Source organism: Saccharopolyspora sp. NPDC047091, assembly GCF_040643635.1.
GTDB lineage: Bacteria > Actinomycetota > Actinomycetes > Mycobacteriales > Pseudonocardiaceae > Saccharopolyspora_C.
The window spans coordinates 57,196-114,866 of sequence record NZ_JBEYUS010000012.1 but is presented as its reverse complement, the minus strand read 5'-3'; the positions used below and the strand labels follow the sequence as shown (position 1 = coordinate 114,866).

The 57,671-nt window shown below is 71.7% G+C and carries 43 protein-coding genes, 4 tRNA genes and 1 pseudogene (2 of these 48 only partly in view); 26 read left to right on the top strand and 22 right to left on the bottom strand.

Annotation, left to right across the window (positions count from 1 at the left end; genetic code table 11):
* The 5 genes from ABZ805_RS08735 to ABZ805_RS08715 all read right to left on the bottom strand — a co-directional run.
* A protein-coding gene (locus ABZ805_RS08735) for an ABC transporter substrate-binding protein (protein WP_358436423.1) crosses the window boundary here: on the bottom strand, window positions 1-59 show its 5' end (the start). Its footprint begins 970 nt before the window's first position; the window shows 59 of its 1,029 coding nt (coding positions 1-59); its start codon is at window positions 57-59; its stop codon lies off the left edge, out of view.
* Window positions 38-883, bottom strand: a complete 846-nt coding sequence (locus ABZ805_RS08730; RefSeq protein ID WP_358436421.1) for an ABC transporter permease — start codon at window positions 881-883, stop codon at window positions 38-40. Before ABZ805_RS08730 ends, ABZ805_RS08735 begins: the two co-directional genes overlap by 22 nt.
* A 75-nt stretch (window positions 884-958) precedes the next feature.
* Window positions 959-1,885 carry a 5-dehydro-4-deoxyglucarate dehydratase gene (gene kdgD, locus ABZ805_RS08725; protein WP_358436419.1) on the bottom strand — a complete coding sequence of 309 codons (927 nt, stop codon included), beginning with the start codon at window positions 1,883-1,885 and terminating at the stop codon, window positions 959-961.
* A gap of 565 nt (window positions 1,886-2,450) precedes the next feature.
* Window positions 2,451-2,984, bottom strand: a complete 534-nt coding sequence (locus ABZ805_RS08720; protein ID WP_358436417.1) for a GNAT family N-acetyltransferase — start codon at window positions 2,982-2,984, stop codon at window positions 2,451-2,453.
* 154 nt (window positions 2,985-3,138) lie between these two features.
* On the bottom strand, window positions 3,139-3,726 hold the full coding sequence (locus ABZ805_RS08715; protein ID WP_358436414.1) for a hypothetical protein: 588 nt from the start codon (window positions 3,724-3,726) through the stop codon (window positions 3,139-3,141).
* A gap of 1,222 nt (window positions 3,727-4,948) precedes the next feature.
* Between ABZ805_RS08715 and ABZ805_RS08710 the strand changes: the two genes are divergently transcribed.
* A complete protein-coding gene (locus ABZ805_RS08710) occupies window positions 4,949-5,809 on the top strand; it encodes a GIY-YIG nuclease family protein (RefSeq protein WP_358436411.1) in 861 nt (286 codons plus the stop codon).
* 255 nt (window positions 5,810-6,064) lie between these two features.
* Here the strand turns inward: ABZ805_RS08710 and ABZ805_RS08705 are convergent, their stop codons facing one another.
* Window positions 6,065-6,319 carry a hypothetical protein gene (locus tag ABZ805_RS08705; protein WP_358436408.1) on the bottom strand — a complete coding sequence of 85 codons (255 nt, stop codon included), beginning with the start codon at window positions 6,317-6,319 and terminating at the stop codon, window positions 6,065-6,067.
* Between the two features lie 407 nt (window positions 6,320-6,726).
* On the bottom strand, window positions 6,727-6,996 hold the full coding sequence (locus ABZ805_RS08700; protein WP_358436406.1) for a sigma factor-like helix-turn-helix DNA-binding protein: 270 nt from the start codon (window positions 6,994-6,996) through the stop codon (window positions 6,727-6,729).
* A gap of 180 nt (window positions 6,997-7,176) precedes the next feature.
* Here ABZ805_RS08700 and ABZ805_RS08695 point away from each other — a divergent pair, with 180 nt between their 5' ends.
* Window positions 7,177-7,653: a tyrosine-type recombinase/integrase gene (locus ABZ805_RS08695; RefSeq protein ID WP_358436404.1), complete on the top strand. Its 477-nt coding sequence runs from the start codon at window positions 7,177-7,179 to the stop codon at window positions 7,651-7,653.
* Between the two features lie 73 nt (window positions 7,654-7,726).
* Here the strand turns inward: ABZ805_RS08695 and ABZ805_RS08690 are convergent.
* Together ABZ805_RS08690 and ABZ805_RS08685 are read right to left on the bottom strand one after the other, a co-directional pair.
* Window positions 7,727-7,798: transfer RNA gene (locus tag ABZ805_RS08690), tRNA-Val, on the bottom strand.
* 45 nt (window positions 7,799-7,843) lie between these two features.
* Window positions 7,844-8,305: a TIGR02611 family protein gene (locus ABZ805_RS08685; RefSeq protein ID WP_358436401.1), complete on the bottom strand. Its 462-nt coding sequence runs from the start codon at window positions 8,303-8,305 to the stop codon at window positions 7,844-7,846.
* A 740-nt stretch (window positions 8,306-9,045) separates the two neighbouring features.
* Between ABZ805_RS08685 and ABZ805_RS08680 the strand changes: the two genes are divergently transcribed.
* The 4 genes from ABZ805_RS08680 to ABZ805_RS08665 all read left to right on the top strand — a co-directional run bounded on the left by ABZ805_RS08680 (window position 9,046) and on the right by ABZ805_RS08665 (window position 9,926).
* Entirely contained in the window at window positions 9,046-9,471 is a 426-nt protein-coding gene (locus tag ABZ805_RS08680) for an SsgA family sporulation/cell division regulator (protein WP_184478055.1), read from the top strand.
* Window positions 9,472-9,626: 155 nt separating this feature from the next.
* Window positions 9,627-9,699: transfer RNA gene (locus ABZ805_RS08675), tRNA-Gly, on the top strand.
* 79 nt (window positions 9,700-9,778) lie between these two features.
* Window positions 9,779-9,850, top strand: a tRNA-Cys gene (locus tag ABZ805_RS08670).
* 1 nt (window position 9,851) lies between these two features.
* Window positions 9,852-9,926 (top strand) — tRNA-Val (locus tag ABZ805_RS08665).
* Window positions 9,927-9,940: 14 nt separating this feature from the next.
* On the opposite strand, the gene ABZ805_RS08660 is transcribed toward ABZ805_RS08665, so the two are convergent.
* The 6 genes and pseudogenes from ABZ805_RS08660 to ABZ805_RS08635 all read right to left on the bottom strand — a co-directional run bounded on the left by ABZ805_RS08660 (window position 9,941) and on the right by ABZ805_RS08635 (window position 13,631).
* Window positions 9,941-10,144 carry a hypothetical protein gene (locus tag ABZ805_RS08660; protein ID WP_358436398.1) on the bottom strand — a complete coding sequence of 68 codons (204 nt, stop codon included), beginning with the start codon at window positions 10,142-10,144 and terminating at the stop codon, window positions 9,941-9,943.
* Window positions 10,145-10,293: 149 nt separating this feature from the next.
* The gene (locus tag ABZ805_RS08655) at window positions 10,294-11,442 is read right to left on the bottom strand and encodes a glutathione-independent formaldehyde dehydrogenase (protein ID WP_358436395.1); all 1,149 of its coding nucleotides are present in this window, start codon (window positions 11,440-11,442) and stop codon (window positions 10,294-10,296) included.
* Window positions 11,439-11,798, bottom strand: a pseudogene (locus tag ABZ805_RS08650) (DJ-1/PfpI family protein); the annotation flags it as partial. The gene ABZ805_RS08655 and the pseudogene ABZ805_RS08650, both read right to left, overlap by 4 nt.
* 25 nt (window positions 11,799-11,823) lie before the next feature.
* Window positions 11,824-12,015, bottom strand: coding sequence for a hypothetical protein (locus ABZ805_RS08645; RefSeq protein ID WP_358436392.1), 192 nt, complete (start codon window positions 12,013-12,015; stop codon window positions 11,824-11,826).
* A gap of 360 nt (window positions 12,016-12,375) precedes the next feature.
* Window positions 12,376-12,576: a hypothetical protein gene (locus ABZ805_RS08640; protein ID WP_358436390.1), complete on the bottom strand. Its 201-nt coding sequence runs from the start codon at window positions 12,574-12,576 to the stop codon at window positions 12,376-12,378.
* Between the two features lie 155 nt (window positions 12,577-12,731).
* Window positions 12,732-13,631, bottom strand: a complete 900-nt coding sequence (locus ABZ805_RS08635) for an aldo/keto reductase (RefSeq protein ID WP_358436387.1) — start codon at window positions 13,629-13,631, stop codon at window positions 12,732-12,734.
* A gap of 90 nt (window positions 13,632-13,721) precedes the next feature.
* Between ABZ805_RS08635 and ABZ805_RS08630 the strand changes: the two genes are divergently transcribed.
* The 6 genes from ABZ805_RS08630 (at window position 13,722) to ABZ805_RS08605 (ending at window position 20,436) form a co-directional block, all read left to right on the top strand.
* On the top strand, window positions 13,722-14,288 hold the full coding sequence (locus ABZ805_RS08630) for a TetR/AcrR family transcriptional regulator (protein ID WP_358436385.1): 567 nt from the start codon (window positions 13,722-13,724) through the stop codon (window positions 14,286-14,288).
* A gap of 97 nt (window positions 14,289-14,385) precedes the next feature.
* A complete protein-coding gene (locus ABZ805_RS08625) occupies window positions 14,386-16,020 on the top strand; it encodes an ABC transporter ATP-binding protein (RefSeq protein ID WP_358436383.1) in 1,635 nt (544 codons plus the stop codon).
* Window positions 16,017-17,768: an ABC transporter ATP-binding protein gene (locus ABZ805_RS08620; RefSeq protein WP_358436381.1), complete on the top strand. Its 1,752-nt coding sequence runs from the start codon at window positions 16,017-16,019 to the stop codon at window positions 17,766-17,768. The genes ABZ805_RS08625 and ABZ805_RS08620 overlap by 4 nt, the downstream gene beginning before the upstream one ends.
* Window positions 17,769-18,103: 335 nt before the next feature.
* Entirely contained in the window at window positions 18,104-19,021 is a 918-nt protein-coding gene (locus tag ABZ805_RS08615) for an SPFH domain-containing protein (RefSeq protein WP_358436379.1), read from the top strand.
* 56 nt (window positions 19,022-19,077) lie between these two features.
* Window positions 19,078-19,281: a hypothetical protein gene (locus tag ABZ805_RS08610; protein WP_358436377.1), complete on the top strand. Its 204-nt coding sequence runs from the start codon at window positions 19,078-19,080 to the stop codon at window positions 19,279-19,281.
* 141 nt (window positions 19,282-19,422) lie between these two features.
* Window positions 19,423-20,436 (top strand): DUF418 domain-containing protein, encoded by a 1,014-nt coding sequence (locus ABZ805_RS08605; RefSeq protein ID WP_358436375.1) that lies wholly within the window; start codon window positions 19,423-19,425, stop codon window positions 20,434-20,436.
* Between the two features lie 85 nt (window positions 20,437-20,521).
* On the opposite strand, the gene ABZ805_RS08600 is transcribed toward ABZ805_RS08605, so the two are convergent.
* Entirely contained in the window at window positions 20,522-21,088 is a 567-nt protein-coding gene (locus ABZ805_RS08600; RefSeq protein ID WP_358436374.1) for a TetR family transcriptional regulator, read from the bottom strand.
* A gap of 95 nt (window positions 21,089-21,183) precedes the next feature.
* Between ABZ805_RS08600 and ABZ805_RS08595 the strand changes: the two genes are divergently transcribed.
* From ABZ805_RS08595 to ABZ805_RS08565, 7 genes are all read left to right on the top strand, one after another.
* The gene (locus tag ABZ805_RS08595; protein ID WP_358436372.1) at window positions 21,184-22,815 is read left to right on the top strand and encodes an FAD-dependent monooxygenase; all 1,632 of its coding nucleotides are present in this window, start codon (window positions 21,184-21,186) and stop codon (window positions 22,813-22,815) included.
* A gap of 518 nt (window positions 22,816-23,333) precedes the next feature.
* Window positions 23,334-25,667 carry a nitrate- and nitrite sensing domain-containing protein gene (locus ABZ805_RS08590; protein ID WP_358436369.1) on the top strand — a complete coding sequence of 778 codons (2,334 nt, stop codon included), beginning with the start codon at window positions 23,334-23,336 and terminating at the stop codon, window positions 25,665-25,667.
* Window positions 25,668-25,674: 7 nt separating this feature from the next.
* On the top strand, window positions 25,675-26,103 hold the full coding sequence (locus tag ABZ805_RS08585) for a roadblock/LC7 domain-containing protein (RefSeq protein WP_358436367.1): 429 nt from the start codon (window positions 25,675-25,677) through the stop codon (window positions 26,101-26,103).
* Window positions 26,104-26,105: 2 nt separating this feature from the next.
* Window positions 26,106-26,468 (top strand): DUF742 domain-containing protein, encoded by a 363-nt coding sequence (locus ABZ805_RS08580; protein WP_358436363.1) that lies wholly within the window; start codon window positions 26,106-26,108, stop codon window positions 26,466-26,468.
* A gap of 16 nt (window positions 26,469-26,484) precedes the next feature.
* Window positions 26,485-27,048: an ATP/GTP-binding protein gene (locus ABZ805_RS08575; protein ID WP_358436360.1), complete on the top strand. Its 564-nt coding sequence runs from the start codon at window positions 26,485-26,487 to the stop codon at window positions 27,046-27,048.
* Between the two features lie 1,396 nt (window positions 27,049-28,444).
* Window positions 28,445-37,384, top strand: a complete 8,940-nt coding sequence (locus ABZ805_RS08570; RefSeq protein WP_358436357.1) for an SDR family NAD(P)-dependent oxidoreductase — start codon at window positions 28,445-28,447, stop codon at window positions 37,382-37,384.
* Window positions 37,381-39,456, top strand: a complete 2,076-nt coding sequence (locus tag ABZ805_RS08565; RefSeq protein WP_358436449.1) for a beta-ketoacyl synthase N-terminal-like domain-containing protein — start codon at window positions 37,381-37,383, stop codon at window positions 39,454-39,456. The genes ABZ805_RS08570 and ABZ805_RS08565 overlap by 4 nt, the downstream gene beginning before the upstream one ends.
* A 110-nt stretch (window positions 39,457-39,566) precedes the next feature.
* On the opposite strand, the gene ABZ805_RS08560 is transcribed toward ABZ805_RS08565, so the two are convergent.
* Both ABZ805_RS08560 and pruA read right to left on the bottom strand, forming a co-directional pair.
* Window positions 39,567-40,496: a proline dehydrogenase family protein gene (locus tag ABZ805_RS08560; RefSeq protein WP_358436355.1), complete on the bottom strand. Its 930-nt coding sequence runs from the start codon at window positions 40,494-40,496 to the stop codon at window positions 39,567-39,569.
* Window positions 40,497-40,557: 61 nt separating this feature from the next.
* Window positions 40,558-42,186, bottom strand: coding sequence for an L-glutamate gamma-semialdehyde dehydrogenase (gene pruA, locus ABZ805_RS08555; protein ID WP_358436352.1), 1,629 nt, complete (start codon window positions 42,184-42,186; stop codon window positions 40,558-40,560).
* Window positions 42,187-42,300: 114 nt separating this feature from the next.
* On the opposite strand from pruA, the gene ABZ805_RS08550 reads away from it, so the two are divergent.
* Window positions 42,301-43,947, top strand: coding sequence for a helix-turn-helix domain-containing protein (locus ABZ805_RS08550; RefSeq protein WP_358436349.1), 1,647 nt, complete (start codon window positions 42,301-42,303; stop codon window positions 43,945-43,947).
* Here the strand turns inward: ABZ805_RS08550 and coaA are convergent, their stop codons facing one another.
* Window positions 43,948-44,874, bottom strand: coding sequence for a type I pantothenate kinase (gene coaA, locus ABZ805_RS08545; RefSeq protein WP_358436346.1), 927 nt, complete (start codon window positions 44,872-44,874; stop codon window positions 43,948-43,950). It lies immediately after the preceding gene.
* A 426-nt stretch (window positions 44,875-45,300) separates the two neighbouring features.
* Window positions 45,301-46,749 carry an amino acid permease gene (locus ABZ805_RS08540; RefSeq protein ID WP_358436343.1) on the bottom strand — a complete coding sequence of 483 codons (1,449 nt, stop codon included), beginning with the start codon at window positions 46,747-46,749 and terminating at the stop codon, window positions 45,301-45,303.
* 263 nt (window positions 46,750-47,012) lie between these two features.
* Between ABZ805_RS08540 and ABZ805_RS08535 the strand changes: the two genes are divergently transcribed.
* The 4 genes from ABZ805_RS08535 to ABZ805_RS08520 all read left to right on the top strand — a co-directional run bounded on the left by ABZ805_RS08535 (window position 47,013) and on the right by ABZ805_RS08520 (window position 51,553).
* The gene (locus ABZ805_RS08535; RefSeq protein WP_358436446.1) at window positions 47,013-47,465 is read left to right on the top strand and encodes a universal stress protein; all 453 of its coding nucleotides are present in this window, start codon (window positions 47,013-47,015) and stop codon (window positions 47,463-47,465) included.
* Complete coding sequence (locus ABZ805_RS08530; protein ID WP_358436342.1) at window positions 47,446-48,444, top strand: adenylate/guanylate cyclase domain-containing protein; 999 nt, start codon at window positions 47,446-47,448, stop codon at window positions 48,442-48,444. The genes ABZ805_RS08535 and ABZ805_RS08530 overlap by 20 nt, the downstream gene beginning before the upstream one ends.
* A 463-nt stretch (window positions 48,445-48,907) precedes the next feature.
* A complete protein-coding gene (locus ABZ805_RS08525; RefSeq protein ID WP_358436339.1) occupies window positions 48,908-50,296 on the top strand; it encodes an FAD-binding oxidoreductase in 1,389 nt (462 codons plus the stop codon).
* Window positions 50,297-50,320: 24 nt separating this feature from the next.
* The gene (locus ABZ805_RS08520; RefSeq protein ID WP_358436336.1) at window positions 50,321-51,553 is read left to right on the top strand and encodes a cyclopropane-fatty-acyl-phospholipid synthase family protein; all 1,233 of its coding nucleotides are present in this window, start codon (window positions 50,321-50,323) and stop codon (window positions 51,551-51,553) included.
* 4 nt (window positions 51,554-51,557) lie between these two features.
* Here the strand turns inward: ABZ805_RS08520 and ABZ805_RS08515 are convergent, their stop codons facing one another.
* Window positions 51,558-52,973 (bottom strand): lipase maturation factor family protein, encoded by a 1,416-nt coding sequence (locus tag ABZ805_RS08515; protein WP_358436334.1) that lies wholly within the window; start codon window positions 52,971-52,973, stop codon window positions 51,558-51,560.
* 200 nt (window positions 52,974-53,173) lie between these two features.
* Between ABZ805_RS08515 and ABZ805_RS08510 the strand changes: the two genes are divergently transcribed.
* Complete coding sequence (locus tag ABZ805_RS08510) at window positions 53,174-54,004, top strand: putative RNA methyltransferase (RefSeq protein ID WP_358436331.1); 831 nt, start codon at window positions 53,174-53,176, stop codon at window positions 54,002-54,004.
* Window positions 54,005-54,144: 140 nt separating this feature from the next.
* Here ABZ805_RS08510 and ABZ805_RS08505 read toward each other — a convergent pair whose 3' ends face one another.
* Window positions 54,145-55,497, bottom strand: a complete 1,353-nt coding sequence (locus ABZ805_RS08505) for an FAD-dependent oxidoreductase (RefSeq protein ID WP_358436329.1) — start codon at window positions 55,495-55,497, stop codon at window positions 54,145-54,147.
* Window positions 55,498-56,132: 635 nt separating this feature from the next.
* Between ABZ805_RS08505 and ABZ805_RS08500 the strand changes: the two genes are divergently transcribed.
* On the top strand, window positions 56,133-57,671 hold the 5' portion of the coding sequence (locus tag ABZ805_RS08500) for an EAL domain-containing protein (RefSeq protein ID WP_358436326.1). Its footprint extends 612 nt past the window's final position; only the first 1,539 of its 2,151 coding nucleotides appear in the window; it begins with the start codon at window positions 56,133-56,135; the stop codon falls past the right edge of the window.

Genomic DNA, 57,671 nt, shown 5'->3' with positions numbered 1-57,671 from the left:
GCCAGCACCGAGCCCAACGCGAGCAGCGTCCGCGCCCTCACCGGGTGTGCTGCTTCCACGGGACGAGCTTGCGCCCGGCGAGGTCGACCAGGAAGAACAGCACCAGCGCGATCGCGGCGAGCACGATGAACGCGGCGAACATCGACGGCAGATCGATCTGACTGTTCGCCAGCATGATCACGTAGCCGAGTCCCTTGGACCCGGCGATGAACTCGCCGACGACCGCGCCGCCGACGGCCAGCGAGATGGAGATCTTCGCGCCGGAGAGGATCGACGGGATCGCGTAGATGAACTCGATCTTCGTCATCTTCTTCCACTGCGAGGCCTTGTTGATCCGCGCCAGCTCCTGCAGCTCGTGCGGCACCGAGCGCAACCCGTCATAGGTGTTGATCACCAGGGGGAAGAACGCGATGGCCATCGCCACGAACGCCTTCGACTCGAAGCCGAAGCCGAACCACACGATGAACAGCGGCGCCAACGCGACCTTCGGCACCGTGTCGATCGCGATCAGCGCCGGGTACAGGAAGCTGCGCACCGTCGTCGAGTAGTGCAGCGCCGCCCCGCACAGCACGCCCAGCGCGGTGCCGAGCGCGAACCCGGCCAGCGCCTCCTGCAGCGTGATGAACGTGTTCTCCGCGAAGTAGCCGGGGCGTTCGGCGAGCTCTGCGAACGCGGAGAGCGGGCCGACCATCAGGTACTCCGGCGGGGCGAACACCCGCACGGCGATCTCCCACAGCGCGAACAACCCGACGATGCCGACGACGGCCTTGACGGCGGCGAGCACCGATTCCCGGTCCGGTCCGCGGCGGCGCGCCGGTTCCGCCGTGCGCTCGGCGGCAGGTCCCGGTGGCGCGGGTGCGCTCGGGGTCAGGGGTGGGGTCATGCGTTCCTCACAACATTGGAAGGTGCACGGACGAGGGACGGGGCCGGGTTCCGCGTCGGCCCCCGGCCCCGCGGATCAGGGGACGAGCGCGCGCGAGGCCGCGACCACGTCGGACAGCAGCGCCCGCTCCTGCTCGTCCAGGTCGGTCAACGGCGGCCGCACCGGGCCCGCCGGATGTCCCGTCAGGCCCAGGCCCGCCTTCACGATGCTCACCGCGTACCCCGGGCTGCGGTCCCGGATCGCCGTGTACGGCAGCACGACCTCGTCGAGCAACCGCCGCACCCGCGCCCGGTCGCCCGCCCGCACCGCCGCGTAGAAGGACAGCGCGAACTCCGGCAGGAAGTTGAAGATCGCCGAGCTGTAGGTGGTGACGCCGAGTTCCAGGTACGGCAGCGCGAACGTCTCGGCGGTCGGCAGCCCGCCGATGTAGACGAGCCGGTCGCCGAGCCGCGAGTGGATGCGGGTGATGTTCTCCAGGTCCCCGACGCCGTCCTTGAACCCGATCAGGTTCGGGCAGGCGTCCGCGAGCTCGGCGACGGCATCGGCCGAGTACACCGCGTTCGCCCGGCTGTAGATCACCACGCCGAGCGAGGTCGCCGCGCACACCGCGCGCACGTGCGCCACCAGACCGGCGCTGGACGCCTCGGTCAGGTAGGGCGGGAACAGCAGCACCCCGTCCGCGCCCGCGGCCTCCGCGTCCTGCGCGAACGCGACGGCCTGGGCGGTGCCGTGGCCCGCGGGCGCCAGCACCGGGGTGCGCTCCGGCGCGCTCTGCACCGCGGCGCGCACCACCCGCCCCACCTCGTCCGGCGTGAGCGAGAAGAACTCGCCGGTGCCACCCGCCGCGAACAGTCCCGCCACGTCGTACTTCGCGAGCCGCGCGATGTTCTCCCGGTACGCCGCCTCGTCGAACGCGAGCTCGTCGGTGAAGTGCGTGACCGGGAACGACAGCAGCCCGGAACCGAGGCGGTGGGCGAGCTCGCTGGGAGCGATGGCCGGCATGTGCGTTCCTCCTGGCTGACAACGGACTGCGATTGCAGGTGAGCGTAAGGAGCAACGACCGATCCCGTCCAAGACTCGTTTCGCATCGAGTGATGCGCGGATTGGATCGATGAGCACGGTCGGTGCGGGATCTCGCCCCCGACCGCCCCCCGGATGCCGGAGCGGGGCCGCCGGGACCGGAGGCCGGGCTCGGCGGCACCGGCGGACCGCGGGAGTCACCGGCGGGGGAGGCACCGGTGCGGGAGGCTCGGTGCGAGGAGTTCGCGCGCAGCGGGGGTTGCCGGCGCGGGGGTTTTCGGCGCGAGTGGTCCGCGCCATCGCGTCGCCGGCGCGGAGGCTTCGGTGCGAGGGGTTCTCGCACCGCCGGAGTCTCCGGCACGAGGGCTTCTCCCGGTTTCGCCGTGGTCTCCGGAGCGCGGGGCCGCCGCGATCGCGCCGGGATCCGAAAGTGCGCACCGGTTTCCCGAGATCGGGGGAGTCCTGCGACGCGAGGTGGCCCCGGTCCGCGCAGGGCCCCTGGACGCGAACGGGCCTCGGCCGCGCGGTCCGCGCCCGACCCCGAACGTCAGAGCTCCCGCCGCCAGACCCGGTCGTCGTCGACCCGGTCGCCGAGCGCGAACGTGCAGCGCCCGACCTCCGCGAACCCGTACCGCCGGTAGAACCGCTTCGCCCGCTCGTTGTGGTCGAACACCGTCAGGTAGATCTCCGGAGCCCGCCGCGCGACGGCGGTCCGCAACGCCCACTCCACGAGCTCGACGGCGACCCCGCGGCCGTGCCACTCCGCGAGCACGTAGATCTGCTGCAACTCCACGGACCCCGGTGCGGCGCCCACCGCGGGCGCCCGCAATGGCGTCACCTTCGCGTACCCCACGGGTTCGTCCCGGTGGAACCCGACCATCCAGTGCACGTCCGGATTCCCCAGATCCCGATCCATCGACCCGCCGGGTCCGTAGGCCTCGTCGAGGAACTCCCCGAACGGTCCCGCCTCGTACAACGCCCCGAACGTCGCGGCGAACGACTCCCGGGCCATCGCCCTGAGCGCCGCGTGCTCGCCGACCTCGGGAGCGGAGTAGGTGATCTCGTTCGAACGCAGTGCCACAGCGATCTCCTCCAGCACGGAAGACGCCCTTGGCCAGAACGGGAACCCGAGCGTGACAGGCCGAAGCCCGCTGCAGCGCCCCTCGAACCCCCGCCGGGACCCTACCGGTGCGGCGGGAGCGCTCGCGGTGATCCATCCGTCGACGCCGTCGACTTCAGGGGCCGGCGAGCGCCCGCAATGCGGGGTGGTGAAGTCCCGCTACGCCGTATTTGAGGTGGAGCAGCGCGACGGAAAGCCACGGCGCAGTCGGCCCGACGAGCCGGATCGGTTCACTTCCGTAGCAGACGTCCACGAAGTGGAAGGTGATGTTCGGCCGGATGTCGTGCAGGGCGGCGATCAAGTCGCCTTCCCACCGGCCGTCCAACCAGAACAGCACCGACGACTTGGTGAGCAAGCAGGTAAGCGGGCCGAAGAAACGCCATTGCGGCGCGGCTTCTCGCTCGGCGCTGCGTCGGGCGGCGTAACGGTCGGCGAGATTTCCCAGCATCGCGCCGAGGACGAACGCCGGACTTCCCACGGCGAAGTACCCGGGTGTCGTGTACTGGACGTCGGCTCCCCGGAACCGTCCGACGTCGTAGCGCTCTTCGAAGATCAGTTCTTCTCCGGGGGCCAGGCGAGGATCGCCGGTGACACCGCCCAGCTGCCCGCCCGCACCCAAGTACCGGTACAGCCGTTGCGCGTCGCGGAATACGAGTTCGGCGTGCGCTCGCTGCTGGCGAAAGATTTCCCTGTTGCGTCCCACTGGATCCCCGATACAACGGTCCGGCCATCGAGCAGATCGGAGTATGCCGCAGTCGAATCCGGCAAAGGGGGACCGTTGCCGAGTTGAGTGGATCTCATCCTGGCAGGGTCATGAATTGATGTAGGAAAATTACGAAGTGAATTTCGGAGACCTCATCTGTGCGGCAGGAAGTGCTCTCCAGAGCATCCGGTGCGGCCGATCCCCGATTCCTGTTGCGTTCTTCCCCTGCTGTGCACTCGGCCCTGTTCGGTGCGGATCCGAGTGCTCCGGAGCGCGCCGGCCCGCAGCCGGCGGCAGTGCCGATGGTCCAGGCCTTGTTCGAAGCGGACGCTGCTTCCGATGCGGCGCGCGGATCTTCGCTCGTTGACCGGCTCCAGCGCATCAGCACCTGTTCCGCGCCTGCCGTCACGCGGGGGAGGACCGCGTCCCGCACGGCAGGTCGCGTGCCGGTGCGAGCGGGGAAACAGGCATCGGGCCCGACCACTGCGGACGTGCGCACGACCCGGCGAACGGGTCGGGCTCTCCTGTCCTGGCAGCGGTCGGTGGTGCCGCCGGACCACGCCGCCGAGGTGAGTTCTCGACCCGTGCAAAGAAAAACGGCCAGGTCGGAAAGTTCCGACCTGACCGTTTTCTGGTGGGCGATACTGGGATCGAACCAGTGACCTCTTCCGTGTGAACGGGGGGCCGCCGCTGGCCTGGTGTTTTCCTGTGTCGGCCAGTGCGATTCCGTGTTCCTGACCTGCCGTTCTGTGCGGTGCCGTGTCACGCGCTGCCTGGACCGTTGCTGACTCGCTGCTGACTCGGCCCGGCCGCTTCTCCCCTGAAAGTCCCGAGACGAACGGGGGAGACCTGCCTCCGGAGGGCGTTCCAGGGGCAACGCCTACCTGCGGCGCGGCTGGCCACCTGCGCGGCAGCCAGCCGTGAAGCATCGGTTAGTTGCCATCGTTCTCGGTCGTCTGCGAACCGCATGTGCCCCGCATGTGCCCCGGCTGGCATGCCTCACACGGGATAGGCGCACTCGGTCGAACCCAGGACCCACGGTTCTGGCGTCCGTGATCGTCGACGTCTGCCGTCACCTGACATCCGCAAGACGTCGCTGCCTGTGGATTATTGGCACTTCATTGGCAACTTCCAGGAGCCGGTGAACGGCCGCGCCCGCTCCGGGTACCCTTGATCAAAAGATCGACAAGAGAAGCTGGCAGTCAGGGATCGGATTCAAATTATGGCCTCATCGGAATTGCAGCGAGGAGTCATCTACATTCTTTTAAACCCCTCGTATCCTGGCATGCTGAAGATTGGCCGCACCAAGAATAGTGCATTGCGGCGCGCTCGCGAGTTGTCAACGTCCACGGGGGTACCACAGCCATTTGAGGTCGTGTACGATACAGTGGTATCTGACGCAGTTGCAGCGGAACGTGAAATTCACGAAGCCCTGTTTGATATGCGCCCAAATCCCAAGCGTGAATTCTTTTCGATCAAGATTCGCGACGCAATTTCACTGGTGCAGCAGACGGCGGAACGCTATCCAGTTGACCCGGAAATTGAATCAGAAGAGATTGACATTCTTCCCGATATTGAAGAACGGATGAGGCGCTGGCTTCGGCGCGATCTAGTTGGGTTGAAGTTTGTTCAATACTCTGACTTGTGCCTATTGAAAATTGCTTTCCAGCCTAGTGTGTTAAAACCAGATGCTTTCGAAACAATTTTCGATCTGCGGGTTCTGGGTGAGAATGAAGGAAATACGGATGATTGCGATATTTGTGGACAATCATACTATTCCGAACAGGATCCGTGTGAACATCGAGACTTGACGTTTGACCCATTTCGGCGAAGCATAAGGTACAATTCTCGACTGTTTGTTGAAGAGCTGGATGCATATTCGATGTGCATGGTTGGGATGGATATAATCAACATGGAGGCTGCCGACTACATTTGCGACAGGAGATTGGCAAGTCCCAAAAATGCCAACTGGCATGTCGTGGAGTCGAGGTATGAAATTTGGGGTGATCCTTATCGGCCTCCTGTGGTTACCGAGAGGATGAAGGGAGCATCCACGCCCCTGCGGGAAAACTTTATCGAATGACAATAAGAAAAAATCGGAGTCTTGTTGTCTACCGCCGCCCACGAAAACCATCACGCGTCTAGGTATTTGTAAAACAAAATGGCATCTTTTGGTAAAATTAGTTAATTTCTGGATTGATTTTGTGAGGATAAGGGGGCGTACTTGTTTCGAACGGAACCACGGTCAGGAAACCCGCTATGCCCGGCGAGGCGCGATTGCCCGCAGCAAGTGGCCAGCCGACCACCCTGCCCGGGTGGCCACAACCGCTTGTGAGATCTACCAGCCGACCACCTCCATCGGCGTGACCACGCAGAGATGGAACGAGTCACGAACAACAGCGACGATCTCAGTAATACCGCCCGCGAGGCCCTGTTCAACCGTGCCGCCAACGAAGCTGGCGACGCCGAAGACGTGCGGCTCGACCTGATCCGCGCCGGACGGACTCCACGGCCGAGTGCACGTCAACGCGGGCAAGGTCAGCGGTCCAGCATCCGGGCCGGACACATCCGCGGAGATCTCTGCTTCTGCCACCAAGCGGCCCCTGCGTGGTTCCTGGCCGCCTGCCTTCCTTCCGCGCCCGGGACGTCGTGGGTCGCCGGGACCGGCGCCAGCCGCACCCCCGGCGACCCCCGGCTTGGCCGGGGCTCGCATGCAGCTGGCAGGCGGCCCCGCAGGGGCCGCCCTTGATGAAGAGAAGAAACTCTGAACACGAGCGCTCTGGGGTGCTGGCCAGGGGTTAGAGCTCGTGGAGCTTGTCGATGACGCGGTGGAGCAGTGGGGCTGTCGGCGTTGCCCAGGCTCGGGCTGGTGATGCTTCAGGCGCGGCGCACGAACTTGTGGGCTCTGACGGCGTCGCGGGGAAGAGTTCTCCGCGCCATGCGGTGATGTACCCGGTGGGTCTGGTTCGGTGTTTGCCCACGATGCCCCCTGCTCGTAGGTCAGGTGTCGGTGCGGCCGTTGCGGATTTGGGTGATGCGGCCTCGGGTGATGCCGAGGGAGTCGGCGACGTCGGCGTAGGTGAGGCCGTGGTCGTGGTGGGCTCGTTCGATCGCGGCGCGGCGTAGTGCTGCGAGTTCGGTGACTCGTCGGCCGCATTCGTTGATCAGCTCGGTGGCGCGGGCTGCTTGGCGTACGGGGTCGGGGTCGCGGCGGACGGCTTCGACGTCGTCCCAGCGGGCTGTTTCGGCGTCCGGGACGCTCGCCTGCACGGGGACTAAGGGAACTTGGTCGGGAGCGGGCTTTTCGCCGTCCGCGGGCTGGATCGGAATCATTCATTCGTCACCTGCTCACGTCGATGATCAGCGGCTGCTCGTCGCCGTGGAGTGCTCGGGCTAGCTCGACCAGTGCGGACGCGAGCGCTTCCGCGATCGGTTCCGCTTCCTCCTTGGTTGATCGACCACATCCGCGATCACCTGCGGGAGTGGCCTCCGTCGAGTGATCGCGCGCCGGTTTTCGCGAACATGGCTGGCAAGCCGCACCGGCGGACACTGTTCCGCTCGCGGGTGTGGCGGCCTTCGCTCGTGCGGGCGGGACTATTCGGTCAAGTCACCGAGAAGGACGGCGGTTTCGTTGCGACCTGGCTGGACGCGGCGGGGGAGCGGCGTACCGAGAGGTGCCGGACGCACAGTCAGGCGGTGAAAGCCGCTGCCGCGAAGGCCGGGGAGGGGCTGCGCTTCCACGACTTGCGGCACTCCTACGCGACCTGGCTGGTTGACGACGGTGTTCCGGTGAACATGGTCCAGCGCGTCCTGGGGCATGAACGGTCTTCGACCACTTTGGACCTCTACACCCGGCGGACGGATGGAGGGGATCGCATCCTGCGTGCGCTGACCGATGAGGCTGACGACGGGCTCGGTCCTCGCTGACCGTGTGCTGACTTTTCGGTCCCGGAAAAGAAAAACGGCCAGGTCGGAAAGTTCCGACCTGGCCGTTTTCTTGTGGGCGATACTGGGATCGAACCAGTGACCTCTTCGGTGTGAACGAAGCGCTCTCCCCCTGAGCTAATCGCCCGGTGCCGCCGTTCCCGGCGACATGGAGAACTCTACAACACCCGTTTCAGGTCCCGAACAGGGGGGAGGCCAACCACGGCCAGTCGACCCCGAGCCAGCGTCCGATGGTGGCGTACATGCCGAGCAGCCAGAGGGTGACGATGACGATCACGCCGGTCAGGGCGGCGATGCCGAGCTTGACGGTCCAGTGCTGCCGGGAGACCCAGTTGCTCCAGCGGCGGTAGTGGCGCTTGGTGAAGACGTTCACCTGGTGCGCCCAGTGGAACTCGGTGGCGAGGATGCCGAGCCCGGCGAACACGATCAGCCAGCCGGGGCCGGGGTAGGGGATGGCGATGATGCCGATGATGAGCACCAGGGTGCCGAAGGCGCCGAGCCCGACCCGGTAGGTGGTGTTGAGCGTCGGGTTGGCGCGGATGCGTTCGCGGCGGGCGCGGAGGGCGCGTCGCAGCCGGTGGAGCCTGCGGCGGGGCTGCGGGGCGTCGGTCGCGGTGTCGTCGGCTCGGGCCACGTCGGTCTCGCTCGATCCCGGTTCGGCTGTCCTGCTCAGGGTTCACCTGCCACGTCGTGTCGGGTACTGCGCGGTCCGGCGGGGCTGTGATCTGCGGGTTCGCTGCAGCGCGTCCGCTGTCGCGGCGCAGCGCCGGGCCGCGGGGCCAGGATACGGGCCGTGCTCGCGCGGGACCGGAGGGCGCAGGTGCGGAAAGGGTTGCACCGTCCGACAGAATGTGACGTGCGTCATGCTGGGGTTTTTCCCAGTTCTGGTACCGGGATCGGCCGGGGTGCTTCGAGCCTGGTCACACTGTGGCACCGCTCTCCTCGACCGGGTGGCGGCCAGGCGTGGGGCCTTCCGCGTCCGGATGTCGGGGTTAGTCCGTCTCGGCGAATGCTCGTGGCGAGTGTCTCAGCACGGCCCGCGGAAACCCGTATGGGCGCAGGTCCATCGCCTATCCTGGAGGCCGTGCCCGGCAGCGGCGGAGCTAGTTCGACGACGGTGCCGGAAGCGTTGTGGGGAAGGTCCGGCCGGGGCTCTGGACGGCGCCGGGAATCAGTGCCGAGGTGTCGGACTGATGTTCGATCGGGGGGTGCGATGTGGCCACGCTGCGCAGTTCTCCGATCGCGTTCCGAAGTTCAGTATGCCCCGACCGGGTGATGTAAGGCCCGGTGGCGAGCAGATGACCCCGCAGAGGCGTCACAACTGTGTTGCTCGGTCGATAAGCGGACCGGGAGGGAGTTAGGAAGGCGAGGACGATGCGAAACGATCACGTGACTCTCCGCTCGACGGCGGTGTTCGATCTGCTGGCCCCGCAGACGCCGGCCGTGCCGGTCCAGGTCGAACTGCGCTACGACACCCGCGACCCCTACGCGGTGGTGGCGGCGTTCCGCACCGGCCGCGCCGGTTGGGTCGAGTGGGTGTTCGCCCGCGACCTGCTCGCGGACGGGCTCATCGCGCACGCCGGCGAGGGGGATGTGAGCATCCGGCCCGCGGTGGACGACCCCGAGGTGGTCGCGATCGAGCTCAGCTCGCCGTCGGGGCACGCGGTGTTCGAGGCCTCGGCGCAGGAGCTGGCGGACTTCTTGGACCGCACCTACGACGTCGTGGTCCCCGGCAACGAGAACCTGTGGGTCAACGTCGACGACGCCCTGACCCGGCTGCTGCCGCACGACCTGTCCTGACGATCACGCCCGTGACCTGCGCGGTCCGGCTCGGCGCGGACCGGCGCGGGCGGCGATCGACCCCCCTTTGATCGCCGGGGGCGGCGTGGTCTAAAGTTCTCCGTGCAACGCGGCGGTGACTCCGGAGCCGAGCCGGAGGGTTCACCGCGGTGCACGCGGATGTAGCGCAGCTGGTAGCGCATCACCTTGCCAAGGTGAGGGTCGCGGGTTCGAGTCCCGTCATCCGCTCTGGGAAACCGATCGGGTCGAACTCGGGTTTCCGGGTATCGGCACCCGGGAGTCCGGAATCCGGCCCAGTGCCCAACCCGGCGGAGTGGCCGAGTGGCTTAGGCAAGGGCCTGCAAAGCCCTGTACGCGGGTTCGATTCCCGCCTCCGCCTCGCGCGATTAGCTCAGTGGGAGAGCGCTACCTTGACACGGTAGAGGTCACTGGTTCAATCCCAGTATCGCGCACCAACTTTTCTAGCAGGTCAGCCGCCCGTTCCTCTTGTGGGCCAGATGTTGATCAGCTTGCGCACGGCGATGCGATCTTCGCTGACCGTCTCATCGCCAGCCTGCGGGGTCTCCCGCAGGCGTGGGAACCACATCAGCAGCTGAGCCCGTTCTCCGCTCCGGAGGGCGTCGACGGAGCGGGCGAAGCGTTCTCCCAGCGCGGTGAGCGACTGCTCGGTCATCGTCGGCCATGAGGCACGTCCTTTCCGTGGTTTGCGGTAGTCATGCAGAACCCGCCTCGGCCTGGCGCCGGGGCGGGTTCTGCAGCTCCACGGTCACCGGCACAGCCCCTACTCGAACGGATGCGGTTGAGAGCCGTGTGAGGGACGAGTCAGGCGGCCTGGCCGGGGTTGAGCACGACCTTGGTCCAGCCGTCTTCGCGGGCGTCGAAGTGCTTGTAGGCGTCCGGTGCCTGCTCCAATGGCAGGTTGTGGGACACGATCCACGAAGGCTTGACCTTGTTGTCGGCGATGAGGTTGCGCAGGTGGCGGTTGTAGCGCTTGACCGGGGCCTGACCGCAGCCCATCTGCTGGCCCTTGAACCAGAAGTTGCCGAAGTCAAAGCGGGCCTTGCCCTGCTGGGACAGCTCATCCGGGCCGCCCGGGTCCTGAGGGACGAACACCCCGACGGTGCCGATGCCGCCGGTGAACCGCACGGAGGAGACCAGCTTGTTCAGGGTCGCCGCGTTGTCCTCGTTGCCTTGGGGGTCATGGGCCTGGTAGCCGACGCACTCCGCGCCGCGGTCGGCGCCGACGCCCTTGGTGAGCTCGGTGACCTGCTCGACCGGGTCGCCCTGGGAGTCGTCGATCGCGATCGCACCGATCTGCTCGGCAAGGCGCAGCCGGTCGGGGTGGCGGTCGACGACCATGACCTTCGCCGCCCCCTTCACGCTCGCGGAGAGGGCCGCCATCAGCCCGACCGGGCCGCCGCCGTAGATCACGATGCTCTCGCCCGCCCGCAGGCCCGACATCTCCACCGCGTGCCAGCCGGTGGGGAAGATATCCGAGAGCATCACGTAGTCGTTCTGCTTCTCGGCCGCATCCTCGGGCAGGCGCAGACACTGGAAGTCGCCCCAAGGGATGCGCAGCAGCTCGGCCTGGCCCCCGGCCCAGCCTCCCATGTCGGCGAACCCGTACGCCCCGCCTGCCATGCCCTCCACGTTCGCGGCCAGGCAGTAGTTGGTCAGACCGTGCTCGCAGTTCTCGCAGTGCCCGCAGGAGACGTTGAACGGCGCGGAGACCATGTCCCCCACCGCGACCTTGTCGATCCCGTCGCCGACTTCGACGACCTCGCCGACGTTCTCGTGGCCGAAGATGCGGCCCTGCCCGAAGTCGGTACGACCCTCGTACATGTGCAGGTCCGAACCGCAGATGTTCGTCGCCGTGATCTTGACCAGGACGTCGTTGGGCGCCTCGATGCGGGCGTCGGCGACGTCGGTGACCGTGACGTCGCGGGGTCCGTTGTACACGAGTGCCTTCATGATGATCTCCGTGTGCGAATCGTGGCCGAATCAGGTCTGGGCGCCGACGGGCGGCGGCCCTCGGCGAACTCTTCGGCGATCTTGGAGCAGAACGCGGGCAGGTCGTCGGGGTCCCGGCTGGTGACCAGACCCTGGTTCGCGACGACTTCTTGGTCGACGACATCGCCGCCAGCGTTGCGAATGTCGGTGCGGATGCTGGGAAACGACGTCAGAGTCCGGCCACGGAGCACGTCGGCCTCGACCAACGTCCAAGGGCCGTGACACAGCGCGCCGACCGGTTCGCCGGACCGGACGACGTCCCGCACGAAACCCACCGCGTCGAGTCGACCCGCAGCCCGTCCGGGTTGACCGCGCCACCCGGCAGGACTGGCATCGAAGTCGTCACCGGAAACGTCGGAGACCGACCGGTCGACGGTCGGCGTTCATCGATCGGATCCGTCCGGTGTGGATCGACCGCAGTGTCACCTGCGCCCCGGCCTGCTCGACCGCCTGGCGAGGCTGGGTCAGTTCGACCTGCTCGACACCGTCGGCGGCGAGGATCGCGACCCGTCGGCCGCGCAGCTCATCTGCCATGGGAATCGCACCTCCTGAATAGTGTCGCGAAAGCCCAGTGTTGCCCGGTCAGGCCGGATCGAAACCACCCACCGAAGCGCTGGGCCCCTGAGCTGGCCGCGTCGACGTGCCGGAAAGCGAAGAGCTGCCGACCTCGCTGAGCGGACCGGCGGGCGGCGCAGACCTGGCCGCACCTGGCCCACTGCGTTCACCCCTGCCCGCCGGCATCGAGCAACTCGTAGACGACCTCCGTGACCATCCGGTAGCAAGGCAGGCCGACGGGACCGCCCGGATCCGGGCCACTGGCGCCGGATCCCGGACGAGCGGAACCCCGCCGGGGACGACCACCGGCGGGGTTCCGCGCGTTCGTCGTGGCGCCGGCTAGCTGCCGGACTCGTCCTGTCCGGTGAACGCGTCGCCGACTCCGGTCGCGAGGTCCGCGCCGGCCTGGAATCCGCTCGCCACGACGCCGAAGACTCCGGTGCCCTGGTCGGATTCCGCGTGGGCGAGGCCCGCGTCCGTGAGCAGCAGGGCCGCGGTGATGCCCGCGAGGACGGACGCCCGGTTCGGTGTGACACGCATGTGGTGGCTCCTCACTCCGTCGAACAGTGCCGCGGGCAACGTTCCACGGACCCGGCGGTCCCGCCCGCGCGATCACGCGCTCGGGTGTCCGCCGGACGGAGGTCACCGGCGAGGTCGCTCGGACCGGCTCCAAGCGGGTGCGGACCCCACCGGAGTCAGTCGACGACGATGTCGCCGGACCGGCTGGGGATCGCGTCGAGCGCGGCGACGGTCTGCTCGTCCAGGACGATCGACCCGGCGGCCACGTTCTCCTCCAGGTGGGAGAGGGTGGCGGTGCCGGGGATGAGCAGCACGTTCGGCTCGTGCTGCAGCAGCCAGGCGAGGCCGATCTGCGCGGGCGTGGCGTCCAGCGCGCGGGCGGCGTCGAGCACGGCGGGTTCCTCGGTCACCTTCGGCATCCCGGCGAACGGGCCGCCGAGCGGGAAGTACGGCACCCACGCGAGGCCCTCCGCGCGGCACAGCCGCAGCAGTTCCTCGTCGCCGCGGGAGAGCAGGCTGTAGGCGTTCTGCACGCAGGTGATGCCCGCGGGCAGCGCGCGGAGCAGCTCGTCGAGGCCGACGTTGCTGATCCCGAGCGAGCCGATCTTGCCCTCGTCCCGCAACGCGATCATCGTGGCGAGCTGGTCGTCGAGGTCGACGCGCTGGTCGCCCTCGGCGATCAGGCCGGGGCCGCGGTCGGCGCGGCGCAGGTTGACCAGCGCGATCTGCTCCAGCCCGAGGCTGCTCAGGTTCGCCTCCACGTCGGCGCGCAGCTCCTCGGGGCGTTGCGCGAGCCGCAGCGGCAGCGGTCCGTCCGCGTTCGGGGTGGCGCCGACCTTGCTGGCCACCAGCACGCCGTCGCCGACGGCGTCGCGGATGAGCTCGTTGGCGACGCCGTAGAACTCGGCGGTGTCGATGTGGTCGACGCCGAGTTCGAGCGCGCGGCGCAGCACGGCGCGACCCGCGGCGCGGTCGTCGTGCAGCCGCTCCAGCTGCATCGCGCCGTAGCCGACCCGGGCCACGGTGCGGCCGGCGACCTCGGCGGTGCCGCCGGGAGTGGGTGTGGACGATGGCATGGGCGTTCCTGTCCGTGTGGGAAGATGGAAGAACCGAGGCGGAGGAGCCTCCGGTTATTTGACCGTAGCACAGACGGAGGTGCCTCCGCTTTGTCCGCAACCGAGCGGCCCCCGCGCGCCGACGCCCGGCGCAACCGCGAGAAGCTCCTCGCGGCCGCGTCCACCGCGTTCGCCGCCGCCGAGACCACCGTCTCGCTGGAAGCCGTCGCCCGCGAGGCGGGCGTCGGCATCGGCACCCTCTACCGGCACTTCCCGACCCGCGAAGTGCTCGTCGAAGCCGTCTACTCCGCCGAGCTCGACGACGTCGTCGCGCACGCCACCTCGCTGCTCGCCGAGCACCCGTCCGACGTGGCGCTGCGCGCGTGGATGTGCCGCTACGCGGCCTTCGTCGCCACCAAGCGCGGCATGTTCGACACGCTCTCCGCGGGCTGGACCTCCGGCAGCATCTCGCCGCCGACCACCCGGGAGCGGATCACCGGAGCACTCGTCGAGATCCTGGACGCGGGCGCGCGGGACGGATCGCTGCGCGCGGACGTCGAAGCCGACGACGTGCTGGCCATGCTGCTCGGCGTGTTCTACTCGGCCACCGCGGGCAACTCGACCGAGCGGATCGAGCGGCTGCTCGACCTCGTGCTCGACGCCGTCCGGCCCCGCTAGACCGCACTTCCCCCGGCGTGTGATCGGTGATACCTGGCGTTCCACGCCTGATTTAGGTAAGCCTTACTGGATTGCCGGAAGGGGGCCGATCATCGAGATGGCGAGCGTGGACGCGCAGGGGCGCGGCAGGACGTCGCGAGCACGGCGGCAGGTGCTGCGCGCGCAGCGGGTGCGGGTGCTGTTCGCCTCCCTGCTGCTGATGGGGCATCAGGCCTGCGAAGCACTGGTGCCGCTGGCGATCGGGCTCGCCGTCGACCGGGCGGTCGCCACCGGCGCACCGTGGGCGCTGCTGTGGTGCGTGTGCGGGCTGGTGCTGCTGTTCACCGTGCTGACCACCTGCTACCGCTGGTTCTCCCGGCTCGGCCGGGCCGCGGCGATCGACGAGGCGCACGCGCTGCGGGTGCGGCTGGCCGGCCGGTCGCTGCTGGGTTCCGGGACGCGCAGGCGGCACGGGGAACTCCTCGCGATCGCCTCCTCCGACGCCGACCAGGTGTCCCGCGCCGTGGTCTGGGTCGCCGGGCTCGCCGGGTCGATCTCGGCGCTCGGCGTGAGCTGCGTGGTGCTGCTCGGCATCGACGTCCGGCTCGGCGCGCTGCTGATCGTCACCGCGGTCGTCACCACCCTCGGGCTGAACATGGTCTCGCCGATGCTGTCCCGCCGGGTCTCCGGGCAGCAGGACGGCCTCGCCGCCGCCTCCGCGCTGGCCACCGACCTGGTGACCGGGATGCGGGTCGTGCGCGGGCTCGGCGCCCAGGACAACGCCGTCGCCCGGTACCAGGAGGTCAGCAGGCGGGCCGAAGCCGCCGCGATCCGGGCCGGCGTCGGGCGGTCCCTCCAGCTGGGGGCCACCGTGCTCGCCGGGACGCTGGTGCTGGCCGTGTCGGTCGGCGCCGCCGGGCTGCTCGCCGTCGAGCAGGTGATCACCGTCGGGTCCTTCGTCGCCGCCGTCGGCGCCGCCCAGTTCATCGCCGAACCGCTCTCCGCCGCCGGGATGTACCTGCAGATCGGGGCGGCCGCGCTCGCCAGCGGGCGGCGCGTCGACGCCGTCCTCGACGAGGAGGCCGCGGCCGAGGACACCGGGACCACCGCCGAGCGGAACCTGGAACTGCGGCTCGACCGCGGGGGCTGCACCGGCGTCGTCGCCGACGGCCGCGACGTCGAGCGCATCCTGGAAGTGCTGCGCGGCGATCCGGCGGGCGCGCGCAACGGGCTCACCGTCACCTGGACCGGCGGCGCACCCGGCGCGATCCACGTCGAACCGCGGCAGGCGCAGCTGTTCACCGGAAGCATCGCGGAGAACCTCCGGCTCGGCCGCGACGCCGCGGGCGAACCGCGGCCCGCGCTCGTCGCCGCCGGTGCCGCCCCGTTCGTCGACGCGCAACCCGACGGCCTCGACGAGCACGTGCGCGCCCGCGGGCTGAGCCTCTCCGGCGGGCAGCGGCAGCGGCTCGCCCTCGCCCGCGCCCTGCACACCGACCCCGATGTGCTGGTGCTGGTCGACCCCACCACCGCGCTCGACTCCGTCACCGAAGAAGCCGTCGCCGACGGGCTGCACGCGCTGCGCCACGGCGACGGGGAACCCCGCACCACCGTCCTGATCACCACCAGCCCCGTGCTGCTCGCCCGCGCCGACCAGGTGCGGTTCCTCACCGCGGGCGGCGAGGTCGTCACCGGCGAGCACCGGGCCCTGCTCGACGAGCACGCCGACTACTACCGAAAGGTCGTGGGATGAGCGGGACCACTCGCGCACTTCCGCTCGCCACCGCCGTCGAGGTGCGGCGCAGCATCGCCACCTACCTGCGCCCGCACCGCGCGCTCTCCGCCGCGATGGTGGCCACCGCCGTGCTCGCCGCGCTCGCCGGACTGGTGGCGCCGTGGGCGATCGGCGGGCTGGTGGACGGAGTGCTCGCGGGCACCACCGCCGCGGAGATCGTCGTGCGCACCGCCGTCGTCGCCGTCGCCGGGCTGCTCAGCGCCGCGCTCACCGCCGTCAGCGCCGCCCTCGTCGCGCAGCTCGGGCAGCGGGTGCTCGCCCGGATGCGGGAGGACACCGTCTCGGCCGCGCTGCACCTGCCCTCCGCCGTCATCGAACGCTCCGGCCGCGGCGACCTGCTCAGCCGCGTCGGCGACGACGTCGCGGTGATCAGCCAGGTCGTCGCCGCGCTGCTGGCGCCGTGGATCACCGCGCTGCTGACCGTGGCGCTCACGATGGGCGGGCTGTTCGCGCTCGACCCGTGGCTGATGGTGGCGGGCATGCTGGCGCTGCCGGTGTACGGGTTCTCGCTGCGCTGGTACCTGCCGCGCGCCGCGCGCCGCTACTCCGAAGAACGCGCCGCGTTCGCCGACCGGGCCGAGGCCCTCGTCTCCGCGCTGGAAGGGCTGCCGACGCTGCGCGCCTACGGCGCCGAAGCCCAGCACGTCGGTCTCGTCGAACGGTCCTCGGACCGGGCGCGCGGGCTGTCCCGCAGCGTCGTGTGGTTCTCCACCCGCTGGGGCAAGTGGATGAACATCGCCGAGCTCGTCGGCCTCTCCGCGATCGTCGTCGCCGGATTCGTGCTGGTCGACACGGGGTCCGCGACCGTCGGCGCGGTCACCGCGGCGGCGCTGTACTTCCACCGCCTGTTCAACCCGCTGAGCCTGCTGGTGGCCAGCTTCGACCAGGTCCAGTCCGCGTTCGCGAGCGTGCAGCGCATCGTCGGCGTCCTCGGCATCCCGCACGAACGGCCCGTCGGAACCCGCGACGGCGCGCCTGCCGCGCTCATCGCCGACCGGGTGACCTACCGGTACCCGGGCTCGGCGGAGCCGGTGCTGCACGAGGTGTCGCTGCGGATCGAACCGGGGGAGACGATCGCGCTGGTCGGCGCCAGCGGCGCCGGCAAGTCCACGCTGGCCGTGCTGCTCGCCGGGCTCGTCGAACCGGACGACGGCACCGTCACCTTCGGCGGGAAGCCGGTCGCCGGGACGGGTGCGGTGCTGCTGGTGCCGCAAGAAGCCCACGTGTTCAGCGGCCCGCTGATCGAAGACCTCCGGCTGGCCCGGCAGGACGCCACCGAAGCGGAGGTCCGGCACGCGCTCGACGTCGTCGGCGCCGACTGGGTCGCGGAGCTCCCCGACGACGTGCACACCGCCGTCGGCGAACTCGGCCACCCGCTCGGCCCGGACCGGGTCGCCCAGATCGCGCTGGCCCGCGCCTTGCTCGCCGACCCCGCCGTCGTCCTGCTGGACGAGGCCACCGCCGAAGCGAGCAGCCGCGAAGCGGGCCGCCTGGAGGACGCGGCCGCCGCCGTGCTGCGCGACCGCGCCGGGCTCGTGGTGGCGCACCGGCTGCGGCAGGCCGCCATCGCCGACCGGGTGCTGGTGATGGACGACGGGCGTGTCGTCGAATCCGGCACGCACGAGGAGCTGCTCGCCGCGGGCGGGCACTACGCGCGGCTGTGGGAGGCCTGGAGCACGCCCCGGCCGGAGGCGAGGCTTGGATGATCTTCCGCTGCGAGAGGGGCGGGTGGGGGAACCTCAGCGTCCTCCTCGCTGCGGGATCGTTTTCACAGGTGGCTCCGCCACAGGAGAAAACGCTGTCCCCGCGAGGAGAACGCTGAGAACCCGCTTCGGTGCCGGGTGATCGGGTGGTAGGTGGCTCAGCGGCTTCGTCGCTGACAGGACACTGCTCCTTCAAGGGGCGTGAAATCCCTGTTGTGATGGGGTTTTCGGTGTTCGTCCAATGTGGAGTCGGTGCGTGGGCGGGTGCGTCGATGAAAAGTGATATCACTGTGCTACTGTTTCGGTAGTAGGACGATCACCGACGTCAGGGGGACCTCATGACCGTTCAACTCGAAGACCGCGAGACCAAGCCGGTGCGGATGCCCGAATCCCCGGTCGTCGAGCAGCAGGCGTTCCGGCTGCCCGGCGTGCTGATGGCCGTCGTGGCCCTGGTGCTCGTGCTCGGCGGTGGCGGGGTGCTGGCCGTCGGCCTCGCCGGCGAAGCGGGGCTGCCGATCATCGCCGGGTTGGTGGTCGGCGTCGTCGGGCTCGTGCTGTTCGGCGGGCTCGTCGCCGTCGCGCCCGGCGAGGCGCGGGTGCTGCAGTTCCTCGGCCGCTACACCGGCACCGTGCGCCCGGCCGGCCTGCACTGGGTGAACCCGTTCAGCAGCAAGACGAAGGTCTCCACCAGGATCCGCAACCACGAGACCGCCGTCATGAAGGTCAACGACTCCGACGGCAACCCGATCGAGATCGCCTCCGTCGTGGTGTGGCAGGTCGCCGACACCGCGCAGGCCACCTTCGCCGTCGACAGCTTCGTCGAATTCGTCGAGACCCAGACCGAGACCGCGGTCCGGCACATCGCCACCAGCTACCCGTACGACGGCGACGGCGAACAGCCCTTCTCGCTGCGGGACAACGCGGACGAGATCACCGGCAAGCTCTCCATCGAGATCGCCGCCCGGGTGCGGGCCGCGGGCGTCGACGTGGTCGAGTCCCGGCTCACCCACCTCGCCTACGCCCCCGAGATCGCGCAGGCCATGCTGCAGCGCCAGCAGGCCGGAGCCGTCGTCGCCGCCCGGCAGCGCATCGTCGAAGGCGCCGTCGGCATGGTCGACCTCGCGCTGCAGAAGCTGTCCGAACGCGAGGTCGTCGAGCTCGACGAGGAGCGCAAGGCCGCCATGGTCAGCAACCTGCTGGTGGTGCTCTGCGGCGACACCCAGCCCGTCGTGAACACGGGCTCGCTCTACCACTGACCGGGGACGCGGCGGCCGCGGCGCATCCGGGCGGTCGAGAGAGGTGAGGCGGGAACATGGCCGCACGCAAGGGTTTCCTGCTCCGGCTGGACCCGGCGATCCACGACGCGCTCGCCCGCTGGGCGCAGGACGAGCTGCGCAGCACCAACGCGCAGATCGAGTTCCTGCTGCGGCGCGCCCTCGCCGACGCGGGACGGCTGCCCTCCGACGCGGGCGGCCCCGCCAAGCGCGGCAGACCACCGAAGTCCACATCGGACTGATGGCTCGCGGGCCGGGCGGTTCCGGCCGAACAGCCGGGACGCCCGGCCTGATGGCCGATCCGCGGACCGCGTCCCCGGGCGAGGATCGACGGTGAGCCGGGACGTCCCGGCGGCCCCTGCGCACTCCGAAGGCGACCCGTGATGTCCACTCCCGCCAGCACCGGCCCGGCCGGTACCGCCGCCACCGCCGACGCCCCGCCGCGACGGCGGATCGGCGAGCTCGACGCGGTGCGCGGCCTGGCGCTGTGCGGCATCCTCTTCGTGAACATCCCGCCGATCATGGAGATGCGCGGCGTCGTCGACCAGCAGGTGCTGCCGGGGAAGCACTTCCTCGACCTGTTCGTGCAGGAGCGGTTCTTCCCGATCTTCTCGTTGCTGTTCGGCATCGGATTCGGCCTGTTCCTGCTCAGCGCGGGCGACCGCCATCCGCGGCCGCGAGTGCTGCTGGCCCGCAGGTTGCTGGTGCTGTTCGCGGTCGGCCTGCTGCACGCCCTGCTGCACCCGGGGGAGGCGTTGACGCCGTACGCGCTGTTCGGGCTGGTGTTCCTGCTGCCGCTGAGCTGGGCGAACCGGTGGGTGAACCTGGTGCTCGGCCTCGGCGGGGTGGGTGCGGCGCTGGTGCTGTTCGGCGGCGGGCTGCCGCTGATCCCGGGGCTGCTGGTGCTCGGCTTCGCGCTCGCTCGGCTCGGGGTGCCGCAGGCGTTGCCGCGGCTCGGGTGGCCGGTCGGCGTCGTGTTCGCGCTGGCGGTGGCCGGTGCGGCGGTGGCGCTGCCGGTGCAGGAGCAGGACCCGTTGTCGGCCGGGTTCGGCACCGCCTCCGGTGTCGCCGGGCTCTGCCTGGCCACCGCGTACGCGAGCGGCCTGCTCCTGCTGCTGCGCACGCCGTTGCGCGGGGTGCTGGGGGCGGTGCTGGAGCCGCTGGGGCGGATGGCGCTGACGAACTACGTGACCGCGACCCTGCTGCTGATCCCGCTGGGCCACCTGGCCGGGCTGCCCGGGTCGAGCGCGTACGGGGCGATGGCGCTGCTGGCGGCGGGCATCCTGCTGCTCCAGCTGGGGTGGAGCCGGTGGTGGCTGGCGCGCTTCCGGCAGGGCCCGCTCGAATGGGGATGGCGCTGCATCACCTGGTGGCGCGTGCAACCGCTGCGCCGCTGACGGGCGCGCCCCGTGCGGGTGCGGACGCCCCGGGGTGAATGGCCCATCGGACCGGGGAGACTGGGCGAATGGGCCATTGACCTGGTCAGGGGGTCGGTGCCGGGCCGGTGAGCAGGTGGCGCACGACGGGCTCGGCCCACGCGGTGAGCTCGTCGTGGCTCAGGTCGGCGACGCCCGGGTTGGCCAGCACGTAGCGGCTGGTGGCGAGGCCGATGACGAAGGCGCCGAGCAGCCCGGCGCGCCGCCGCGGGTGGTCCGGGGTGATCGCGGTCAGCCGCGGCGCCACCTGCGCGGCGAACACCTCGCGCATCTTCTCGGCGGCGGTGGGGCTGGTCATGGCGGCGCGCAGCAGCGCGAGGAACGTCCCGTCCTGCTCCCACACGGCGAAGAACCGCGGCAGCAGCGCGCCGGCGATCTCCTCGGGGGCGAGGCCGGTGAGGTCGGGCAGGTCCAGGGTGAATTCCGCGGCGGCCGCGAACAGCTCCTGCTTGTTGCCGAAGTACCGGATCACCAGCGCCGGGTCGATGCCGACGTCGGCTGCCACGGCGCGCAGCGTGGTGCGCTCGTAGCCGTCGGCGGCGAACCGGGCGCGCGCGGCGGCGAGCAGTTCGGCCCGGGTCTCCTTGGCGTTGCGGGAGCGCGGTGCGGTCATGCCCCCAGCCTAAGTCACCGCTCGTTGACTTGTTGCGGGCGGTGTGGCTACCGTTCAAGTCACCACTTGTTGACTTGTGTTCCGAGGAGCCGACCATGCCGCAGCCGAACCGCGACCACCCGGTGCTGATCGTCGGAGCGGGACCGACCGGGCTGACCGCGGCCGTCGAACTGTCCCGGATCGGCGTGCCCGTCCGGATCATCGACCGCGCCACCGAACCGCCGGCCACCTCCCGCGCGCTCGCCGTGCAGGCCCGCACCCTCGAACTGCTGCACCCGCGCGGCATCGGCGCTGAGATGCAGCGGCTCGGCAACCGGGCCCGCGCCACCGCCCTGCACGGGCGCGGCAAGCGGCTCGCCACCGTCGAACTGGACCGGATGCCCAGCCGGTACAACCACATCCTGCTGCTGCCGCAGTCCGAGACCGAACGCCTGCTGCGCGAGCGGCTGCACCGCCAGGGCGTGCGGGTGGAGCGCGGCGTCGAGCTGCTGTCCTGCGAACAGGCCGCCGACGGCACCGTGCGCGCCGTGCTCGCGAAGGCCGGTGGCGAGCCCGAGGCCACCACCGCCGGGTGGCTCATCGCCGCCGACGGCGCGCACAGCGGGGTGCGGCACGGGCTCGGGCTGCCGTTCGAGGGCGCCTCGCTGCCGCAGCGCTACGTGCTGGCCGACCTGCACGTGGACGGCGAGGTCCGGGAGGACGAGCTCTCGGTGTTCCTCGCCGCCGACGGGTTCGTCGCCGCGTTCCCCCTCTCCGGCGGCCGGTTCCGGTTCATGGCCGTCGACCCGCGGCCGCAGGACGAGGACGCCGCCGCGCCGGGGCTGGGGAAGCTGCAGGAGATCTGCGACCAGGTGCTGCCGATGCCGGTGCGGCTGCACGGCATGCGGTGGAGCTCCCGGTTCCGGATCAACAGCAGGCACCTCGACTCGCTGCGCCACGGGTCGATCTTCTTCGGCGGCGACGCCGCGCACGTGCACAGCCCGGCGGGCGGGCAGGGCATGAACACCGGCATCCAGGACATGATCAACCTGTGCTGGAAGCTGGCGATGGTGCACCACGGGCGGGCGCGGCCCGAACTGCTCGACACCTACCAGGCCGACCGGCTGCCGGTGATCGGTGCGATCGTGCGGGCCACCGACACCGCCACCCGCGTCGTCAACTCCACGAATCCGGTGCTGCACCAGGTGTTCACCCGCATCGCGCCGATCGCGCTGGGCACCGCCGCGCTGCAGGGCAGGGCGACGGCGGCCATCGGCGAGGTCGCCGCGCACTACCGGGACAGCCCGATCTCGGCGGGCGGCGGCGGGCTCGGCCGGCTCCGCGCCGGGGACCGGGTGCCGGACGCCGACGTGCTGGTCGTCGAGGACGGTGCGGTGGCGGTGGAATCCGAGCGGCTGCACGAACTCCTCGACATCGACCGGTTCACCCTCCTGGTCGGCGATCGGGGTGCCGACCTCGCGGCGATCGCCGAGCGGCTGGCGCCGTGGCGGGAGGTGCTCACCGTCCGGCACGCGGTCCCCGCGGCCGCGCAACCCGCGCTGCGCGGAACCGATTCAGCGACCGTGCGCGACCTCGCGGCGCGGCCCGGGCTGCTGCTGGTTCGTCCGGACGGGTACCTCGCCGCGGCCGCGCGCACCGCCGACCCGGGGCCCGTGGCGGACTGGCTGGCGCGCTGGCTCCCTGCCGCCGATCGTGCGAAGCCGGTTGCGGCCGAACGGGTGAAATAACGGGGCGCATTCCATTGGACCGAATGCGGAAATGAACCGCGCACCCGCTCGATTTCCGGGTGTGCATTCCGTGTCCGGTTCCGCCGGAAGGGTGGGCAGCACGCCGGCGGTGCCGGGCTGAAGAGCGGTCCCGGGGTCTGCAGGGTCCCGGGACCGCTTTTCGCGCGTTCGAGGACGGAACGTTTTTCGCTGTGCTCCCAACCGAAAGCGCAGCGTGACGTAGGTCGATGTGGGCGTGGTGAACGACTCCGGGGCCGATCACCGGTCCCCTGATCATCTTCCGTTAAAGTGTCTCGCGCAGGGGGGAATGCACTTCCGCTCGTGCTCTGCAGGAGCGGAAGACGACGGTGTGTGGAAGGAGCCGTGTCCCCGGGAAGACGCCTGTTCAGGCCATCTATCGGCGAGACCTCCTGCCCGTTTCCACCAGGGCGGACGAGTTCGGCGGCCCAGGCCGCGCCCGCTGGGACGCGCGCGTTCCCGCAACACACCACGTCAGATGACCGACAACGTGGAGCGCTGTGAGCACAACAGATCCCGACAACGTCACCAAGCCACCTGGTGAACCGCAGAGCACCTCGGAAAGATCGATCCGTTCCAGCCTGACGCTGGCCGTCACGATCCCCTGGATCGTGGTGCTGGTGCTGTGGCTCGTCTGGTGCGCCACGTTCGTCACCGATGGTGTCTACACCAGGGTGATCGGTTCCGGCGTCCGGCAGGTCTCCCTGCCCGCGGTGACCGCGCTCGACGCGCTGCAGTCCGAACGGCGGCTGAGTCAGGACGTGGCCTCCGGCGGGACCACCGACCAGACCGAGCTGCGCGACCAGCAGGCGCGGACCGACGCCCAGCTGAGCCGGATGAACGAGGCGATCCAGGCCGCGCTCAGCACGGCGCCCGCGGAGATCGCCGGTCCGGTCGACAAGCTCAGCGGTGAGCTGGGCAAGCTCGACCAGGTCCGCGGCAGGCTCGCCAACGGGCAGGTCTCGTCGGCCGAGGTCACCGACTACTACGACGGCATCTTCGACATCGCCACCGACCTGTTCGACACCCAGTCCCGACTGGTGCCGGACTCGGAGACGGCGCAGGGCGGTATCGCGGGTACGGCGCTGTTCCGTTCCACCGACCTGATGTCCCGGGAGTCGGCGCTGGTCTCCACCGCGCTCACCACGGGGCAGCTCACGCCGGAGCAGCACCTGCAGCTGCTGCGCCTCAACGGCTCGTACCACTCCGAGCTCGAGAAGAACATCTCGTACCTGAAGCCCTCGGTACAGGCGCGCTACCAGCGGCTGATCACCGAGAACCCGGACTGGGCGCGGCTCGTCTCGGTCGAGAACTCGATCATGCAGGGCGGCCCGGGCAGCGACCCGACCGACGCGGGCGTGTCGCTGGAGGAGTGGCAGCGGATCACCCAGGCCGTGAACCGCGAACTCACCTCGATCACCAGCGAGCAGGTCGACCTGCTGTCCGCGCAGACCGTCGAAGACGGCGACAGCGCGATCGCCGTGGCCGTCGCCGGTGCGATCGCGGCCGGTCTGTTCTCCCTCGGCTTCTTCTTCTGGACGCGCCGCCGGTACCGGTCCGTCATCGACGGCTCGCTGCTGCCGCGTCTGCAGCGGCTGAGCGCGGAAGCCCGCGACCTGGCCGAGAAGACGCTGCCCTCGATGATGTCCCGCGTCCGCGCGGGCGAACGGGTCCAGGTCGAGTCCACCTCGCTGCAGGGCTACGGCAACGACGAGATCGGCCAGGTCGCCGACGCCTTCCGCGCGTTCCAGCAGGAAGCGCTGCAGGCGGCGGTCAACGAGGCCGACACCCAGCAGGGCGCCCTCACGTTCTACATCGGACAGACCCGGCGCGTGCAGTCCGCGCTCGGTCCGCTGCCGCAGCGGCTGGACGCGCTGCTGCAGAACGAGGAGGACCCGGACCGGCTCGGCGCCCTGTTCGCGCTCGACGAATCGGTCACCCAGGCCCGGCACGTCGTGGAGAACCAGCTGGTGCTCTGCGGCGCCGCCCCCGGCCGCCGGTGGAGCAGGCCGCGCGACCTCACCGAGATCCTCCGCGCCTCCGCCGCCGAGACCAAGCACCACGACCGGCTGCGGCTGGGCCACGTGCCCAACGTCAGCGTCACGCCGGGTGTCATCGGCGACATGCTGCGCATGTTCGCGGAGCTGTTCGCCAACGCGGCCTCGTTCTCGCCGCCCGGCACCGACGTGCACGTCGAAGCGGTCTCCGTCGGCAGCGGTCTCGTCGTGCAGATCTCCGACCGCGGCGTGGGCATGACCCCGGACGCGCGCACCAGCGCCAACGAGACCATGAAGAACCCGCCCGGGTTCGCCTCGCTGGTGAAGATCGGTGACCGCGGTGAGCAGCTCGGCCTGTTCACCGTCGCCCAGCTCGCCGAGCGCAACGAGTGGGTCGTCGAGTTCGGCACCTCGATCTACCAGGGCGTGCGGGCCGAGATCTTCATCCCGCAGGCGCACATCGTCACCGAGGACGACGAGGAGCGCCGCGACTCGTGGAGCGGGGACGTGCCGGTGGCCAAGGCGGGCGCCCCGGCGCAGCCGCTGCCCACCCGGGTGCCGTCGTCCGCGGCGAGCACCGTCGTCGCCGAGCCGGTCGTGCGGGAACCGCAGCCCGACACGACCCCCAGCGCGAGCACGGAAGGCACGAGCATGGAACGACCGCCGCTGCCGCAGCGGGTTCCCTACGCCGACCTGCCAGCCGGGTTCGGCGAGGACGAGCCGACGGATCGGCAGAGCGCTCCTGAGTTCGCACCGGGATTGATGACTTTCTTCAACGCCGACCGGCGCTCCCGCGACGATTCCGGCAAGCCCGATTCCGACGACGACGTGCAGTGAGGAAAGCGTGAACGAACTGATGAACTCCCGGAAGCCGGACCTGGACCTGGCCTGGCTCCTCGATCAGATGCTGGACAACGTGCCGGACACGTTGCACGCGCTGGTCCTCACCCATGACGGCCTGCCCGCGGCGTTCTCCAAGAACCTGGACCAGGACCGGGCGGACAAGATCTCGGCGGCCTGCGGCACGCTGCGCGCCACCAGCAAGGCGCTCAGCTACGAGCTGGAGGGCGGGGACATCGACATGAACCTGCTCGCCACCGAGACGATGTCCATGTACGTGCTGGCCGTCGACCCGCGCAACTCCGTGCTGGTCGTCGCAGGCCGCAGCGTCGACGCGGAGCAGCTGCAGTACGAGATGCGTCGCCTGATCAAGAACGTGGGTGAGCGGCTCGGCAAGGGCGCGCGCAACCCCGTCGGTGCGGAGAAGCATTGACCGTGCCCGATTCCGACGCGTGGTACGACGACGACGCCGGCCGGATGGTGCGTTCCTACGCGCTGACCGGCGGCCGCACCCCTGACGCGGCCATCAACCTGGACCGGGCGACCCAGGTCGTGGCGACGCTGGCCGACACCGGCCGCAGCGCCGCCTCGACGCCCGAGCACGAGGCCATCCTGGAGCGCTGCGGCGCCCCGCAGTCGATGGCGGAGCTGTCCGCCGGGCTGGGCCTGCCGCTGGGCGTCATCCGGGTGCTCTGTTCCGACCTGCTCGAACACGGATCACTTGCGCGTTCCCGCATGGTGCAGCCGCGCGATCGCGATATCTTGGAGGCAGTGCTTGCCGGACTCAACAGGCTCTGACGGCGCCACGCCCGTGATGCCCGACTCGGTGAAGCTCGTCGTCGCAGGCGGTTTCGCCGTCGGGAAGACGACCTTCATCGGATCGGTCAGCGAGATCACGCCGCTGAGCACAGAAGAGGAAATGACCGAGGCGAGCGTCGGCGTCGACGACCTCACCGGTACCGAGACCAAGCGCACCACCACGGTCGCGCTGGACTTCGGGCGCATCACGATCTCGCAGGAGATCGTGCTGTACCTGTTCGGCACCCCGGGGCAGGCGCGGTTCGGTTCGCTGTGGACGGAGCTGTCCACCGGTGCCATCGGCGCGGTGGTGCTGCTGGACACCCGCAGGCTGGCGATGGGCTTCCCGTCCATCGACTTCTTCGAACGGCGCGGGATTCCGTTCGTCGTGGCGGTGAACTGCTTCGACAACACGGAGTTCTCCTACACGGAGGACGAGGTCCGCACCGCCGCCGCGATGGGGGCGGAGACCCCGATCATGTTCTGCGACGCGCGGGACCGGGAGTCCAGCAAGAAGGTGCTCGTGACGCTCGTCAAGCACGCCTTGCAGCAGCGGGACCTGGCCGCCGCGGCGGGCTGAGGTACTGCGCGGGAGGGATGGGGCCGGACCTCGGCTCCATCCCTCCCGTGCTTTCCGGGTGGCCTGCCGGCGTCCGCCGGGCGCGATTCCAGTGGTCTCGGTGCGTGCTCGCCGTCGCGATTTCGGTGCGTCGATTACTCCGAGATCAACGCTGTTGCTCCGTTCGGATCAAGCACTATTCGGGATCGGCCCAAGAAATCGGATCCCGGGTTACTGCGAGTTCTTGGTGCCCTGGTCCGAATGGTGCACGAATGCAGCTCCGGCGGGGCCGTTCACCTGCGCGGATAAGGTGCCGGTCGTCACAGTGGAATTGGTGGACGGGTACCCGGATGGAGGTTGCTTCGGTGGGGTCGTGACGGCCGGTGCGCAACAACTCGGAAGATAATTTCATGCTTGACAAATGGGGTAGTCCGATCGAATGATTGGTTGGTGTTCGCAGTTCGTCCAGCGCCTGAACGGGGGGCGTCTGGTCGGACCTGCGAGCGCGTGCATCCGCGCTGCTGCGGGTCATTTCGGGTGCGTCCGCTCGCGGCGGAGGGTTGGGACATGTGTGAGAGGGGCTCGCCGAGCCCGCACGGCGGTGGTTCGGGTGCCGCCGGTGGGCGCTGCGGCTCGACCGGACGTCGCGCGAGCGGAGCGAGTGCTCGGCGCTCGTCGTCCGGAGATCGTCGGGAAGGACTGTTCGTACTGGTGGAAGCGCTGTCGGGGCGTTCCTGCCGGGAGAGCGGTGCGGTCGGCCCGGCAGTGGGCGCCGAGTCGCCCGGTCCGGTCGTGGCGCGGCGGGATCGCGTGCCGCGCCGCGGCTCCGGAGCGGTCCGGTGCCGGGTGCCGGGCGTCCGCGTCCCGGTGGGCCCGCCGCCGGGCGCGTCCCGGTGGACGCGGTCGGGCCGGTGGCGGAAATCGTTCTCGCCGCAATCATCGGAAAATTCGTCCGACGTGCTGATGCCGACGTGGAATCTGGTCCGAGTATCGTCGATGGCCGTCGTGGGAGCGGTGGCCGACGTCAATTCTTCGCGCGTTCCCCATTGTCGATGTCGAAATGAATTCGAATCCGCCACGATGTTCCCTCCGTGGTGCCGGAAACCGTCCGGCCGGGCCCCGACCAGCGATCTTCGGTCGGCAGGGGAGGGGCTCGGGTGAGTTCCCCCGGCCGCCGGATCGTCGTTCTCCTCTCGGGTCGCCGCGCGGTTCGGCGCGGCGGATCACCGCCGATACCATGATCAACTCTTGAATTCGCGCCGACGGTCGTCGCACACCGCGGACTGAGCGCGCGTGGTCTCGCACCGCCACGTCCGGGATTCGCCATCCCGGTCGTGCGGTGCGGTCATGCCTGTCCGCCGACGGCCCGGAGCACCCAGAACCCGCCTCCTCCTATTCGACAGGGGAACGACCGACGTTGGACCAGACATTCGCGCCTCCGCTGCTGTTCACCGGTGCTGACCTGGACTCCCTCCGCGACCGAGCCGGACGCATCGGTGCGTGCCTGCAGGACCCGGCGCTGGAGCCCCGCGACGTCGCGGCGGCCCTCGCCCCCGGTGCGCCCGGCCCCGCCCGCGCCGCGCTCGTCGCCGCCACCCGCGCGGACGCCGCGCGCGGCCTGGCGGCGCTGAGCGCCGGCCGCCCGTTCCCCGGACTGTTCACCGGAGTCCCGCAGCCCTCGCCGGTCGCCTTCCTGTTCACCGGCATCGGGGTGGAGTGGGCGGGCATGGCGGCACCGCTGCTCGCCGCGCACCCCGAGTTCGCGGAGGTCGTGGACCGGGTGGACGCGGTCGTGGCGCCCGCGCTGGGCCGTTCCTTGCGCACCGTCCTCGAAGCCGGGCCCGGTTCGCCGGAGGCGGCGCTGCTGGAGCGGATCGACTGGGCGCAGATCGCGCTGTTCACCCTGCAGGTCGGGCTGTGCGCGGTGCTGCGCGAGCGCGGCCTCACCCCGGCGCACGTGCTGGGGCACTCGGCCGGCGAGCTGGCCGCCGCGCACGTCGCGGGCGTGCTCGACCTGGACGACGCCGCCCGGTTGCTGGTGATCCGGGCCCGGCTGATGCGCACCCTGCAGGGCGGCGGCGCGATGGTGGCGCTGCAGGCGGGGGCCGACGAGGTCGCCGCCGAGCTCCGCGAGCTCGCCGCCGAGGTGTCCGTCGCCGTCGTGAACGGCCCCCGAGCCACGGTGATCTCCGGGGCGGCGGACCCGGTGCTGGAGGTCGCCGCGCGGTTCGAAGAACTCGGCCGCGGGGTCAAGTGGCTCGACGTGGACATCGCGGTGCACTCGAACCAGGTCGACCCGATCCTGGCCGAGCTGGCCGACGGCATCCGCGACCTGACCTTCACCGCGCCCCGCGTGCCCGTGGTGTCCGCCGTCGCCGGTGCCGCCGACGACTCGGTCGCCGACCCCGGCTACTGGGTGCGCAACCTGCGCGAGCCGGTGCGGTTCGCCGACGGCATCGGCTGGCTGCACGGCCAGGGCGTGCGCACCTTCGTGGAGATCGGGCCGGACGCGGTGCTGACCTCGATGCTCGCGGACTGCGTGCCCGCGCACGACGACGTGGAATCGGTGCCGCTGCTGCGCAAGCGGCGTCCGGTCGCCGACTCGCTGGCCACCGCCGCGGCCCAGCTGCACGTGCGCGGCGTCGACCTCGCCCCGTTCGCCGCGCTGCCGGAACCGTCCGGGCACGCGCTGCGGTGCGCGGGGTTCTGGCGCGACGGCGGGCCGCTGCCCGCGGGGCACGCCGCGGCCGAACGCGACCCGGCCGGGGCGGCGGACCTCGCCGAACTGGTGCACGCGCACGCCGCGGGCGTGCTCGGCAAGGCCACCCCGGAGGAGGTCGACGCGGGCACCAGCTTCCGCGAGCAGGGCTTCGACTCGGCGGCCGCCGTCGAGTTCTGCGCGCTGCTCAACCGGGACGCGGGCCTCGACCTGCCGGTGGCGGCGCTGTTCGACTACAGCACTCCCGCCGCGCTGGTGGACCACCTGGCGGGGCTGCGCGACGGCGCCCCGGCGGTGACCACCGGTGCCGCGGACCGCACCGACGCCGACGACGAACCGATCGCGATCGTCGGCATGGGGTGCCGGTTGCCCGGCGGCATCGCCTCGCCCGAGCAGTTCTGGGACGCGCTGCTGGCCGAGCGGGACGCGGTCTCGTCGTTCCCGACCGACCGCGGCTGGGCGGCGGACCTGTACGACCCGGACCCGGACCGCGGCGGCCGGACCTACGCGTCCGCGGGCGGATTCCTGCACGACGCCGCGCTGTTCGACGCCGAGTTCTTCGGCATCTCCGAGTACGAGGCGCAGACCATGGACCCGCAGCAGCGGCTGCTGCTGGAGGTCTGCTGGGAGGCCGTGGAGCGCGCCGGGATCGTCCCGGAATCGCTGCGCGGCAGCCGCACCGGCGTGTACCTGGGCGCCACCGCGCAGCCGTACGGGCCCGCGCTGGACGAGCCGGCGGGCGCGCTGGACGGGTTCGTGCTCACCGGCACCACGCCGAGCGTGATCTCCGGGCGGGTGGCCTACCAGTTCGGCTTCCACGGCCCGGCGCTCACCGTGGACACCGCGTGCTCGGCGTCGCTGGTCGCGCTGCACCTGGCGGTGCAGTCGCTGCGGCGCGGCGAGTGCTCGATGGCGATGGCCGGTGGTGCGGCGGTGCTCGCCACGCCGGGGATGCTGGTGACCTTCGCGCGGCAGCGCGGGCTCGCCGCCGACGGCCGGTGCAAGGCGTTCGCGGCGGACGCGGACGGCACCGGCTGGGGCGAGGGCGCCGGGGTGCTGCTGCTGGAGCGGCTCTCCGACGCGCGGCGCAACGGGCACCCGGTGCTCGCGCTGGTGCGCGGCTCCGCGGTGAACTCGGACGGCACCTCGAACGGGCTGACCGCGCCGAACGGGCTGGCCCAGCAGGAGGTGATCCGCTCGGCGCTGGCCGGCGCGGGCCTCGAACCGTCCGAAGTGGACGCCGTGGAGGCGCACGGCACCGGAACGCGGCTCGGCGACCCGGTGGAGGCGCGGGCGCTGCTGGCGACCTACGGCGCCGACCGCGCCCCGGACCGCCCGCTGCGGCTCGGCTCGGTGAAGTCGAACGTCGGGCACACCCAGACCGCGGCCGGGGTCACCGGCGTGATCAAGATGGTGCTGGCGCTGCAGCACGAGGTGCTGCCCCGGACGCTGCACGTCGACGAGCCCTCCTCGCACGTGGAGTGGGACGCCGACCGGATCGCGCTGCTCACCGAGCGCGCGCCGTGGCCGCGCGGCGCCGTCCCGCGCCGGGCCGGGCTGTCCGCGTTCGGCATCAGCGGCACCAACGCGCACGTGATCATCGAGGAGGCGCCGCCGGTCGAGGCGGAGCCCGCCGCGGACGACGACGGCGTGGTGGCGCTGCCGCTGTCGGCGAAGACCGCTCCCGCGCTGGCCGAGCAGGCGCGCCGGTTCGCCGCGCACCTCGCCGCCGCGGACCGCCCGTCGCTGCGGCAGTGGTCCCGGGCGATGGCCCGGCGCTCGTCGTTCCCGTGGCGCGCGGCCGTCGTGGGCGGCTCGGCCGCGGAGCTCGTCGCCGGGCTCGGCTCGCTCGCCGAGCAGCGGCCCGCACCCGGCGCCTGGTCCGGTCGCGCCGTGGACGGCCGCACCGCGGTGCTGTTCTCCGGGCAGGGCAGCCAGCGCGTCGGGATGGGCGGGCGGCTGCATGCCGAGCACCCGGTGTTCGCGGCGGCCTTCGACGAGGTGTGCGCGCTGTTCGACGCCGAGACCGGCGGTGACCTGCGCGCGGTCCTCGCCGAGGACGAGCGGGCCCTGACCCGCACCGCCTGGGCGCAGCCCGCGCTGTTCGCCGTCGAGGTGGCGCTGTTCCGGCTGCTGGAGTCCTGGGGGCTGCGCCCGGACGTGCTGCTCGGGCACTCGCTGGGCGAACTGGTCGCCGCGCACGTCGCCGGGATCCTCGACCTGCCGGACGCGGTCCGCGTCGTCGCCGCCCGCGCCCGGCTGATGGAGGCCGTGGACGTCGACGGGACGATGACCGCGCTGGAGGCCACCGAGGACGAGGTCCGCGCGGTGCTCGCCGAGCACCCGGACGGGATCGCCGTCGCCGCGGTGAACGCGCCGCGCAGCACCGTGGTGTCCGGCCGCCGCGAGCTCGTCGAGTCCGTCGCGGACCGGTTCACCGCGCAGGGCCGCCGGAGCTGGCCGCTGCGGGTCAGCCACCCGTTCCACACGCCGCTGATGGCGGGCATGCTCGACGAGTTCGCCGCGGTGCTGGGCACCGTGACGTTCCGGCGGCCGCGGCTACCGGTGATCTCCAACGTCACCGGGGAGCTCGCCGACGAGCGCATGTCCGCAGTGGACTACTGGCTGGAGCACGTGCTCGGGGCGGTGCGGTTCGCCGACGGGGTGCGCACCGCGCGCGAGCTCGGCGCCCGCACCTTCGTCGAGGTCGGTCCGGGCGCGGCGCTCACCGTGCAGGCCCGCGCCTGCCTCGCCGAGCTCGACCCGGCCGCGGCCGTGGCGGCGACGATGCGCCAGGGCCGGGACGAGACCGCGGCGCTGCTGCACGGCGTGGCGCAGCTGCACGTGGCCGGGCACCCGATCGACTGGGACGCCGTCGCCGGTCCCGGGAACGGCGCGCTGCCGCAGCTGCCGACCTACGCCTTCCAGCGCAAGCACTTCTGGCTCACCTCCGCGGGCCGCAGCACCGGGATCGCCGCGCCGCCGCCCGCACCGGAGACGCCCGCCGTCGACGGCCTCACCGGCGAAGACCGGCGGGCCCGGCTGCTGGAGCTGGTGCTGGAGCAGACCGCCGCGTGCCTCGGCACCAGCGAGCAGGACCGGGTGGAACCGGGACTGACGTTCTTCGAGACCGGGCTCGGCTCGGTCGGCCTGCTGGAGCTGCGCAACCGGCTGGTCGCCGCCACCGGGCTGGAGCTGCCCGCCGCCGCGGCCTACGACCACCCCACGCCGCGCGCGCTGGCCGAGCAGCTGGACCGGCTCGACCCCGCCACCCGGCAGCGGGCCGAACCGGTCGCCCGCACCGAGGTCGTCGAGCCCCGGCCCGCCGACGAAGGACCGGAACCGATCGCGATCGTCGGCATGGGCTGCCGCTTCCCCGGCGGCGTCACCACCCCCGGTGAGCTGTGGGACCTGGTCGCCGAAGGCCGCGACGTGGTCTCCGAGTTCCCCACCGACCGCGGCTGGCCCACCGGGCTGCACTCGACGGACCCCGAGCAGCCCGGCACGACCTACTGCACCCGCGGTGGATTCCTGCGCGACCCGGCGATGTTCGACTCCGACTTCTTCGGCATCGCCCCGCGGGAGGCGCTGGTGACCGACGCGCAGCAGCGGCTGCTGCTGGAGACCTCGTGGGAGGCGTTCGAACGAGCCGGGATCGACCCGATCTCGTTGCGCGGCAGCGACACCGGGGTCTTCGTCGGCATCACCTACCAGGACTACACGCCGCGCTGGGTGGACCGGCCGCGCGCGGTCCGCAACCACGAGGGCTACCTGCAGAGCGGCACCGCCAGCAGCATCGCCACCGGGCGGCTGTCGTACTTCTTCGGCTTCGAAGGGCCGTCGATCGGCATCGACACCGCCTGCTCGTCCTCGCTGGTGTCGTTGCACCTCGGGGTGGAGGCGCTGCGCGGCGGGCAGTGCTCGTACGCGCTCGCCGGTGGCGCGACGGTGATGCCGACGCCGCAGCCGTTCGTCGAGTTCTCCCGGCTGCGCGCGCTGTCCCCCGACGGCCGCTGCAAGTCGTTCTCCGCGGACGCCGACGGCACCGGCTGGGGTGAGGGCGCGGGCGTGCTGCTGCTGGAGCGCCTGTCCGACGCGCAGCGCAACGGGCACAAGGTCCACGCCGTGGTGCTGGGCACCGCGGTCGGCGCCGACGGGGCCTCCAACGGGCTCACCGCGCCCAACGGGCTCGCGCAGCAGCGCACGATCCGCACCGCGCTGCGCACCGCGGGCCTCTCCGGCCGGGAGGTCGACGTCGTCGAGGCGCACGGCACCGGCACCAAGCTCGGCGACCCCATCGAGGCGCAGGCGCTGGTCGAGACCTACGGCCGCGACCGCGCCCCGGACCGGCCGCTGTTCGTCGGCTCCATCAAGTCGAACATCGGGCACCCGCAGACCGCCGCCGGCGTCGCCGGGGTGATCAAGCTGGTGGAGTCGTTCCGGCACGGCGTGCTGCCGAAGACGCTGCACGCGGACGAACCGACCCCGCTGATCGACTGGCCCAGCAGCGGGCTGTCGCTGCTCGCCGAGCAGCGGTCCTGGCCCGCGACCGACGGCCCGCGCCGGGCCGCGATCTCCGGGTTCGGCATCGGCGGCACCCTCGGGCACGCGATCCTGCAGGAGCCGCCCGCCCCCGCGCGGCCCCGCCCGGCCCCCGCCGGTCGTCCCGTCGCCTGGGTGCTGTCCGGGCAGACCGCCGCCGCCCTGCAGGACCAGGCGCGGCACCTGCTGGAGCACCCCGAGCTGGACGCGCACCGGGTCGCGGACGTGGCGCACACCCTCGCCCGGCGCACCGCGTTCCGCTGGCGCGGCGTCGTCGTCGGCTCCTCCGTCGAGGAGCTGCGCGAAGGGCTGGAGCTGCTGGCGCGCGGGCGCACCGGGACCGGCGTGTGGTCCGGTCAAGGTCGCGACGCGGCCGCGGTCACCGCGTCCGGGCCGCTCGACGATCTCGCCCGGCGGCACGTGGACGGCGCGCCGGTGGACTGGACGGCGGTGTTCCCGACCGGCGAATTCCTCGACGAGCTGCCGACCTACGCGTTCCAGCGGCAGCGCTACTGGCTGGAGCTCGACGCGGTGGAACCGAGCACCGGGCACCCGTTCCTCGACGAACCGCTCGAACTCGCCGACGGATCGGGGGCGGTCGTCGCCGGTCGCGTGTCGGTGGCCGCCGAGGCGTGGCTGGGCGATCACGTGCTGCGCGGCGACACGATCTTTCCCGGCACCGGGCACGTGGAGCTGGCGCTGCGCGCCGGGCGCCGCCTCGGCTGCCCGCGCCTGGTCGAGCTGACCCACCACAGCCCGCTGCTGCTGCCGGGCGACGGGCACCGCCGCATCCAGGTGTCGGTGGGCGCACCGGGCGCGGGGGAGCGGCGGCCGCTGAAGATCCACTCCGCGCCCGCGGAGGGATCGGAGTGGACGCTGCACGCCTCCGGTGAGCTCGGCCCGCACGCCGAACCGGCCGCCGCCCCGGCCGTGCAGTGGCCGCCGCCCGGCGCGGAAGCCGTGGACGTCGCGGCCATGTACGAGGGCTTCACCGAACGCGAGTACGAGTACGGGCCCGCCTTCCGCGGGGTGCGCGCCGCCTGGCGCACCGGCGACGAGGTCACCGCCGAGGTGGCGCTGCCCGCCGACGTGGCCCGGGACGCGGGCGAACTCGTGCTGCACCCGGCGCTGCTCGACGCCTGCCTGCACGCGATGGGCGTGCTCGACGACGGCGACGACGTGCGGGTCCCGTTCGCCTGGAGCGGTGTCACCGCCACCGACGGCCCGGCCGCCGCCGAAGTGCGGGTGCGCCTCACCAAGGTGCGGCCGGACACCGCGACGCTCGTGGTCGAGGACCGCACCGGGCGGCGGCTGCTGGCGGTGGACGCGCTGACCTTCCGCTCGCTGCAGGCGGGTGCCGGGGTGAACCTGCGCGACGTGCTGTTCGCCCAGGAATGGGTGGCCGTCGAGCCGCACTCCTGGCCCGCGTCCGGCGCGCCCGTCGTGGCCGAGGTCGGCGCCGACCCGGCGGCCGCGTTCGCCGCGCTCGGCCGCAACGGCGTGCTGCCGGAGCTGGTCGCCGTCCCGCTGCCGGAGTACGGCGCCGCGCGGATCGGGGACGACGGGCTGGCCACCGCGACCCGGGACGCGATCGGCTCCGCCCTGGAGCTGGTGCGGGCCTGGCTGGCCACGCCCGGCGCCGCGGCCTCCCGCCTCGTGGTGGTGACCCGGCAGTCCCACGCCGTCGACGGCGGCACCGTCGGCGACGCCGCGCACGCCGCCGCGGCCGGGCTGATCCGCAGCGCCCAGTCCGAGCACCCCGACCGGTTCGTGCTGGTCGACGTCGACGAGCACGACGGGCTCGCGGACGTCCTCGCGGCACTGCCCGACGACGAGCCGCAGCTGGCGGTCCGCGACGGCCGCTTCCACGCGGCCCGCCTCGCCCGCACCACCGGCGGCAGCGGCGACGTCCGGCTGGACGACGGCACCGTGCTGCTCACCGGTGGCACCGGTGGTCTCGCCGCCGAGATCGCCGCGCACCTGGTGACGGCCCACGGGGCGCGACGGCTGGTGCTGGCCAGCCGCCGCGGCCCGCGCGCCACCGGGATCGAGGAGTTGCGGTCCCGGCTGCTGGAGCTCGGCGCCGAGCAGGTGGATCTCGCCGCCTGCGACGCGACCCGGCGCGACCAGGTCGCCGACCTGGTCGGCTCGATCGACCCGGCGCACCCGCTGATCGGCGTCGTGCACCTCGCCGGGGTGCTGGCCGACGCGACGATCGGCGGGATGACCGCCGAGCAGATCGAGCGGGTCGCCGCGCCCAAGGTCGACGCGCTGGTGCACCTGCACGAGCTCACCGCGGGCGCCGACCTGCGGATGTTCGCGACGTTCTCCTCCGCGGCCGCCGCCGTCGGCTCCGCCGGGCAGGGCAACTACGCCGCCGCCAACGCCTTCCTGGAGGCGGTGACCGCGCAGCGCCGCGCGGCCGGGCTCGCGGGCACCGCGCTCGCGTGGGGCATGTGGGCCACCGAGGACGGGATGCGCGGGCAGGTCGGTGACGCCGACATCGCCCGGCTGCACCGCTCCGGGTTCCGGCCGATCACCGGCATCGAGGCGGTGACCGCGTTCAGCGCCGGGATCTCCGCCGACCTGCCGGTGCTGCTGCCGGTGCCGGTCGAGCGCGCGCAGCTGCGCAGGCTCGCGGGCAGCGGCGGGCTCCCCGCGCTGATGCGCGGCATCGCGCCCGCCGGGGCGGCGGGCGGCTCCGCCGGATCGCTGGCGGAACGGGTGCGCGGGCTGTCCGGGCAGGCCCGGCTGGGCGCGGTCGTGGACGTCGTCCGCACCCACGTCGCGAGCATCCTCGGCCACGGCTCCGGCGATCAGGTGGACGTGGACACCGCGTTCTTCGACATGGGCTTCGACTCGCTGTCCGCGGTGGAACTGCGCAACGAGCTCGCCGCCGCCACCGGGACGTCGCTACCGCCGACCCTGCTGTTCGACCACCCCGACATCACCTCCGTGGCCGAGCACGTGCTCGACCGGCTCGCCCCGGAACCGGCCGCCGCACCCGCACCGGCGGAACCCGAACCGGTGTCGGCCATCGCGGAGATGACCGCCGACCAACTCGTCGCCATGGCGCTGAAACAAGGTGATCGCTGATGACCGAGCAGCTCGTCGAAGCCCTCCGGGCCGCGTTGCTGGAGAACGAACGGCTCCGCGCCGAACAGGCGCAGCCCGCCGACGACCCGATCGCCGTGGTCGGCGTCGCCTGCCGCTACCCCGGTGACGTGGACACCCCGGAGCGGCTGTGGGACCTGGTGGCCGGGGAGCGCTGCGCCGTCGGCGACTTCCCCGCGGACCGCGGCTGGCCCGCGGACCTCTACGACCCGGTGCCCGGCCGGCCCGGCAAGTCCAACACCGAACGCGGCGGGTTCATCGACATCAAGGGCTTCGACGCGGAGTTCTTCGGCATCGAACCCGACGAGGCCCGCATGATGGACCCGCAGCAGCGGCTCATGCTGGAGGCGTCCTGGCACGCGTTCGAGCACGCGGGGATCGACCCGACCTCGCTGCGGCGCAGCTCCACCGGCGCCTACGTCGGGGTGATGTACAACGACTACACCGCGCGCATCGACGCGGCCGGGCTGAACCACGACGAGAACTACCTGACGAGCGTCACCAGCAGCGTCACCTCCGGGCGGGTGGCCTACGCGTTCGGGCTGGAGGGGCCCGCGGTCACCGTGGACACGGCGTGCTCCTCCTCGCTGGTGTCGGTGCACCTGGCGAGCAACGCGCTGCGCAACGGGGAGTGCTCGCTGGCGCTGGCCGCCGGGGTGACGTCGATGGCCTCGCCGTCGATGTTCATCGAGTTCAGCAAGCACGGCATCGCCGCCGACGGCACCTGCAAGGCGTTCGCCGCCGACGCCGACGGCATCGGCTGGGCCGAAGGGGTCGGGGTGCTGATCCTGGAACGGCTCTCCGACGCCCGCCGCCACGGCCGCCGGGTGCTGGCGGTGCTGCGCGGCAGCGCGGTCAGCCAGGACGGCGCCTCCAACGGGCTCACCGCGCCGAACGGCCGCGCCCAGCAGCGCGTCATCGAGGAGGCGCTGACCCGCGGCGGGCTCGCCCCCGCCGACGTGGACGCCATCGACGCGCACGGCACCGGCACCCCGCTGGGCGACACCATCGAGGCGAACGCCCTGCAAGCCGTCTACGGCCGGGGCCGTGCGGCCGAGCACCCGCTGTGGCTCGGTTCGGTGAAGTCCAACCTCGGCCACGCCCAGGCCGCCGCGGGCGCGGCCAGCCTGATCAAGATGATCTGGGCGATCCGGGAGGGCGTGCTGCCGAAGACGCTGCACGCCGAACGCGCCTCCACCGACGTGGACTGGCGCGGCGGGGGAGTGGCGCTGCTGGACGAATCGCGGCCCTGGCCGGACCGCGGCAGGCCGCGCCGCGCCGCCGTGTCCGCGTTCGGCATCAGCGGCACCCTCGCCCACGTCATCGTCGAACAGGCCGCGGAGCAGGACGTCCCCGCACCGACCGCGCCCGCGGGCACCACGCCGTGGCTGCTGGACGCCCGCACCGGGGACGGGTTGCGCGAGCACGCGGCCGCGCTGGCCGGGGCGATCGAGCAGGCCGGGGAGCCGTCGCCCGCGGACGTCGCCGTCTCGCTCGCGCCGCGCCGCGGATTCCCGTGGCGGGCCGCGATCCTGCCCCGCAGCACGCCGGACGGGGTGCGCGCGCTGCGCGAGCTCGCCGCGGGCGCGCCGGGTTCCGAGGTGCCGCTGGGCGACCGGACCGCGCGGGACGTCGCACTGGTGCTGCCGGTCGCGCTGCCCGGCAAGGAGCAGGTGGAGCTGGCCGCGGACCTCGCCGACTGGGGAGTCCGCCCGAACCACCTGATCGTCGCCGCCGAGGCGGCGGCGGTGGCGGCGGACATCGCGGCGGCCGCCGGGCTGGAACCCGATGCGGTCACCAGCACCGGGGACTGCGCCGGAGCGCTCCGGGAGCGCACCGCGGGCGGGACCTGCTCGGCGATCGTGCTCGGTGGTGAGCTCGCCGGGAACCCCGACGCGGTCGCACTGCCGCCGCACGGCGGGTCCGAAGCGTTGGAGCGGGTGCTGGCCTGGCTGCACGTGCGCGGCGTGCCCGTCGGCTGGCGCCGGACCGGTACCGGATCCCCCATCCCGGTGCCCGGGTACCTCTTCGCGCACCAGGAGTACTGGGTCTGACGCGCGCCTGCGGCGAGGGGCGCCATCGCCCCTCGCCGCAGGACCTCCGCCGTCGACCGGGAGGAACGGGCGGTGCGAGCTCGTGGTGATCACGAGCCCGCACCGGCGGATCAGCCGCGCCCGAGCAGCGACCGGGCGAAGAACGCCAGGTTCGCCGGGCGCTCCGCCAGCCGCCGCATGAAGTAGCCGTACCACTGGTCGCCGTAGGCCACGTACACCCGCAGCCGGTGCCCGGCGGCCGCCAGCCGCTCCTGCTCGTCGGGGCGGATCCCGTAGAGCATCTGGAACTCGAAGCTCTCCGCGGACCGCGCACCGCGCGCGGCCAGGTCGAGCGCGATCTCGATCATCCGCGGGTCGTGCGTGGCCACCATCGGGTAGCCCGCGCCGTCCAGCAGCACCCGCAGGCACCGCACGTACGACCTGTCCACTTCGGACCGTTCGGCGAACGCGACCGAGGCGGGCTCCGCGTAGGCGCCCTTGCACAGCCGCACCCGGGAACCGGCGGTGGCCAGGTCCCGGCAGTCCTGCTCGGTGCGCCGCAGGTACGCCTGCAGCACCGCGCCCACCCACGGGAAGTCCACCCGCAGGTCCCGCAGGATGCCCAGCGTGGAGTCCGTGGTGGTGTGGTCCTCCATGTCCAGGGTGACCGTGGTGCCCGCCGCCGCGGCGGCTTCGCAGATCAGCCGCGCGTTGTCCAGCGCGATCTTCTCCCCGTCCGCGGGCAGGGACTGCCCGACTGCGGAGAGCTTCACCGACACCTCGGCCCGACCGGCGAGGCCCGCGTCGCCGAGCGAACCGAGCACCGCCCGGTAGGCGTTCACGGTGTCCGCGGCCTGCCCGGCGTCGAGGGTGTCCTCGCCGAGGTGGTCCAGGGAGGTGTGCATGCCGCGCGCCGCGAGCGCGCTGGTGGCCGCGACCGCGTCGGCCGCGGAGGTCCCGGCCACGTAGCGGTCCACGACCGGGCCGGTGAGCGGGTTGGCCGTCACGATGCGCCGCACGTTCGCGGAACGCGCGGCGGCGAGCAGGGCAGAGCGCAACATCGGGTCTCCTCAGCCGCCGAGTCCTCCGGCGGACGGCGGTGCCGTCCGCCTCGGGCCGGATTCAGTCCATGTGCGGGTAGCCGAGCCCGGTGGGCGCGACGAACGTCTCCTTGATGGCGCGCGGGCTGGTCCAGCGCTGGATGTTGAACATCGAGCCGGCCTTGTCGTTGGTGCCGGAGGCGCGGCCCCCGCCGAACGGCTGGCGGGACACGATGGACCCGGTGGGCTTGTCGTTGACGTAGAAGTTCCCCGCCGCCTGCCGCAGCTTCCGGTGCGCCAGCTCGATCGCGGACCGGTCGGTGGCGAACACCGCGCCGGTCAGCGCGTACGGGCTGGACGCGTCCACCACGTCGAGGATCTCCGCGTAGCGGGCGTCGTCGTAGACGTGCACCGCGATGATCGGCCCGAAGTACTCGGTGGTGAACACCTCGTCGGACGGGTCGTCGCAGACCAGCACCGTCGGCTCCACGAAGTAGCCGACCGAGTCGTCGCAGCCGCCGCCGGCCAGCACCTCGATGGAGGAGGTGGTGCGCGCCCGCTCCAGCGCGGCCCGGTGCTTCGCGAACGCCCGCGCGTCGATGACCGCGCCGCCGAAGTGGCCGAAGTCGGTGACGTCGCCGAAGCTGATCGACCGGGTCAGCTCCGCCAGCTCGTCGCGCAGCCCGCCCTCCCAGATCGAGCGCGGCACGTAGGCGCGGGACGCCGCCGAGCACTTCTGCCCCTGGTACTCGAAGGCGCCGCGGGCGAACGCGGTGGCCAGCGGGGTCGGGTCCGCCGACGGGTGCACCACGATGAAGTCCTTGCCGCCGGTCTCCCCGACGATCCGCGGGTAGCTGCGGTAGGAGTCGAGGTTCTCGGCGACGGTGCGCCACAGCTTCTTGAACGTGCCGGTCGAGCCGGTGAAGTGCAGGCCCGCGAAGTCCGGGTCGGCCAGCGCGACGTCGCTGACGGCCTGCCCGTCCCCGGTCACCAGGTTGATCACGCCCGGGGGCAGCCCGGCGGCCTCGAACATCCGCATGGTGAAGTGCGCGGCGAACTGCTGCGACGGCGTCGGCTTCCACACCACGGTGTTGCCCATCAGCGCGGGCGCGGTCGGCAGGTTCCCGGCGATGGCGGTGAAGTTGAACGGGGTGATGGCGGTGACGAAGCCGTCCAGCGGCCGGTACTCCATCCGGTTCCACTCGTTCGGCACCGAGGTGGGCTGCTCGGCGAGGATGCGGCGCGCGTAGTGCACGTTGAACCGCAGGAAGTCGATGAACTCGCAGGCGGCGTCGATCTCGGCCTGCTGCACCGACTTGGACTGGCCGAGCACGGTGGCGCCGTTGATGGTGTCCCGCCACGGACCGGCGAGCAGGTCGGCGGCGCGCAGCAGCACCGCGGCGCGCTCGTCGAACGGGGTGGCGGCCCAGCCGGGCGCGGCGTTCTTGGCGGCGCGCACCGCGTCGGCCACGTCCTCGCGGGTGGCCTGCGCGGAGGTGCCGAGCACGTGCGCGTGGTCGTGCGGCTGCACCACGTCGAAGCGGTCGCCGCCCGCCATCCGCTGCACGCCGTCGATGGTGGACGTGAGGTCGAGGCGCTCGGATTCGAGCTCGGCGATGCGCTTGTGCAGCGATTCCCGCTCGGCGGAGCCGGGAGCGTAGGACTTGACCGGTTCGTTGCTCGGGGCCGGGACGGTGGTGATGGCGTCCATGCCTGTCGCCTCCTCGCGGGTCGGCTGGGGTTCTGGAATACCCAGAACAGTAGGAGCGGAGCGGCCCGCTGCGGCTGTACGATCGGCCATCGTTGAGGGGAGCGTGTTGTTCGGTTGGACGAGGACCCGCGTGGCCCGGCGGCGCCCGGAGCTCCGCTGCGACAGCTGCTCGTCGCCGTCGGCGAACCGCTGATCGACCTGCTCGCGGCCCCGGCCGGCCTGGACGTGGACGTGCGGGACGTGGTGATCGCCGAACCCGACGAGGACGCGGCCGCCAACCCCGGTGACCTGGTGCTGGTGATCGGCGCCCGCGGTCGTTCAGCGCTGCGCCAGGTCCGGTCCGCCGCGCGGGACGGGGCCGCGGCGGTGGCGGTGAAGACGCAGGCCGAGCGGGACGCGGCGGTGCTGCGGGACGCCGCGCTGGACGCGGGCATCGCCCTGTTCGGGGTGTGGCCGGAGGTGCGCTGGGAGCAGCTGGCCTCCCTGGTGCGCTCCGTCGTGGACAACGCGCGGCTCACCGTCGAAGCGGACGCGGGGGAGGCGCCGGGCGACCTGTTCGCGCTCGCCCAGACCGTCGCGGCGATGACCGGCGGCAGCGTCAGCATCGAGGACACCTCCAGCCGGGTGCTGGCCTACTCCCGCTCCGACCGCTCCGATGACGAGGTGGACGAGCTGCGCAGGCTGTCCATCCTGGGCCGCCGGGGGCCGGAACCGTACCTGGCGATGCTGCGCGAGTGGGGCGTGTACGAGCGGCTGCGCTCCGGCGAGGAGGTCGTGGGCGTCGACGAGCGCCCCGACCTGGGCATCCGGCGCCGGATGGCGGTCGGCATCCACGCGGGCGCGCAACCGCTGGGCACCATCTGGGTGCAGGAGGGTTCCCGTCCGCTGGAGGAGCGGTCGCAGCGCGCGCTGCTCGGTGCCGCCCGGGTCGCCGCGGTGCAACTGATCCGGCAGCGAGCCGAGGCCAGCGCCGCCCCGCGGCTGCGGGAGAACCTGCTGATCGGGCTGCTCGACGGCAAGGTCGACGCGGCCGGCGTCGCGGGCAACATCGGCGCCGACGCGTCCCGGCCCGCCGTGGTCGTGGTGTTCACGCTGCGCGGCCGCGCCGGGGTGTCGAACCGGCCGGAGCTGGAGCTGGAGCGCGCCGAGATGACCGGGTTGATCTCGGTGCACGCCGCCGCGTACCGGCGCAGCGCGCTGGTGACGACGCTCGGTTCGCGGGTGTACGTGCTGCTGCCGGACCTGCCGGTGCACGCGCTGCCCGGGGTACTGGGCATGACCAGGGAGATCGCGGCCGCGGCCGGTCAGCAGCTGCGGGCCGCGGTGCAGGCCGGGGTGGGTTCGGTGGTGGCCGGGCTGGCCGAGGTGCCGCACTCGCGCGCGGAGGCGGACCGGGTGCTGGACGCGATGGGCCACGACCTGGACGCGCCGATCGCCACCATCGCGGACGTGCGCTCCCGGGTGGTGCTCAGCGAGCTGCTGACGGTGCTCGGCGGCAACGAGCGGTTCCGCGATCCGCGGGTGGACGCGCTGTTCGCCCACGACGCCGAGCACTCGGGGGCGCTGGCGCGATCCGTGCTGGCGTACCTGGAGCACTTCGGGGACGTGCGGGTCGCGAGCGCCGCGCTGCACGTGCACCCGAACACGCTGCGGCACCGCATCCGCCGCGCGGGCGAGATCACCGGGCTCGACCTGTCGGACTCCGCCGAACGCCTGACGGCCCACCTGCACCTGCTGCTGCACCGCAGGCAGAGCCGTTGATCAGAGCTTGCGCAGGCGCACCCGGTTGATGGCGTGGTCGCCGTCCTTGCGCAGCACCAGGGTGGCGCGCGGCCGGGTGGGCAGGATGTTGTCCACCAGGTTCGGCCGGTTGATGGTGTGCCACAGGTGGTGCGCCTCGGCCCGCGCGTCCTCGTCGGAGAGGCCGGCGAAGTGGTGGAAGTGCGACTCGGGGTCGGCGAACGCGGTGCCGCGCAGCGCCAGGAACCGGTCGGTGTACCAGCGCTCGATGTGGTCGGTGTGCGCGTCCACGTAGATGGAGAAGTCGAACAGGTCGGACACGGCGAGGCTCGGCCCGGGCTGCAGGACGTTGAGCCCTTCCACGATGAGGATGTCCGGCTGCCGCACCACCTGCTCGTGCCCGGGCACGATGTCGTAGGCGAGGTGCGAGTACACCGGCGCGGTCACGGCCTCGGCCCCGGACTTCACCTCGGTCACGAAGCGCAGCAGCGCCCGCCGGTCGTAGCTCTCCGGGAACCCCTTGCGGTGCATGATGCCGCGCCGCACCAGCTCGGCCTTGGAGTGCAGGAACCCGTCGGTGGTCACCAGGTCGACCTGCGGGTGGTCGGGCCAGCGGGCCAGCAGCGCCCGCAGGATGCGCGCGGTGGTGGACTTGCCGACGGCGACGCTGCCCGCGAGGCCGATCACGAACGGCACCTTCGGCGCGGTCTCGCCGAGGAAGGTGGTGGTGCTGTCGTGCAGCCGCTGCCGCGCCGCGACCTGCAGGTTGATCAGCCGGGACAGCGGCAGGTACACGTCGGCGACCTCGTCGAGGTCGACGGGTTCGCCGAGGCCGCGCAGCGCTTCCAGCTCGGAATGGGTGAGGGGCAGCGGCAGCGAGTCGCTGAGCTCCCGCCACTGCTTGCGGTGCAGTTCGACGTACGGGCTCAGTTCGCGGACTCGCGTCACGGCGCACACCCCTCGACGTTGAGGACCGGCCGGTTCTCGGCTGCACGGGCCGGTCCGCACCGGTGCCGCCGAGCTCGGCGGCACCGGCAACCCTAGATCTCGGGTACCCGGGCGCGCTGTGATGCACTGCACCGCGCCCGGGGCCGATTCAGGTGATCGTCGACTCACCGCCCGCCGCACCGCCGGGCGGACGGCCGGTCATCGAACCGGCCGCAGGTCCTTCGTCGGTTTCCCGTCAGCGGCGAAGCCGTTGAGCTGACGACCACCCGAGCGACAGGACCACCCGCGGGTTCTCAGCGGCCGCCTCGCGAGGACGGCGATTTCTCATGTGGCGGAGCCACCTGTGAAATCGATCCCGCAGCGAGGGAACCGCTGAGGTTCCGCCACCCCACCACTACTACGCAGCAGAAGCGGGCAGACGAGCACTCACGCCGGGTCGTCGGACCGCTGGTTCATCTTCGAGTGGCGGTAGCCGTACGCCGCGTACACGACGAGCCCGATCGCGAACCAGACGGCGAACCGCAGCCACGTCTCCGGCGCCAGGAACGTCACCAGCCACAGCGAGAACACGATGCCGACCAGCGGCACCACCGGCATGCCGGGCGTGCGGAACCCGCGCGGCAGCTCGGGCCGCTTGTAGCGCAGCACGATCACCGCGGCGCAGACCACGACGAACGCCAGCAGGATGCCGATGTTGGTGAGCTCCGCGGCCTCCTCGATCGGCAGCAGCCCGGCGAACACGGCGGAGACGATGCCGATGAGCCAGGTGAACCGGGTCGGGACCTTCCGCACCGGGTGGGTGCGGGAGAACCACTGCGGCAGCAGCCCGTCGCGGGACATGGCGAAGCCGACGCGGGTGGCGCCGAGCATGAAGGTGAACAGCACGGTGAGGATGCCGAGGATCGCGCCGACGGCGATGATCGCGCCGACCACGGGCAGGCCCACGTCGGCGAACGCGGTGGCGAAGGCGCTCTCCTCGCTGATCTCCTGGTACGGGATCATGCCGGTGAGCACCAGGCAGGCCAGCACGTACAGCACCATCGAGATGATCAGCGAGTACAGGATCGCCTTCGGCATGTGCTTCTGCGAGTCCTTGGACTCCTCGGCCGCGGTGGACATCGCGTCGTAGCCGAACACCGCGAAGAACACGGTCGCCGCACCGGTGATGGCGCCGCCGATGCCGAACGGGAAGAACGGCGTGTAGTTGCCCGCGTTGATGTGGAACGCGCCGACGATGACGACGAGCAGCACGACGCCGACCTTGAGGTAGACCAGCGCGGTCTCGAACCGGGCGGCGTTCTTCATGCCCTGGTTGAGCACGAACGCGATGAGCAGGCACAGCAGCACCGCGAACAGGTTGATCTTGTAACTGCCGGGTGGCGCGTCCCCGCCTTCGGTGCCCGGCGCGCCGACCATCCACAGCGGCAGCTCGATGTGCAGGAAGCCGAGCAGCTCGGTGAAGTAGCCGGAGATGCCGATGGCCACCACGGACACGATCGCGGTGTACTCCAGCAGCAGGTCCCAGCCGATCAGCCAGCCGACGATCTCGCCGAGCACCGCGTAGCCGTAGGTGTACGCGGAGCCCGCCTTCGGGATCATCCCGGCGAACTCGGCGTAGGAGAACGCCGCCGCGGCGCTGGCGATCCCGGCGAGGAGGAACGAGACCAGCACCGCGGGTCCGGCCTTGCCGTGGGCGACGGCCCCGGCGAGCGAGAAGATGCCCGCGCCGATGATGCCGCCGACGCCGATCGCGGTCAGCTGCCACAGCCCGAGGGTGCGCTGGAGCCCGCCGGACTCCCCGTCGTCCTCGGTGATCGCGTCGATGGGTTTGCGCCGCAGCATTCCCTTGCCGGGGCTGAGCCCAGGTTCCGCCATCGCGTCCTCCTGATCATCTTCGAAGTTGGCGCGAAACGTACGCGGTCCGCGCCACCCGGGTGGTTGTGGGGCGCGACGACGTTCCGCACCGTTCGTTGTCGGCCCACACGATGATCGATGTAGATCACGATTCGGCGCGGTCGTACCGGCATGCGCGTGCTCCGGGGGATGTCTTGCCCGAACAGCGTGACGCGCGCGCCACCCGGTCGTTAGTGTTCACGTCCGCGCGCCGCGCGCGTCACGCGATGGAGGGTGATCGGCTGATGTCCAGCTACCGGAGTGTCGTCGTCGGAACGGATGGGTCGACGCCCTCGTTGCGAGCGGTGACGAAGGCGGCGGCGGTGGCCGCCGACACGTCGGCCACACTGGTCATCGTGTGCGCCTACTACCCGAGCAGCGATCGGGAGGTCGAGCAGGCCCAGGACGAGCTGGGCGGCGAGGCGTTCCAGGTGATCGGCTCGGCCCCGGCGGAGCAGACGCTGCTGGAGGCCGCCGACCTGGCCGCGCAGACCGGCGCCACCGACGTGGAGACGATCGCCGTGGTGGGCGCGCCGGTGACCTCGCTGGTGGAGGCCGCGGGCAAGGTGTCGGCGGATCTGCTCGTGGTGGGCAGCAGGGGTTTGAACACGCTGAAAGGCCGATTGCTCGGGTCGGTGCCTTCCGAGGTCTCCCGCCGGGCGGATTGTGATGTGCTCGTTGTCCGGACCTCGCGATGAGGACGGGCCTCGCGGCCAGGCGGAATCCCCGCTGGGCCACGAGGTCGAGAAGGCGCTGCTGGGCGGCGAACCCAGGTACACCAAGGCGGACGTGGCCGCGGCGGCCGAAGTGGAGCTGGCCCGCGCGGAACGGCTGTGGCAGGCGATGGGCTTCGCCCACGTCGAGGACGACGAGGTGGTGTTCACCGACGCCGACGTGCAGGCGGTGCGCATGCTCGTGCAGCTCGTCTCGGCGGACGTGATCACCGCGGAGCTGGAGACGGCGGTCGCCCGCACCCTGGCGCAGACGATGTCGCGGCTCGCCGAGTGGCAGGTGGCGATCTTCCGCTCGGTGCTCGGCGACCGCTTCGCCGAGGACCTGGACGTGACCGCGCAGTTCGCCGAGGCGATCACGCCGGTGATGGAGGACCTGCAGGGCTACGTGTGGCGCAGGCACCTCGCGGCGACCGCGGCGCGCGAGCTGACCGAGCAGGTCGGGGACGGCGACGAGCGGCTGCAGGTGATCGGCTTCGCCGACCTGGTCGGCTACACCCGGCTGATCCGCGACTTCAGCGAGGTCGAGCTGGGCAGGCTCATCGACGAGTTCGAGGAGACCGCGACCGCGGTGGTCGCGGAGAACCGCGGGCGCATCGTGAAGACCGTCGGCGACGAGGTCCTGTTCGTCACCGACACCGCGGCCGACGCCGCCGAGATCGCGTTGACGCTGAACGAGCGGATCCCCGGTTCCGGCAAGCTGCCGCCGCTGCGGATCGGTCTGGCGCAGGGCCCGGTGCTGGCCCGGTTCGGCGACGTGTACGGGTCCACGGTGAACATCGCCAGCAGGCTCACCTCGGTGGCGCGGCCGGCGTCGGCGCTGGTGGACCGGGAGCTGGCGACGTCGCTGCGGTCGCACCCGGCGTACTCGTTGACGTCGATCGGCCCGACGAAGGTGCAGAGCTTCCGCGGCCTGCGCGCCTACGCCCTCCGCCGCGCCCGCTGACACCGAGCGGCCCGACCGCGCCCGCCGGCGCCGAGCGGCCCGACCGCGCCCGCCGACGCCGAGCGGTCCGACCGCGCCCGCTGACGCAGGACGGTCTGCCGAGCCCGCCGGCGCCGAGCGGCCCGACCGCGTCGCAGCGGGTGGGCCGCTCGCCGGAGCACGCTCGGTGGCCGGTCGGGCACGGGCTGGGCCGTTCGGGCGGCCGCGCGGGTCGATGTGATCGAGATCGCTCGATCGGCCCAACCGCCCTGGTCGGGCGGCTGCCGCGCGCCGGGTTCGCCGGGTCTCGCTCGGTCGGGTGACCTGCGAAATCGGTTGCGTGGCGCAACCGAATCGGGGGTTCGCGGCCCTCGTCCGGCCGATCGGGAAATGGGCGATTTGCCCGGCAGCGCTGGTCATCGCGGGCCGTCGAGCTGCCGGAAGTGGGATGCCGGGTCTCGGCCGGAGCAATATGGTCGGACCCATGGGAGTCGATCCGGGTACCTCGGGAGCAGTGTCAGCGAACCACTCCGACGAGGTCGCCGACTTGGTCGACCAGTACGCGAAGATCCCGCCCGGGCAGCAGGTGCGGCTCGCGAAACCCACCAGCAACCTGTTCCGGTTCCGCGCCCCCGGCACCACCACCGGCCTCGACGTCGGCAAGCTGAACCGCGTCCTGTCCGTCGACCCCGACGCGGGCACCGCGCAGGTGCAGGGCATGGCCACCTACGAGTCCGTCGTGGCCGCGCACTTGCCCACCGGCCGGATGCCGCTGGTCATCCCGCAGCTCAAGACGATCACCCTCGGCGGCGCGGTCGCCGGGCTCGGCATCGAGTCCAGCTCGTTCCGCAGCGGACTGCCGCACGAATCGGTGCGCGAGATGGAGATCCTCACCGGCGCCGGCGACGTCGTGGTGGCACGGCCGGACAACGAGCACGCCGACCTGTACCGCGGCTTCCCGAACTCCTACGGCACCCTCGGCTACGCGCTGCGCCTCGAGGTGGAGGTCGAACGCACCCGGCCCTACGTGCGGCTGCGGCACATCCGGTTCTCCACCGCCGAGGAGTGCACCGCCGCCATCGAGGAGATCTGCCGCGACGGCGAGTTCGAGGGCCACCGCGCCGACTTCGTCGACGGGACCGTGTTCGCCGCCGACGAGCAGTACCTCACCGTCGGCACCTACGTGGACGAAGCTCCCGGCACCAGCGACTACACCGGGCAGCGCATCTACTACCGGTCGCTGCGCGAGCAGCAGACCGACCACCTGACCACCCACGACTACCTGTGGCGCTGGGACACCGACTGGTTCTGGTGCTCCCGCGCGTTCGGCGTGCAGCGGCCCGCGGTCCGCGCGCTGTGGCCGCGCAAGTACCGCCGCTCCGACGTCTACCGCCGCATCGTGGCCTGGGACCGCCGCGCCGGGTTCTCCGACCGGCTCGCCCGCGCCCGCGGCGCCGCGGGCAGCGAACCCGTCATCCAGGACGTGGAGATCCCGGTGCGCAGGCTGCCCGAGTTCCTGGAGTTCTTCCACCGCGAGATCGGCATCGAACCGGTCTGGCTGTGCCCGGTCCGGCTGTGCGATCCGCAGGGCTGGTCGCTGTACCCGATGGATCCGGCGGAGCTCTACGTCAACGTGGGCTTCTGGTCCGCAGTGGACACGAAACCGGGCGATGCCCCGGGCGCGTACAACCGCGCCATCGAAGACGCGGTCGGCGAACTGGACGGGCACAAGTCGCTGTACTCCGACTCGTTCTACGAGCCGGACGAGTTCTGGCGGCTCTACAACCGTCCCGCCTACGAGAAGTTGAAGCGGCGCTACGACCCGGACGACCGCCTTCCCAGCCTGTACGAGAAGTGCGTCGGCAAGCGGTAGGGCCAGCAGGGAGGAGAACCGAACATGGGTTGGGCAGAGGTGTTCCCGCGCATCCTGGGCGACGGGCTCGACGTCGAGTTCCGCGCCTACGACGGGAGCCGCGCGGGACGGGCCGGAGCCGACGTGGTGGTGGAGATCCGCTCTCCGCTGGCGTTGTCGCACCTGGCGGCCTCCCCGGACGAGCTGGGGCTCGCCAGGGCCTACGTCACCGGTGCGCTGGAAGTGCACGGCGACATGCACGAGGCGCTGTCCCGGTTCCCGTCGATCGCCGTCGCCGAAGTCCCCGCCCGCACCAAGCTCGACCTGGCGGTGCGGCTCGGCGCGCAGCGGTTCTGGTGGCCGGTCGGACCGCCGCCGGAGGAGTACCGGCCGCGCGGCGGCCTGCGGCATTCGAAGCTGCGGGACAGCAAGTCCGTGTCCTACCACTACGACGTGTCGAACCGGTTCTACGAGTGGGTGCTGGGTCCGTCGATGGCCTACACCTGCGCGGTGTACCCGGACGCCGACGCCACCCTGGAACAGGCGCAGTACGCCAAGCACGACCTGGTGGCGCGCAAGCTCGGCCTGCGGGAGGGGATGCGGCTGCTCGACGTCGGCTGCGGCTGGGGCGGCATGGTGATGCACGCGGCCGAGCACTACGGGGTGCGGGCCATCGGCGTCACCCTGTCCCGGCAGCAGGCGCAGTGGGCGCAGAAGGCCATCGTGGAGCGCGGTCTCGCCGACCTCGCCGAAGTGCGGCACCTGGACTACCGGGACGTGCCCGAGGCGGACTTCGACGCGATCAGCTCCATCGGCATGACCGAGCACATCGGACTCGCGCAGCTGCCCGGCTACTTCTCCGCGATGCACGCGAAGCTGCGGCCCGGTGGCCGGTTCCTGAACCACTCCATCACCCGGCCCGACGGGACCCGTGCCTCCAAGCCCGGCAAGTTCATCGGCCGATACGTGTTCCCCGACGGCGAGCTGGAAGGCCCCGGGACGCTCATGTCGGCGATGCACGACACCGGTTTCGAGGTGCGCCACACCGAGAACCTGCGCGAGCACTACGCGCTCACGCTGCGGGACTGGTGCGCGAACCTGGAGGAGCACTGGGACGAGGCGGTGCGGGAGGTCGGCCCGGCGCGGGCGCGGATCTGGCGGCTGTACATGGCCGGTTCCCGGCTGGGCTTCGAGCTCAACAACATCCAGCTGCACCAGATGCTCGCCGTCCGCCTCGCCGACGGCGCCGCGGACATGCCGCTGCGCCCCACCTGGTGACGGATCAGCCGGGCAGGTCCGCGGCCGACATCGGCGGGAGCAGGTCGCCCGCCGGTTCTCGGGACCACCAGCGGCCCGCCCGGCGCTCGGCGCGGTCCGCGAAGCGGTAGCGGTAGAGCCGCACCCGGACCAGGACCGGTGGCGCGTCCGGGAACGGGTCGTGCCGCAGCAGGCGGCGGATTCCCCGGTCGCCCCGCAGCAATCCGCGCAGCAGTGCGGGCAGCCAGGTCCGGCCGTGGCTCGGGGCGATCGCGACGAACCAGAGCAGCCAGCCCAGCCGCAGGTGGTACGGCGCCACCTGCGGCGGGCGGCGGCGCGGATCTCCCGGTTTGCCGGGGAACTCGTACTCGCGCCAGCCGGATTCCCCGCTGCGGTCGGGAGTTCCCTCGACGACGACCTCGTAGCGGGTGCGGGTCACCGAGCCGAACGCGCCGTAGGTGCCGCCCAGGTGCAGCCGGTTGAAGCTGCGGTTCATCACCTGGTGGCGGCCCAGCATGTTGCGCACCGGGTGGCGCGCGATCACCAGCATCCCCGCCACCAGCGCCAGCACCAGGACCTGGTGCCACAGCGGGGAATTCCACATCTCCGGGGCGGGGAACCGCAGCAGCCGGTCGTCCATCGCCGAGCACGCCAGCGCGATCGTGACCAGGTTCAGCCAGGCGAAGTTCCCGCTCAGCAGCAGCCAGCACTGGGTGAGCACGATCAGCGCCGCCGCCACGTCCGCCGCGGGTTGCGGCGCGAACAGCGCGAACGGCACCACCAGCTGGGTGCCGTGGTTCGCCAGCACCTCCACCTGGTGCAGCGGACCCGGCAACCGGTGGAAGAACCGGCTCAGCGGCCCCGGCATCGGCTGCGTCTCGTGGTGGTAGCGCAGCGCCGTCAGGTCGCGCCAGCACTCGTCACCGCGCAGCTTGATCAACCCGGCGCCGAACTCGACGCGGAACAGCAGCCAGCACAGCAACCACAGCACCGGCGCCGGGGGAGTGGTGTGCGCCGGGCCCAGGAAGATCACCAGGAAACCCGCTTCGAGCAGCAGCGACTCCCAGCCGAAGCCGTACCAGACCTGCCCGATGTTGACGATCGACAGGTACAGCACCCACAGCACCAGCCACCCCAGCAGCCACGCCCACAGCGGCAGCACCGCGGGCACGCCGAGCACCGCGGCGAGGGAGAGCAGCACCCCGGTCCAGGCGACCGCGCCGAACGCGCGGTCCGAGTAGTGCAGGTGGAACAGGCTCGGAGCCCGCCGGAACCCGGCCGCGCGCAGGAACCGCGGCGCCGGGGTGAGCCCGTGCTCCCCGGCCAGCGGCCGGAACTGGTGCACGGCCGCCGCGAAGCCCAGCAGGTATGCGAGGCCCACCAGGCGCGTGCACACCTCCCGCGCCTGCGCGTACTCCGGTGCCCAGAACCACGAACCCATCCGGTCCTCCTCCTTCCCGAGGGGTGCCCGGCTCGCGCGCCGGCTCACCAGGCTTCGAGGTGCTCACCGCGGTGGCCGCTCCGGGGGTGCCCGACGCGCGCCGGCTCACCAGGTGACCCACTCGCCCCCGCGTCGGTGCCTCGCTCGTCCTCGTGCCGGGGCGGGGAGCTTAGGATGCTCCGTCGGGGAGGCGGGAAGCGATGTTGGACGACGTGGCGCGGCTGCTGGCGTGCCCGCACTGCGGGGCCGGGCTGGAACCGGCCGGCGGCGCGCTGCGCTGCGCGGCGAACCACTCCTTCGACCTGGCCAAGCAGGGCTACGTGAGCCTGCTCGGCGGCCGCGGTGCCCCCGCGCTCGGCGACACCGCCCCGATGATCGCGGCCCGCGCGGACTTCCTCGCCGCGGGCCACTACGACCCGATCTCCACGGCGCTGGCCGACGCGACGGCCGGAGCGCACACCGGTGGACCGCTGCTGGACCTGGGCGCGGGCACCGGGCACTACCTGGCGCGCGCGCTGGACCGGGTGCCGGACGAGGTGGGCGTGGCGCTGGACGTCTCCAAGTTCGCCTCCCGCCGTGCGGCGAAGGCGCACCCGCGCGCGTCCGCGGTGCTCGCCGACGCGTGGCAGGGATTGCCGCTGCGCGACGCGGCCGTCGGCTCGGTGCTCAACGCGTTCGCCCCGCGCAACCCCGCCGAGACGCATCGCGTGCTGCGTCCCGGCGGGCACCTGCTGGTCGTCACCCCGAACACCGGGCACCTGGCCGAACTCGTGGCGGCGCTGGGGCTGCTCAGCGTGGACGAGCGGAAACCGCAGCGGCTCGCGGAGCAGCTCGCGGGGCACTTCGACCCGATCGCCACCACCACCCGCGAGTTCCCGCTGCACCTGGGCCCGGCCGAGCTCGGCACCCTCGTCGGCATGGGACCCAACGCCTGGCACACCGCCGACTCCCTCCCGGCCCGCATCGCCGAGCTGCCGGACCCGTTCCCGGTCACCGCCTCCATCACCCTCTCGACGTACCGGCGCCGCTGACGGAGCATTTTCGGACGCCGAGCAGAACGCGCTTCAGCGTCGGTGGGACGGCCGGGGCCGGTCGGAGAGCGGGACGTCGATTCGCCCCCTGAACCCAGAACGGCCCGCCGGAACACCGGCGGGCCGTTCCGCGTGCGGGATCAGCTCTCCGAGCGGGAGATATTGATCATGTCGTCGCGTTCGACGACCTTGATGCGCTCGCGGCCCGCGGCCTCGCCGAGCGCCTGCTCGTGCGCGTCGAGCAGGTTCCAGCCGTCCCAGGTGGTGTAGCGGACGCCGTTGTCGTCCAGCAGCCGCAGCACGCTGTCGCGGTCCGGCTCCTCGGCGGTCGGCATCGAGTCCAGGTCGGCCAGCAGGTTGCCGATGGTCTCCAGCGCGTCGCCCTTGGTGTGGCCGATGAGGCCGACGGGCCCGCGCTTGATCCAGCCGGTGGTGTAGACGCCGGTGATGTGCTCGCCGTCGAGGTCGAGCACCCGGCCGCCGTCGTTGGGGACGGTGCCGGTGCCGTGGTCGAACGGGATGTCCGGCACGGGGGAGCTCAGGTAGCCGACGGCGCGGTAGATCGCCTGCACCGGGGTGGTCTCGAACTCGCCGGTGCCGCGCACGTTGCCGTCGCCGGTGAGCTCCATGACCTCGGTGCGGAGGCCTTCGACGCGGTCGGTGCCCTGCACCTCGACCGGCGCGCGCAGGAAGTGGAAGTGCAGCCGGCGCGGGGTGTCGTTCTTCGCGTCGCGCAGCGCCCAGTCCTGGAAGGTCTTGACGATCGTCTTGACCTGGTTGTTGCTGCGGATGGCCTCTTCGCTGGCCTCGTCGAGTTCGAAGCCCTCCGGGTGCACGATGAGCTCCACGCCCGGCTGGTGGTCGAGTTCGCGCAGTTCCAGCGGCGTGAACTTGGCCTGCGCGGGACCGCGGCGGGCGAACAGGTGCACGTCGGTGACCTGCGAGTTCTTCAGGCCTTGGTAGACGTTGTCCGGGATCTCGGTGCTGAGCAGGTCGTCGGCCTGCTTCGCGAGCACCCGCGCCACGTCCAGCGCCACGTTGCCCGCGCCGAGCACCGCGACCTCCTTGGCGTCCAAGGTCCAGTCGCGGGTCGCCTCCGGGTAGCCGTCGTACCAGTAGACGAAGTCGGCGGCGCCGTGGCTGTGCGCCAGGTCGATGCCGGGGATGTCCAGCGCCCGGTCCTTGTCGGCGCCGGTGGAGAAGATCACCGCGTCGTAGTGGTGCCGGAGCTGCTCGAGCTTGATGTCCTCGCCGTAGTTCACACCGCCGAGGAACCGGATCTCCGGCTTCTCCATGATGCGCCGCAGCGCGTTCACGATCCCCTTGATCCGCGGGTGGTCGGGCGCGACGCCGTAGCGGATGAGCCCGTACGGGGCGGGCATCCGGTCGAGCAGGTCGATGTCCACTGGCGTCTCGGATTTCGTCAGGATGTCCGCGGCGTACACGCCGGCGGGGCCGGCCCCGACGATCGCAACTCGCAGTGGGCGGGTCATGCGTGTCCTCCTGCTCGACTTCAAAGGTGGCGCCGGGTTGGGTCCCGGGCCGTCGTGGATGTGCCGCGGCGGGGTGCCGGGCGGTCCGCTCTAGGGTGCCCGTCGCGCGCGGAGCGATCCGACTGCCCTCCAGCTTAGGTTGCCCTTACCGGAAATCCCGGAATGCGGACGGTGAGAAGCCTCATAGCGCTTCTCGCTCGACCGGGTGGCCTCTCCGGAATCGATGGATGACCGGGCGCGCACCGTCACAGTACGATCACGGTCGGCGTTGGTGCCTGCACCTTAAAAAGATCTTGTAGAGTACCGACTTTAGTCGGGTCGGCCATCGTGGACACCGGCACTCGGGAGGCAACGATGCACCAGCGGCCGGAGCGGCTGCCTGATGCTGTTCACCTCGAAGAACGCCCCGCGCGGCGCCGGTTCCGGCGCGCTCCGGGGACCGCTGCGCGGCCGCTCGCCGACCGCGCCGAGCACCGGTCCAACGGCCGCCTCGCCGACCGGTGCGCGTGCCGGTCGCGGCGTGTCCGGGGTGGTATACCGCCGTCATTCCTCCGGGGAATATGCCCATGCGCAAACAGTCGTCCCGAAAGCGCCGGAAATGGCGGAATCCGCAGCCGAATCGGCGGTGCCGGGTCATGATCGGAGCCTCCGAGGGCCCCGGGAACGGTTCCGGCGCCGACTCGGCCGCGGACCGGACCGAGTTCGTCCGCCGCTGGACCCGCGAGATCATCCGCACCAGCTACGTGCCGCTGGCGCGCGCCGACATCGAGGGCTTCCTGCTGGAGCGGCTCGATGCGCTGCTCGACGCCTTCGGTGACGAGGAGCGGCTGCTGCACGCCGCCGCCGAGCTCGGCGCGCGGCTGGTGCGCATCCACTTCACCGGGCCCGCCGCGCTGGACCGGACGCTGTGGATGCTCGGTTCCGAACTGCCGAAGCTGCGGCCCGCGCAGGCCGCGCCGGGCGACCTGGTGCCCGTGCTGGGCGCCGTCGCCGCCGCCTACGCGGGGCAGCTGCGGGAGCAGACCCTCGACGAGCAGGAGGTCATCAAGCGCGCTGTGCTGCAGGCCAGGGACGCGGCGGAGGAAGCGCTGCGCGCCAGCGAGGCCTCCTTCCGCGCGGTGTTCACGTCCTCAGCGCTGGGCATCGCGATCGTCACGCTCGACGGCATCATCGAAGAGGTCAACTCGCCGATGGAGGGCATCTTCGAGCAGGTCTGCCGGGACCTGGTGGGCCGCAGCGTCTTCGACCTCGCCGACCCGGACTGGGTGGACGACCTGGTGGAGAACGTCGAGGCGCTGTCGGTGGGCGAGGTGGACCGGTTCCAGTCGGAGACGCGGCTCAGCGGCGCCGACGGCGCGCACATCTGGACGCAGGTGTCGGCCTCGCTGGTGCGCGACTCGCACGGCGCGCCGGACTACCAGGTGCTGCTCTACGAGGACATCACGCACCGGCACATGCTCCAGGAGCAGTTCCGCAGGCAGGCCACGCACGATCCGCTGACGGGGCTGGCGAACCGCACCCTGCTCAAGACCACCTTGGACGCGGCGCTGGAACCGGTGTTCCCGGGCCGCCGCGTCGGGTTGTGCTACTTCGACCTGGACGGCTTCAAGGCGATCAACGACAGCCTCGGGCACCCGGTCGGCGACGAGCTGCTGCGCGCGATGGCGCAACGGCTCAACGCGCTGGCGACCTTGGAGTCGGGGCTGGCGGCGCGGATGGGCGGCGACGAGTTCGTGGTGCTCATCCCCGATTCGCAGGGCGCGGCGCGGCTGGTGGAGATCGTCGAGCACATGCTGGCGGAGGTGACCCGCCCGGTGTCGGTGTGCGGCCACCTGCTCACCGCGTCGGCCAGCGTCGGCGTGGTGGAGACCGCGGTCGCCGCCACCGGCCCGGACGAGCTGCTGCAGGACGCCGACATCACCCTGTACCGCGCGAAGAACGAGGGCCGGGCGCAGTGGGCGCTGTTCGACCCGGCGCACAACGCGGCGGCCAAGGAGCGGTTCCACCTGTCGGCGGCGATGCCGACCGCGCTGCACGAGCACGAGCTGTACGTGGAGTACGAGCCGGTGGTGTGGCTGGACGACGCCTCGCTGGTGGGCGTGCGGGCGCACCTGCGCTGGGACCACCCGGAGTTCGGCGAGCTGGACGCGGAGGACTTCCTCGGCCTGGCCGAG

Bases quoted from the DNA above. Each gene is read 5' to 3' on its own strand.
- ABZ805_RS08730 (WP_358436421.1), bottom strand. From the start codon at position 883: ATGACCCCACCCCTGACCCCGAGCGCACCCGCGCCACCGGGACCTGCC.
- kdgD (WP_358436419.1), bottom strand. From the start codon at position 1,885: ATGCCGGCCATCGCTCCCAGCGAGCTCGCCCACCGCCTCGGTTCCGGG.
- ABZ805_RS08710 (WP_358436411.1), top strand. From the start codon at position 4,949: ATGGCCTCATCGGAATTGCAGCGAGGAGTCATCTACATTCTTTTAAAC.
- ABZ805_RS08680 (WP_184478055.1), top strand. From the start codon at position 9,046: ATGCGAAACGATCACGTGACTCTCCGCTCGACGGCGGTGTTCGATCTG.
- ABZ805_RS08660 (WP_358436398.1), bottom strand. From the start codon at position 10,144: ATGACCGAGCAGTCGCTCACCGCGCTGGGAGAACGCTTCGCCCGCTCC.
- ABZ805_RS08655 (WP_358436395.1), bottom strand. From the start codon at position 11,442: ATGAAGGCACTCGTGTACAACGGACCCCGCGACGTCACGGTCACCGAC.
- ABZ805_RS08645 (WP_358436392.1), bottom strand. From the start codon at position 12,015: ATGGCAGATGAGCTGCGCGGCCGACGGGTCGCGATCCTCGCCGCCGAC.
- ABZ805_RS08640 (WP_358436390.1), bottom strand. From the start codon at position 12,576: ATGCGTGTCACACCGAACCGGGCGTCCGTCCTCGCGGGCATCACCGCG.
- ABZ805_RS08635 (WP_358436387.1), bottom strand. From the start codon at position 13,631: ATGCCATCGTCCACACCCACTCCCGGCGGCACCGCCGAGGTCGCCGGC.
- ABZ805_RS08625 (WP_358436383.1), top strand. From the start codon at position 14,386: ATGGCGAGCGTGGACGCGCAGGGGCGCGGCAGGACGTCGCGAGCACGG.
- ABZ805_RS08620 (WP_358436381.1), top strand. From the start codon at position 16,017: ATGAGCGGGACCACTCGCGCACTTCCGCTCGCCACCGCCGTCGAGGTG.
- ABZ805_RS08615 (WP_358436379.1), top strand. From the start codon at position 18,104: ATGACCGTTCAACTCGAAGACCGCGAGACCAAGCCGGTGCGGATGCCC.
- ABZ805_RS08610 (WP_358436377.1), top strand. From the start codon at position 19,078: ATGGCCGCACGCAAGGGTTTCCTGCTCCGGCTGGACCCGGCGATCCAC.
- ABZ805_RS08605 (WP_358436375.1), top strand. From the start codon at position 19,423: ATGTCCACTCCCGCCAGCACCGGCCCGGCCGGTACCGCCGCCACCGCC.
- ABZ805_RS08600 (WP_358436374.1), bottom strand. From the start codon at position 21,088: ATGACCGCACCGCGCTCCCGCAACGCCAAGGAGACCCGGGCCGAACTG.
- ABZ805_RS08595 (WP_358436372.1), top strand. From the start codon at position 21,184: ATGCCGCAGCCGAACCGCGACCACCCGGTGCTGATCGTCGGAGCGGGA.
- ABZ805_RS08575 (WP_358436360.1), top strand. From the start codon at position 26,485: ATGCCCGACTCGGTGAAGCTCGTCGTCGCAGGCGGTTTCGCCGTCGGG.
- ABZ805_RS08560 (WP_358436355.1), bottom strand. From the start codon at position 40,496: ATGTTGCGCTCTGCCCTGCTCGCCGCCGCGCGTTCCGCGAACGTGCGG.
- pruA (WP_358436352.1), bottom strand. From the start codon at position 42,186: ATGGACGCCATCACCACCGTCCCGGCCCCGAGCAACGAACCGGTCAAG.
- ABZ805_RS08540 (WP_358436343.1), bottom strand. From the start codon at position 46,749: ATGGCGGAACCTGGGCTCAGCCCCGGCAAGGGAATGCTGCGGCGCAAA.
- ABZ805_RS08535 (WP_358436446.1), top strand. From the start codon at position 47,013: ATGTCCAGCTACCGGAGTGTCGTCGTCGGAACGGATGGGTCGACGCCC.
- ABZ805_RS08525 (WP_358436339.1), top strand. From the start codon at position 48,908: ATGGGAGTCGATCCGGGTACCTCGGGAGCAGTGTCAGCGAACCACTCC.
- ABZ805_RS08520 (WP_358436336.1), top strand. From the start codon at position 50,321: ATGGGTTGGGCAGAGGTGTTCCCGCGCATCCTGGGCGACGGGCTCGAC.
- ABZ805_RS08515 (WP_358436334.1), bottom strand. From the start codon at position 52,973: ATGGGTTCGTGGTTCTGGGCACCGGAGTACGCGCAGGCGCGGGAGGTG.
- ABZ805_RS08510 (WP_358436331.1), top strand. From the start codon at position 53,174: ATGTTGGACGACGTGGCGCGGCTGCTGGCGTGCCCGCACTGCGGGGCC.
- ABZ805_RS08505 (WP_358436329.1), bottom strand. From the start codon at position 55,497: ATGACCCGCCCACTGCGAGTTGCGATCGTCGGGGCCGGCCCCGCCGGC.